General features: G+C 39.6%; 55 protein-coding genes, 1 pseudogene and 1 riboswitch. Of the genes and pseudogenes, 38 read left to right on the top strand and 18 right to left on the bottom strand.

The window, feature by feature from the left end:
* Positions 1–292 precede the first annotated feature (292 nt).
* The 4 genes from treP (at position 293) to BMX30_RS24155 (ending at position 5,001) form a co-directional block, all read left to right on the top strand.
* The gene (gene treP / locus BMX30_RS19760; protein ID WP_090749560.1) at positions 293–1,732 is read left to right on the top strand and encodes a PTS system trehalose-specific EIIBC component; all 1,440 of its coding nucleotides are present in this window, start codon (positions 293–295) and stop codon (positions 1,730–1,732) included.
* Between the two features lie 504 nt (positions 1,733–2,236).
* Positions 2,237–3,904 carry an alpha,alpha-phosphotrehalase gene (gene treC / locus BMX30_RS19755; RefSeq protein ID WP_090749558.1) on the top strand — a complete coding sequence of 556 codons (1,668 nt, stop codon included), beginning with the start codon at positions 2,237–2,239 and terminating at the stop codon, positions 3,902–3,904.
* 50 nt (positions 3,905–3,954) lie between these two features.
* Positions 3,955–4,665, top strand: a complete 711-nt coding sequence (gene treR, locus BMX30_RS19750) for a trehalose operon repressor (protein WP_090749556.1) — start codon at positions 3,955–3,957, stop codon at positions 4,663–4,665.
* A 201-nt stretch (positions 4,666–4,866) separates the two neighbouring features.
* The gene (locus BMX30_RS24155) at positions 4,867–5,001 is read left to right on the top strand and encodes a hypothetical protein (RefSeq protein WP_280139994.1); all 135 of its coding nucleotides are present in this window, start codon (positions 4,867–4,869) and stop codon (positions 4,999–5,001) included.
* Positions 5,002–5,112: 111 nt separating this feature from the next.
* Here the strand turns inward: BMX30_RS24155 and opuFB are convergent, their stop codons facing one another.
* Together opuFB and BMX30_RS19740 are read right to left on the bottom strand one after the other, a co-directional pair.
* Positions 5,113–6,630 carry an osmoprotectant update ABC transporter permease/substrate-binding subunit OpuFB gene (gene opuFB / locus BMX30_RS19745; protein ID WP_090749553.1) on the bottom strand — a complete coding sequence of 506 codons (1,518 nt, stop codon included), beginning with the start codon at positions 6,628–6,630 and terminating at the stop codon, positions 5,113–5,115.
* A complete protein-coding gene (locus tag BMX30_RS19740) occupies positions 6,623–7,576 on the bottom strand; it encodes an ABC transporter ATP-binding protein (protein ID WP_090749551.1) in 954 nt (317 codons plus the stop codon). The genes opuFB and BMX30_RS19740 overlap by 8 nt, the downstream gene beginning before the upstream one ends.
* A 362-nt stretch (positions 7,577–7,938) precedes the next feature.
* Between BMX30_RS19740 and BMX30_RS19735 the strand changes: the two genes are divergently transcribed.
* Positions 7,939–9,087, top strand: coding sequence for a PstS family phosphate ABC transporter substrate-binding protein (locus tag BMX30_RS19735; RefSeq protein WP_090749549.1), 1,149 nt, complete (start codon positions 7,939–7,941; stop codon positions 9,085–9,087).
* A 125-nt stretch (positions 9,088–9,212) separates the two neighbouring features.
* Here BMX30_RS19735 and BMX30_RS23675 read toward each other — a convergent pair whose 3' ends face one another.
* The 3 genes from BMX30_RS23675 to BMX30_RS19725 all read right to left on the bottom strand — a co-directional run bounded on the left by BMX30_RS23675 (position 9,213) and on the right by BMX30_RS19725 (position 11,475).
* Positions 9,213–9,350: a hypothetical protein gene (locus BMX30_RS23675; protein WP_170843953.1), complete on the bottom strand. Its 138-nt coding sequence runs from the start codon at positions 9,348–9,350 to the stop codon at positions 9,213–9,215.
* A 118-nt stretch (positions 9,351–9,468) separates the two neighbouring features.
* Positions 9,469–10,128: a CBS domain-containing protein gene (locus tag BMX30_RS19730; protein ID WP_090749547.1), complete on the bottom strand. Its 660-nt coding sequence runs from the start codon at positions 10,126–10,128 to the stop codon at positions 9,469–9,471.
* Between the two features lie 711 nt (positions 10,129–10,839).
* Positions 10,840–11,475 (bottom strand): CBS domain-containing protein, encoded by a 636-nt coding sequence (locus BMX30_RS19725; RefSeq protein WP_170843952.1) that lies wholly within the window; start codon positions 11,473–11,475, stop codon positions 10,840–10,842.
* A 166-nt stretch (positions 11,476–11,641) separates the two neighbouring features.
* On the opposite strand from BMX30_RS19725, the gene BMX30_RS19720 reads away from it, so the two are divergent.
* From BMX30_RS19720 to BMX30_RS19705, 4 genes are all read left to right on the top strand, one after another.
* The gene (locus BMX30_RS19720; RefSeq protein WP_090749543.1) at positions 11,642–12,298 is read left to right on the top strand and encodes an HAD family hydrolase; all 657 of its coding nucleotides are present in this window, start codon (positions 11,642–11,644) and stop codon (positions 12,296–12,298) included.
* A gap of 200 nt (positions 12,299–12,498) precedes the next feature.
* Complete coding sequence (locus BMX30_RS19715; RefSeq protein WP_090749541.1) at positions 12,499–13,005, top strand: GNAT family N-acetyltransferase; 507 nt, start codon at positions 12,499–12,501, stop codon at positions 13,003–13,005.
* Positions 13,006–13,227: 222 nt separating this feature from the next.
* Positions 13,228–13,431, top strand: a complete 204-nt coding sequence (locus BMX30_RS19710; protein ID WP_090749538.1) for a transcription initiation factor TFIIIB — start codon at positions 13,228–13,230, stop codon at positions 13,429–13,431.
* 466 nt (positions 13,432–13,897) lie between these two features.
* Positions 13,898–14,551, top strand: coding sequence for a 2OG-Fe(II) oxygenase (locus BMX30_RS19705; protein WP_425283788.1), 654 nt, complete (start codon positions 13,898–13,900; stop codon positions 14,549–14,551).
* Between the two features lie 149 nt (positions 14,552–14,700).
* Here BMX30_RS19705 and BMX30_RS19700 read toward each other — a convergent pair whose 3' ends face one another.
* Together BMX30_RS19700 and BMX30_RS19695 are read right to left on the bottom strand one after the other, a co-directional pair.
* Positions 14,701–15,186 (bottom strand): hypothetical protein, encoded by a 486-nt coding sequence (locus tag BMX30_RS19700; protein ID WP_090749536.1) that lies wholly within the window; start codon positions 15,184–15,186, stop codon positions 14,701–14,703.
* Between the two features lie 24 nt (positions 15,187–15,210).
* Entirely contained in the window at positions 15,211–15,672 is a 462-nt protein-coding gene (locus BMX30_RS19695) for a DUF2243 domain-containing protein (RefSeq protein WP_244532678.1), read from the bottom strand.
* A gap of 163 nt (positions 15,673–15,835) precedes the next feature.
* On the opposite strand from BMX30_RS19695, the pseudogene BMX30_RS24210 reads away from it, so the two are divergent.
* The 5 genes and pseudogenes from BMX30_RS24210 to BMX30_RS19675 form a co-directional block, all read left to right on the top strand.
* A pseudogene (locus BMX30_RS24210) lies at positions 15,836–16,135 on the top strand (ion channel); the annotation flags it as partial.
* A 24-nt stretch (positions 16,136–16,159) separates the two neighbouring features.
* Positions 16,160–16,882, top strand: a complete 723-nt coding sequence (locus BMX30_RS19690; RefSeq protein ID WP_342028085.1) for an NAD-binding protein — start codon at positions 16,160–16,162, stop codon at positions 16,880–16,882.
* Positions 16,883–16,957: 75 nt separating this feature from the next.
* On the top strand, positions 16,958–17,185 hold the full coding sequence (locus BMX30_RS19685; RefSeq protein ID WP_090749531.1) for a hypothetical protein: 228 nt from the start codon (positions 16,958–16,960) through the stop codon (positions 17,183–17,185).
* 437 nt (positions 17,186–17,622) lie between these two features.
* Positions 17,623–18,426, top strand: a complete 804-nt coding sequence (locus tag BMX30_RS19680) for an alpha/beta fold hydrolase (protein WP_170843951.1) — start codon at positions 17,623–17,625, stop codon at positions 18,424–18,426.
* 240 nt (positions 18,427–18,666) lie between these two features.
* A complete protein-coding gene (locus tag BMX30_RS19675) occupies positions 18,667–18,960 on the top strand; it encodes a YciI family protein (protein ID WP_090749525.1) in 294 nt (97 codons plus the stop codon).
* A 133-nt stretch (positions 18,961–19,093) separates the two neighbouring features.
* On the opposite strand, the gene BMX30_RS19670 is transcribed toward BMX30_RS19675, so the two are convergent.
* Together BMX30_RS19670 and BMX30_RS19665 are read right to left on the bottom strand one after the other, a co-directional pair.
* Positions 19,094–20,767 carry a long-chain fatty acid--CoA ligase gene (locus BMX30_RS19670; RefSeq protein WP_090749523.1) on the bottom strand — a complete coding sequence of 558 codons (1,674 nt, stop codon included), beginning with the start codon at positions 20,765–20,767 and terminating at the stop codon, positions 19,094–19,096.
* A gap of 233 nt (positions 20,768–21,000) precedes the next feature.
* Positions 21,001–22,026, bottom strand: coding sequence for a phosphotriesterase family protein (locus BMX30_RS19665; protein ID WP_090749521.1), 1,026 nt, complete (start codon positions 22,024–22,026; stop codon positions 21,001–21,003).
* Between the two features lie 405 nt (positions 22,027–22,431).
* Here BMX30_RS19665 and BMX30_RS19660 point away from each other — a divergent pair, with 405 nt between their 5' ends.
* Positions 22,432–22,629 carry a hypothetical protein gene (locus BMX30_RS19660; protein ID WP_090749519.1) on the top strand — a complete coding sequence of 66 codons (198 nt, stop codon included), beginning with the start codon at positions 22,432–22,434 and terminating at the stop codon, positions 22,627–22,629.
* Positions 22,630–22,697: 68 nt separating this feature from the next.
* Here the strand turns inward: BMX30_RS19660 and BMX30_RS19655 are convergent, their stop codons facing one another.
* Positions 22,698–23,021, bottom strand: coding sequence for a hypothetical protein (locus tag BMX30_RS19655; protein WP_090749517.1), 324 nt, complete (start codon positions 23,019–23,021; stop codon positions 22,698–22,700).
* Between the two features lie 232 nt (positions 23,022–23,253).
* On the opposite strand from BMX30_RS19655, the gene asnA reads away from it, so the two are divergent.
* Positions 23,254–24,252 (top strand): aspartate--ammonia ligase, encoded by a 999-nt coding sequence (gene asnA / locus BMX30_RS19650; protein WP_090749596.1) that lies wholly within the window; start codon positions 23,254–23,256, stop codon positions 24,250–24,252.
* Positions 24,253–24,384: 132 nt separating this feature from the next.
* Positions 24,385–25,239 (top strand): DegV family protein, encoded by an 855-nt coding sequence (locus BMX30_RS19645; protein WP_090749515.1) that lies wholly within the window; start codon positions 24,385–24,387, stop codon positions 25,237–25,239.
* Between the two features lie 239 nt (positions 25,240–25,478).
* Here the strand turns inward: BMX30_RS19645 and BMX30_RS19640 are convergent, their stop codons facing one another.
* Positions 25,479–26,558, bottom strand: coding sequence for a GGDEF domain-containing protein (locus tag BMX30_RS19640; RefSeq protein ID WP_170843950.1), 1,080 nt, complete (start codon positions 26,556–26,558; stop codon positions 25,479–25,481).
* Positions 26,559–26,809: 251 nt separating this feature from the next.
* Between BMX30_RS19640 and BMX30_RS19635 the strand changes: the two genes are divergently transcribed.
* Entirely contained in the window at positions 26,810–27,343 is a 534-nt protein-coding gene (locus tag BMX30_RS19635; protein ID WP_090749513.1) for a GNAT family N-acetyltransferase, read from the top strand.
* A 66-nt stretch (positions 27,344–27,409) separates the two neighbouring features.
* Here the strand turns inward: BMX30_RS19635 and BMX30_RS19630 are convergent, their stop codons facing one another.
* Complete coding sequence (locus BMX30_RS19630) at positions 27,410–27,775, bottom strand: winged helix-turn-helix transcriptional regulator (protein ID WP_090749511.1); 366 nt, start codon at positions 27,773–27,775, stop codon at positions 27,410–27,412.
* Positions 27,776–27,933: 158 nt separating this feature from the next.
* Here BMX30_RS19630 and BMX30_RS19625 point away from each other — a divergent pair, with 158 nt between their 5' ends.
* The 6 genes from BMX30_RS19625 (at position 27,934) to BMX30_RS19600 (ending at position 31,747) form a co-directional block, all read left to right on the top strand.
* Positions 27,934–28,992 (top strand): LLM class flavin-dependent oxidoreductase, encoded by a 1,059-nt coding sequence (locus tag BMX30_RS19625; protein ID WP_090749509.1) that lies wholly within the window; start codon positions 27,934–27,936, stop codon positions 28,990–28,992.
* A 228-nt stretch (positions 28,993–29,220) separates the two neighbouring features.
* Complete coding sequence (locus BMX30_RS19620) at positions 29,221–29,673, top strand: GNAT family N-acetyltransferase (protein WP_090749507.1); 453 nt, start codon at positions 29,221–29,223, stop codon at positions 29,671–29,673.
* Between the two features lie 55 nt (positions 29,674–29,728).
* Positions 29,729–30,061, top strand: a complete 333-nt coding sequence (locus tag BMX30_RS19615) for an HIT domain-containing protein (protein WP_090749505.1) — start codon at positions 29,729–29,731, stop codon at positions 30,059–30,061.
* A gap of 113 nt (positions 30,062–30,174) precedes the next feature.
* Positions 30,175–30,555 carry a VOC family protein gene (locus BMX30_RS19610; protein WP_090749503.1) on the top strand — a complete coding sequence of 127 codons (381 nt, stop codon included), beginning with the start codon at positions 30,175–30,177 and terminating at the stop codon, positions 30,553–30,555.
* 21 nt (positions 30,556–30,576) lie between these two features.
* A complete protein-coding gene (locus tag BMX30_RS19605) occupies positions 30,577–31,077 on the top strand; it encodes a GNAT family N-acetyltransferase (protein ID WP_090749592.1) in 501 nt (166 codons plus the stop codon).
* A 91-nt stretch (positions 31,078–31,168) separates the two neighbouring features.
* On the top strand, positions 31,169–31,747 hold the full coding sequence (locus tag BMX30_RS19600) for a histidine phosphatase family protein (protein WP_090749501.1): 579 nt from the start codon (positions 31,169–31,171) through the stop codon (positions 31,745–31,747).
* 92 nt (positions 31,748–31,839) lie between these two features.
* Here BMX30_RS19600 and BMX30_RS19595 read toward each other — a convergent pair whose 3' ends face one another.
* Positions 31,840–32,928, bottom strand: coding sequence for a GIY-YIG nuclease family protein (locus BMX30_RS19595; RefSeq protein ID WP_090749499.1), 1,089 nt, complete (start codon positions 32,926–32,928; stop codon positions 31,840–31,842).
* A 330-nt stretch (positions 32,929–33,258) separates the two neighbouring features.
* Here BMX30_RS19595 and BMX30_RS19590 point away from each other — a divergent pair, with 330 nt between their 5' ends.
* From BMX30_RS19590 to BMX30_RS24150, 6 genes are all read left to right on the top strand, one after another.
* Positions 33,259–36,549 (top strand): EAL domain-containing protein, encoded by a 3,291-nt coding sequence (locus BMX30_RS19590; protein WP_090749497.1) that lies wholly within the window; start codon positions 33,259–33,261, stop codon positions 36,547–36,549.
* 201 nt (positions 36,550–36,750) lie between these two features.
* Positions 36,751–36,928: riboswitch (cobalamin riboswitch) on the top strand.
* Between the two features lie 253 nt (positions 36,929–37,181).
* Positions 37,182–37,664, top strand: coding sequence for an acyl-CoA thioesterase (locus BMX30_RS19585; protein WP_090749496.1), 483 nt, complete (start codon positions 37,182–37,184; stop codon positions 37,662–37,664).
* Positions 37,665–37,674: 10 nt separating this feature from the next.
* Positions 37,675–39,948 (top strand): ribonucleoside-diphosphate reductase subunit alpha, encoded by a 2,274-nt coding sequence (locus BMX30_RS19580; protein ID WP_425283789.1) that lies wholly within the window; start codon positions 37,675–37,677, stop codon positions 39,946–39,948.
* Positions 39,936–41,015, top strand: coding sequence for a ribonucleotide-diphosphate reductase subunit beta (locus tag BMX30_RS19575; RefSeq protein WP_425283787.1), 1,080 nt, complete (start codon positions 39,936–39,938; stop codon positions 41,013–41,015). The genes BMX30_RS19580 and BMX30_RS19575 overlap by 13 nt, the downstream gene beginning before the upstream one ends.
* A 1-nt stretch (position 41,016) precedes the next feature.
* Positions 41,017–41,490, top strand: a complete 474-nt coding sequence (locus BMX30_RS19570; RefSeq protein WP_090749492.1) for a flavodoxin domain-containing protein — start codon at positions 41,017–41,019, stop codon at positions 41,488–41,490.
* 232 nt (positions 41,491–41,722) lie between these two features.
* Positions 41,723–41,848: a hypothetical protein gene (locus BMX30_RS24150; RefSeq protein WP_280139993.1), complete on the top strand. Its 126-nt coding sequence runs from the start codon at positions 41,723–41,725 to the stop codon at positions 41,846–41,848.
* A 153-nt stretch (positions 41,849–42,001) separates the two neighbouring features.
* Here BMX30_RS24150 and BMX30_RS19565 read toward each other — a convergent pair whose 3' ends face one another.
* Positions 42,002–43,255 (bottom strand): MFS transporter, encoded by a 1,254-nt coding sequence (locus tag BMX30_RS19565; protein ID WP_090749490.1) that lies wholly within the window; start codon positions 43,253–43,255, stop codon positions 42,002–42,004.
* 189 nt (positions 43,256–43,444) lie between these two features.
* Here BMX30_RS19565 and BMX30_RS19560 point away from each other — a divergent pair, with 189 nt between their 5' ends.
* The gene (locus BMX30_RS19560) at positions 43,445–44,116 is read left to right on the top strand and encodes a Dph6-related ATP pyrophosphatase (protein WP_090749488.1); all 672 of its coding nucleotides are present in this window, start codon (positions 43,445–43,447) and stop codon (positions 44,114–44,116) included.
* Positions 44,117–44,567: 451 nt separating this feature from the next.
* The gene (locus BMX30_RS19555; protein ID WP_090749486.1) at positions 44,568–48,074 is read left to right on the top strand and encodes a bifunctional 2',3'-cyclic-nucleotide 2'-phosphodiesterase/3'-nucleotidase; all 3,507 of its coding nucleotides are present in this window, start codon (positions 44,568–44,570) and stop codon (positions 48,072–48,074) included.
* Positions 48,075–48,161: 87 nt separating this feature from the next.
* Here the strand turns inward: BMX30_RS19555 and BMX30_RS19550 are convergent, their stop codons facing one another.
* The gene (locus BMX30_RS19550; protein ID WP_170843949.1) at positions 48,162–49,193 is read right to left on the bottom strand and encodes an alpha/beta fold hydrolase; all 1,032 of its coding nucleotides are present in this window, start codon (positions 49,191–49,193) and stop codon (positions 48,162–48,164) included.
* Positions 49,194–49,303: 110 nt separating this feature from the next.
* Here BMX30_RS19550 and BMX30_RS24145 point away from each other — a divergent pair, with 110 nt between their 5' ends.
* The gene (locus tag BMX30_RS24145) at positions 49,304–49,432 is read left to right on the top strand and encodes a hypothetical protein (protein ID WP_280139992.1); all 129 of its coding nucleotides are present in this window, start codon (positions 49,304–49,306) and stop codon (positions 49,430–49,432) included.
* Between the two features lie 56 nt (positions 49,433–49,488).
* Positions 49,489–50,049, top strand: coding sequence for an MEDS domain-containing protein (locus BMX30_RS19545; protein WP_090749482.1), 561 nt, complete (start codon positions 49,489–49,491; stop codon positions 50,047–50,049).
* Between the two features lie 149 nt (positions 50,050–50,198).
* On the opposite strand, the gene BMX30_RS19540 is transcribed toward BMX30_RS19545, so the two are convergent.
* Positions 50,199–50,381, bottom strand: a complete 183-nt coding sequence (locus BMX30_RS19540) for a DUF3896 family protein (protein WP_090749480.1) — start codon at positions 50,379–50,381, stop codon at positions 50,199–50,201.
* 333 nt (positions 50,382–50,714) lie between these two features.
* Positions 50,715–51,596, bottom strand: coding sequence for a dipicolinic acid synthetase subunit A (gene dpaA / locus BMX30_RS19535; protein ID WP_090749478.1), 882 nt, complete (start codon positions 51,594–51,596; stop codon positions 50,715–50,717).
* Positions 51,597–51,966: 370 nt separating this feature from the next.
* Between dpaA and BMX30_RS19530 the strand changes: the two genes are divergently transcribed.
* Positions 51,967–53,130: an SEC-C metal-binding domain-containing protein gene (locus tag BMX30_RS19530; RefSeq protein WP_090749476.1), complete on the top strand. Its 1,164-nt coding sequence runs from the start codon at positions 51,967–51,969 to the stop codon at positions 53,128–53,130.
* A 106-nt stretch (positions 53,131–53,236) separates the two neighbouring features.
* Here the strand turns inward: BMX30_RS19530 and BMX30_RS19525 are convergent, their stop codons facing one another.
* Entirely contained in the window at positions 53,237–53,809 is a 573-nt protein-coding gene (locus BMX30_RS19525; RefSeq protein ID WP_244532677.1) for a DUF7010 family protein, read from the bottom strand.
* A gap of 410 nt (positions 53,810–54,219) precedes the next feature.
* Between BMX30_RS19525 and BMX30_RS19520 the strand changes: the two genes are divergently transcribed.
* From BMX30_RS19520 to BMX30_RS19510, 3 genes are all read left to right on the top strand, one after another.
* Complete coding sequence (locus BMX30_RS19520) at positions 54,220–54,666, top strand: universal stress protein (RefSeq protein WP_244532676.1); 447 nt, start codon at positions 54,220–54,222, stop codon at positions 54,664–54,666.
* Positions 54,667–54,765: 99 nt separating this feature from the next.
* The gene (locus tag BMX30_RS19515) at positions 54,766–55,866 is read left to right on the top strand and encodes a threonine aldolase family protein (RefSeq protein ID WP_090749472.1); all 1,101 of its coding nucleotides are present in this window, start codon (positions 54,766–54,768) and stop codon (positions 55,864–55,866) included.
* Positions 55,867–55,966: 100 nt separating this feature from the next.
* Positions 55,967–57,208 (top strand): aminopeptidase, encoded by a 1,242-nt coding sequence (locus BMX30_RS19510; protein ID WP_090749470.1) that lies wholly within the window; start codon positions 55,967–55,969, stop codon positions 57,206–57,208.
* The last annotated feature ends 463 nt before the right edge of the window (positions 57,209–57,671 follow it).

Here is a 57,671-nt window from a genome sequence, read left to right as displayed (position 1 = left end):
AGAACCGTCCCCTTGTTTTTTTGTCGAAAGAGTTGGGTATCTTGTCACTTCATGCGCTTGCCTGGGAAATCTTTGTGGTATTTCTGTGATTGTCTTTGGAAACGGGCTGAAAAAAATTTGAATTTTCTTTGTTTATTTTATATGTTGACGGATTTGTATATACAAGTTATGATGAAAGCGTCAACAAAACATGTATATACAAGTTAATGCGAAAACGCAAATAGGACTTTTGTATACAGGTTGAGTAGAAAAAAGATAAATAGTCTTGCCAAAAGGTGAGGAGGAGAAAAGAATGAGTAAATATAAAAACTCAGCAGAAGAGCTTTTAAAGCATATCGGGGGAAGCGATAACATCTCAGTGGTTACGCATTGTGTAACAAGAATGAGATTTGTGTTAAACGATCCGAATAAAGCAAATGTTGAAGAGATTGAGAAAATCGATGTGGTAAAGGGGACTTTTACCCAAGCCGGTCAATTTCAGGTTGTAGTTGGAAATGAAGTTCCGTCCTTCTATAATGAATTTATTAAAATTGCGGGTGTAAGTGACACCTCAAAAGATGAGGCAAAGGTTGCTGCGAAACAAAATATGAATCTATTGCAAAGAATGATTTCTCATTTAGCGGATATATTCACACCGCTTATTCCGGCACTTGTTGTCGGTGGTCTAATCCTTGGTTTTAGAAATGTTATCGGTGATATCAAGTTGCTTGAAGATGGGACAATGACCATTGTCGAGTCATCTCAGTTTTGGGCAGGGGTCCATGCGTTCCTTTGGTTAATTGGGGAAGCGATCTTCCACTTCTTGCCTGTAGGGATTACCTGGGCGGTTGCTAGAAAAATGGGTGCTTCTCAAATTCTCGGGATTGTCCTTGGTATTACCCTTGTATCGCCTCAGCTCTTAAATGCTTATGGTGTGGCTGGCGCTGGTGCCGAAGATATTCCATATTGGGATTTTGGTTTTGCTCAAATTCAAATGATTGGATATCAGGCACAAGTTATTCCGGCAATTTTAGCAGGTTTAGTGTTCTCTTATTTAGAAATTCAGTTGCGTAAAGTGATTCCGAATGCGATTTCAATGATTGTTGTTCCATTTTTATCATTAGTACCAGCTGTTTTACTAGCTCATACGATTCTTGGTCCTATCGGTTGGGAAATTGGTTCATGGATTTCAAATATCGTATACTCTGGCCTAACTTCAGCTTTCGGTTGGTTGTTTGCCGCAGTATTTGGGTTTATCTATGCACCACTTGTTATTACTGGTTTACACCATATGACAAATGCCATCGACTTGCAGCTTATGAGTGAGCTTGGTGGAACAAACCTATGGCCGATGATTGCATTATCAAATATCGCTCAAGGTTCTGCGGTTCTAGCGATGATCTATATTAATCGTAAAAATGAAGCGGAAAAGCAAGTATCGATTCCAGCAGCAATTTCTTGTTACCTTGGGGTAACAGAGCCAGCGATGTTCGGTATCAACTTGAAATACGGCTTCCCATTCTTAGCTGCGATGTTGGGTTCATTAGTTGCCGCTGTGATTTCAGTAGGTAGCGGCGTAATGGCGAACTCCATCGGTGTCGGTGGGTTACCAGGAATACTTTCCATCCAACCGCAATTTATGGGAACATTCGCTCTTGCGATGATCGTTGCCATTGCCGTTCCATTCGTTCTAACAATTGTGTTCAACAAACTAAATGTAGGAAACATTGCTTTTAAGAAAAAGCGTGCATAAAAACACAAGGAGGAACAATTATTTGTTCCTCTTTCCTTTTTTAGAATTTCAATTTGTAGTTGTGAGTTTTTTTGTGCAGGCTAATACTATTAGGGTTTCGTCTAAGTAGGCATTTATTTGAGCAAGTAAATGGGGAAAGATCATTGCATGTAAAAAAGGGACCTCTTTTGCCCGAAACCCGAGGGAAAGAGCCAGAACGGTAAGATAGAGAGTTTCTATTTGCCCGAAACCTGAGGGAAAGAGCCAGAACGGTAAGATAGAGAGCTTCTACTTGCCCGGAACCTGAGGGAAAGAGCTAGAACGGTAAGATAGAAAGCTTCTAATTGCCAAAACCCCAAGGAAAGAGTCCGGACGGGAAAAGAGCGAACTTTCTAGTTGAAACAAACCCAGGATAAAAGAATTTGAATGGGAAAAGCGAGTGTTCGCGATTAGAGAGTTCCCGAACCGAAAATAAAGATTCTTTATTTTCATTGTTACATAAAAGAAGAATAGGTAGGTGTCAATATGAAGCAACCATGGTGGAAAACATCTGTTGTCTATCAAATTTATCCGAAAAGTTTTAATGATAGTACCGGGAGTGGTGTTGGTGATCTCCAAGGGATTATTGAGAAACTAGATTACCTTAAAACGCTTGGAGTCGACGTGATTTGGCTGACTCCGGTTTATCAATCCCCACAGCGTGACAATGGTTATGATATTAGTGATTATTATAGTATTCATGAAGAGTATGGAACGATGGAAGACTTCAAAGCATTACTTAAACAAGCACATGACCGTGGTATTAAGGTGATTATGGACCTTGTCGTTAACCACACTTCTACTGAACATCGTTGGTTTAAGGAATCGGCTTCCTCAAAAGAAAGTCCTTATCGCGATTATTATATTTGGAAGGATGAGCCGACGAACTGGATTTCAAAGTTTGGTGGTTCGGCGTGGAAGTATGATGAAAAGACGGAGCAATATTATCTCCATTTGTTCGATGAGACCCAAGCGGATTTAAACTGGGAAAACGAAAAGGTTCGCCAAGAAGTATATGAGATGATGCACTATTGGTTCAAGCAGGGGATTGACGGCTTTCGGTTAGATGTCATCAATTTAATTTCAAAAGATCAAAGCTTCGCGGATGATGATGGTCTCACACCTCCAGGGGATGGGCGTAAATATTATACAGATGGCCCGCGAGTTCATGAGTACCTTCAGGAAATGAACCGGGAAGTTTTGGCACAATACGATAGCTTGACTGTAGGGGAAATGTCGTCAACGACGATTGAAAACTGTATCAAATACAGCAACCCCGATCGCAAGGAATTAAGCATGACATTTAATTTCCATCATTTAAAAGTCGATTATCCAAATGGGGAGAAGTGGGCACTTGCTGATTTTGATTTTTTAGCGTTAAAAAGGATCTTATCGCTTTGGCAAACGGAGATGCAACAAGGTGGAGGTTGGAATGCGTTGTTCTGGTGTAATCATGACCAGCCACGTATCGTTTCCCGATTTGGTGATGATGGTCAGTACCATAAGGAATCGGCAAAAATGCTGGCCACGACTATTCACATGATGCAGGGGACGCCGTATATTTACCAAGGTGAAGAATTCGGAATGACCAATCCTAAATTCAATTCGATTGACCAATATCGGGATGTAGAGACCTTAAATTATTATAGAATTATGAAAGAAGAAGGAAAGAGCGAAGACGAAATTCTTTCTATTCTAAAAGAAAAATCCCGCGATAATTCACGAACACCGGTGCAATGGAACGAGGATGCTCAGGCTGGATTTACAACGGGAACCCCTTGGATTCCGGTAGCTGAAAATTATCACGAGATCAACGCAAAAAAAGCACTTGAAGATAAGGACTCGATTTTTTATCATTATCAGAAACTGATTGAACTGCGCAAACAATATTCGATTATTACCGATGGTGAATACCGTTTATTAGATGAAGAGCATCCAGACCTATTTGTGTATGAACGGGTTTTAGAAAATGAACGATTACTTGTCATTAATAATTTTTATGGAAAAGATGCGAAGCTTACTTTAACTGAAGAGCTTGTACAGAAGTATGACAATGAGGTACTGTTGGCAAACATCGAAAAGGCTCCAGAATTGACGGCAAATATGCAGGTTGGTCCATACGAATCATTTGTTTATCATTTGAAAAAGAAATGATTCTTCCCTGTGTGCCAGGCTTATAGGTATAATAAGATTGGTGATAAAGCATGAAAAACAAATTTATAAAAATAAAAGAAGAGCTTGCAGACCAAATTCGCAACGGGAAGATGGAAGTAGGGGCCTTACTTCCGTCTGAGAATGAATTGGCAGAGAGGTATTCCGCTTCAAGAGAAACGATTCGTAAAGCGCTGAATATGTTATCAGAAGAGGGTTTCATCCATAAGGTACAAGGAAAAGGCTCGATCGTCCTTGATGTTTCAAAGTTTGACTTTCCGATTTCTGGACTGGTTAGTTTCAAGGAACTGGCTAAAAAGATGGGCCATCGTGCGAAAACGATTGTCGAAGAGTTCGAGCAAATTCGCCCTACGACTGAAATGAAAAAAACGATGCGCCTTGAAAAGGATGATGCGATGTGGAAAATCTATCGCGTCCGCGAGATTGACGGCGAAAAAATTATCCTAGACAAGGATTATCTAGTGGAGAAATTTGCGCCTGATTTGACAAAAGAGATCTGTCAAAATTCTATTTACGAATATCTTGAAGGGGAGTTAGGGTTAACCATCTCTTTTGCGAAAAAAGAAATTACAATGGAAATGCCAACCGAAGAAGATTGCCGTTACTTGGATTTAGATGGCTTTCAGTACATTGTCGTGGTCAAAAACTTTGTCTACTTAGATGATGCTAGTATGTTTCAATATACGGAATCACGCCATCGACCAGATAAATTCCGGTTTGTTGATTTTGCTCGGAGGAAATAAGAAAGAAAAAGCAGTGGAACTCATGGTTCTCCTGCTTTTTCTTTGCAAGCGTAGGGACGGTTCTCTTGCTTCCGCTCATATTGCACCATCTTAAGAAGTAGAAGAACCGTCCCTGTGCTAAAAAATAAATGGAACATTATCTGACTTCCAGCATATAGTAAATTTTGGTGAGACATTTGGATAAAGGAAGGAAGAAGGATAATGAAGAATATTAAAGTAACCACTGGTAAAATCTCTACTGCAAATGGAGGAAATGGGTTCAAGGTTATTGAAGTCAATGTAATGGACCCAGCTCAAAGTATCTATGCAGTGTGTACGCCAGTAAAAAAGCAATAAGATAAATACTGCTTTGAATACAAAAGCCATCTCTTTGTAAATGTACATAAAAGAGATGGCTTTCATTATTGTTATCAGAGTGTTCTTTTTTTGTGTGGACCGGAACACGATTTAATCAATAAGTCCTTCTTGTCTAAGATATTCTTGTGCGACTTCGGCGGAACTTTTTCCTTCGACGGCGACTTGGTAGTTCATTTCGCGCATCTGGTCATCGGTAATTTTATCGGCTAATTGATTGAGTATATCTGCAATTACTGGATAATTATCTATGGTTTCTTGTCGTAGCAATGGAGCTCCCTGGTAGGGAGGGAAAAGCTCTTTATCATCTGTTAAAACCGTTAGATTATATCTTCTTAACTCACTATCAGTCGAGTAAGCATCGATTAGGTTGATGTCCCCCTGTTCAATCGCATTATAGCGAAGCTGTGGCTCCATCGTTGTTATATCAGGGAATTCGAGGTTATAAAGGTCTTGAATGCCTATGTAGCCATCTTCTCGATCGGAAAATTCCAAAGTAAACCCCGGTTTTATCTGATTTTCCACTGCTCGTAAATCCGATATCGCTTCAAGCTGATGTTCTTCAGCAAACGCTGTCGGGACAGCTAATGCATACGTGTTGTTAAACTGCATTGGCTTCAACATCACGAGATTGAAATCCTCTTCTAACCCATCTCTTGCTTGTTCATATACTTCTTGTCGATCATTGCTTACGGCCGTTTCCTTTAAAAATTGAGAAATCGCTGTCCCCGTAAACTCTGGATATACGTCAATACTACCTGTTTGTAGGGCATTAAAGAGAAAGGAGGTTTTACCTAGGCCAGGCTCTAATTCAACTTGTAAGTTTGTTTCCTCTTCGACTAATAATTTATACATATTGATTAAAATCTCAGGCTCTGTACCAAGCTTGCCACCGATGACAAGTGTTTCTTCTTCCGCATTCAGTAAATTCGGAACGACGGTAATCATTAGGGCAATCACCGCAATCACGCCAATGGTCCCCAGTGATTGTTTATAGCTAAGCTTTTCCATTTTTCGAAGTAAAAAATCAAAAACAATTGCTAGTAGGGCTGCTGGGATTGCACCGAGGACAATCAGCTCCGTATTGTTGCGATCAATACCTAAAAGAATGATGTCTCCTAAACCACCAGCACCAATTAAAGCAGCGAGGGTGGCGGTTCCAACGATAAGAACCATCGCCGTTCGAATTCCAGCCATAATGACCGGCATGGCGAGTGGCAATTCTACCTTGAGCAAACGCTTCCTAGTGTTCATCCCCATGGCCATTGCTGCTTCCGTTAGGGATGGATCGACTTCTTTAATTCCAGTGTATGTATTCCGAAGAATTGGAAGCAATGCGTAAATGATAAGGGCAATGATGGCAGGTACTTTGCCAATCCCAAATAACGGAATGAACAGACCTAATAGCGCTAAGGAGGGGATTGTTTGCAAAACAGCTGTAATCCCAATCATCCCTTCTGCCATTTTTTCTTTTTTTGTTAAGTAAATCCCTAATGGAATCGCAATGATTACTGCAAGTAATAGCGCAACAAATGATATTTGTATATGTTCGAATAGGGCTTGGAGAAGTTGGTCTTGGCGATTTTGAAATACCGCGATTAAACTAGGCATTTGTAGCTCCTCCGTTCTCTAGTTGTTTCGAGAAATATTGGATGATTCTTTGCCGATTCACGGTACCAATAATGTTTCCATCCTTTTCAATCCCAAGCTGATCGTGGGTAGAGAGTTGTGCTAGAATTTCCTCTAGTGTTGCAGTCACAGGAATAGTAGTAGAGAACTTGGCATCTCCTAAGGGCTCAATGATATCCTTCAATTGAAGATCACTACCGATTTTTTGCCCTGAACCTACAAAATCTTGAACAAAGTCATTCGTTGGATTCTCGATGATTTCATTCGGAGTTCCCATTTGAACCACTCTTCCATCCTTCATCAAACAAATACGATCGGCTAGCTTGATAGCTTCCTGCATGTCGTGTGTGACAAACACAATCGTTTTCTTAATCGTTTTTTGTAAATGGATCATGTCATTTTGTAATTTTTCCCGACTAATTGGATCAAGTGCGCTAAAGGGCTCGTCCATTAAAATGATGTCGGGGTCAGCTGCTAAAGCACGAATGACCCCAACCCTTTGTTGTTCTCCACCAGACAGCTCGCTTGGTTTTCTGCTTCGATAGGTAGCAGGTTCTAAGCCAACCATTTCTAAGAGCTCCGTGACCCGGTTATGAATATCCGCCTTGTTCCATTTTTTTAATTCAGGAACAATTGAAATGTTTTCCTCTATCGTCATATGAGGGAATAAAGCAATCTGTTGAAGGACATACCCTATGTTCCAGCGTAATTCATCAATGTTGTAGTCACTTATTTTTTTTCCATCAATAAAAATAGTTCCCTCGGATAAGGGGGTTAAGCGGTTAATCATTTTTAAGGTAGTGGTTTTGCCGCAACCACTAGGGCCAATTAGGACAAAAAATTCCCCTTTTTTAATTTCAAAGCTTACCGAATCGACTGCAGTCGTCCCGTCTTGATAGTTTTTGGTAGCATTTTTAAATGTAATCATAAAATTCATTACTCCTTATGTAGTGCGTAGGATACAGAAAGATGTCTGGTCCTTTAAATGGAAAGTTATTTTACAATGAATGGAATAGTAGTGTAAACAAGTACCTATAGAGGAATATCCCCTCGAGGTTGATTTTAAAACATATATTTTTAAAAAAGGAGCAATATGAATTGTTATTATTATCAATTGATTCCTGAGATAATGGAGAGGGTGTCATTCCATACCTTCTGATATAATGACACGGCCAATATTTTAAAATTATGAATTGATCCATTCTGGTATGGAATGGAAGGTTAAACAACGATATGATATAGAGGAAGTATCAGGAAAGAGCTATGACTCTACCAAATAGGAGGAGCGAGATGAAACTCTTTGTCACAATTCTTACAGTAATGGCAGTGGGGTTTGTTGGACTTGTTGCTACAATTTTTGCATCACTCTCTAGGAATGCGGAGTTTTATTCTGCCTTTGTTCCTGCTGTAACTGTAGGGATTATCATTACCATCATTCTAGCAATCTATGGAAAGTTGAAGGAGAAAATTCCGAAGGTTAGTATGCTGATTTTTGCCATTTTAGCTGTGCTTTCAGTCAGTGCCTTTGAAGGGTATCAAGCCTATCTTCACAGCCTTGAAGTGGTCAGTTCTCAGGATGTTGATTTATCTGAATACCGTCCGTTTATTGATGGTTCAAAAGCGGTTCGTTTGGATGAGGATTCAACTTTCAAAATAGAAGACAATCTCCCAAGTTTAGATGGGGCAACGGCATTATACCCTGTCTATGCAGCTTTTGCACAAGCGGTGTATCCGGAGAAAGAGTATGACTTATATAATAGTGAAGTTGTTTCAAGCCAGACGAGCCATGCCTTTGATCGCTTGGTTAAAGGAGAGGTGGATATCGTCTTTATGGCTCATCCTTCTGAAAAGCAGATGAAGGGTGCCGAGAGGAATGGGGTTGAATTGTCCCTCACTCCAATTGGGAGAGAGGCGTTTGTGTTCTTCGTACATAATAATAATTCAGTTGAGGAATTAACGGTTGAACAAATCCAAAGAATCTATTCTGGGAAAATTACGAATTGGAAGGAAGTAGGTGGAACGGATGAGGAAATCCGTGCCTTCCAACGTCCTGAAGGAAGTGGAAGTCAATCTGCGTTAATCAGTGTGATGGATGGAATTCCGTTGATGGATGCTCCTTCAGAAGATATCGTTTCGGCAATGGGCGGTATCATCAAGGAGACGACAAATTATCGTAATAGAACCAATGCAATAGGATTTTCCTTTAGACATTTCTCCCAAGAGATGGTGCATGATGGGAAAATTAAAAACATTGCAGTAGAAGGAGTCCTCCCTACAAAGGAAAATATCCAAAACGAAAGCTATCCAATCGTCGATCAGTTCTATGCGATTACGGCAGGCAGCGAAAACCCTCATGTTGAAGCTTTTATCAAGTGGATGCAATCTGATCAGGGGCAAAAGATTGTTGATTTGACAGGGTATGTACCTTTAACAGAATAAAACGACAGGTGGAGTATAGGAACTTTCCTATGCTTCATTTTTTAAGTTCGGGGAGTATAGGGACGTATCTTCTACTTACCTCCATAATAATCACCAAAGTAGGAAGCAGTAGAACCGTCCCCATGCTATTCTTTTATGCCATCTAACCAATCTTTATAGCATTCCTCGCAAAGGGGTTTCTCTACATGTTCATTTTGCATGATGAACACCCCATGATATTTATTTTCCATTTCTTCGTTGCAATAAAAGCATGGTTCATCCATAAAGACACCCTCCCTCTTGTTAGACATTTGTAGTCTGTGCAAGGCGGGAGGGCTTAATACTTGGGGTTTATAAAATAAATTAGCTTAGTAAAGGAATACTAAAAGTTGTTATCTCTTGTTATTCACGAAAAGCATTTGCGATATTTTTGTTTGTTTCAATCCTTTCAATATGTAAGACACGGAACCCAGCTTTAATGATTTTCTCTTTTAATTTGTCGATGACATCTTCGTTTTCTTCTGAAATAGTAAAAGTAAGGCGGCGGAAGAGTTCGTTTCCGTTTCCAAAAGTATGGGCGCCTTCAATATTAAACGATTTAAGAAGCTTCATTAATTTTAGAAGGGCACCTGTTTGTTCATAGATAGCGACGGTGAAGCAATATCCACCCGTTTTCATACCAAACCCATCGCGGAATAAATCCATGAGGACCGAGTGGGTGATGATTCCCTGAAATTCTCTGTTTTCACCTGTTACTGCAAGGAAAGGAAGGCGATCAATGGTTAACAAGGCAAGGCTTAAGGAGCTATCCTTATGTAGAAAAGAATCTACCTCATCAACTACATTCATGACGGAGTCTTCTGGCTTCCCACCGTTTTCAAATAAATACTCCAACAAATCCACTTTGTAAACTTGGCCTTTGTATTCATTCGTTTCGGTGTCAACAACTGGGATGCAGCGATAATTGGTTTCTTTTAAAAGTTCTAGAGCTTTGATTGCAGTTAATGTACTAGGACAGCAAGTTACTTTGTGTTTCTCAATATAAACATTACGTACAAACATTTCGAGTCCTCCCTTTGTTTTATCGTTGATTGTGTATGTTTGATTAGTGTACTTTTTCAGTCTTCGTTCTTTGTCAGTTACTTTGGTTAAACTAAATTAGAATAGGCAAAAGTGGAACGGCCGAATGAAAGCATGTTTAATCCAAAAATATTGGTAACTAGAAACATAGAGGATTGACTTGGAAAGAGTTATAGAGTGGAAAATAAGGAATTCTTTTACACACTTAATAAATTCTAGCTTTTTTATAAAATTCCTTCTTCGTTTCTAAATATTGAGGGGAAGAATTAAAATAATTATAAAAAAGCAATGACAATTATCACAGCGAGGTTATTTGCCAAAGTCTTTGACTAACTTTCTTCAGCATCGTACGCTTATTGTGCTGGATTTAGAAAAATCCTTTTCTTATGAATTCAAGGATCTTATGAAAATATGGGGAATTGAAAGGCATTCAAGGTTACGGAATCCAAACAAGGGCACCATCACACTAGAAATAGCTTGATGATGCCTTTTCCTTTTTGGCTCTAGTACCGGTGGTCACGGTTTTAAGGGGGTTACTGGATAAAACATTTGTTGCAGATTGTGAAGTGTGGCTGAATGTATTTTACAAGAGTGGAATGTTCTTCGATGTGGGAAATTAGAGCAAAACTTCAAAGATAGGATTCAGATAGTAGGAGGCCGGTTGGTTTCATTTTTGACACCTGACAATCTTCCTTAGAGGGCTTTTTCAATCTTCTCAATATGAAGGACACGGAAGCCGGATTTTATGATTTTTGCTTTTAATTTTTCGATGACGTATTCGTTTTCTTCTGAAATGGTAAAAGTGAGTCTGCGAAACAGTTCATTTCCATTGCCAAAGGTGTGGGCGCCTTCGATATTATAGGATTTTAATAGTTTTAATAACTTTAAGAAGGCGCCTGTGTGGTCCCAGATAGCAACTGTAAAGCAGTATCCTCCTGTTTTCATCCCAAAACCATCGCGGAATAAATCCATTAATACCGAGTGAGTGATGATGCCTTGGAATTCTTTAAACTCATCGGTTACAGCAAGGAACGGGAGGCGATCAATCATTAATAAAGCAAGACTTAAGGAGGCATCTTTTGGGACAAAGGAATCTTCCTCTTTGGTTATCTTTATGATAGAGTCTTCGAGGTGGCCACCGTTCTCATATAAATGTTCAAGCAAATCTACTTTGTAAATTTGGCCCTTATATTCATTTGTTTCGGAGTCAATGACCGGTATACAACGGTACCCCGTTTTCTTTATCAACTCATGAGCTTGTTTCACTGTAAATGTACTGGGGCAACAGGTTACCTTGTGTTTTTCGACGTAAACATTGCGTACAAACAAATTTCTTCCCTCCTTTTTTATTCTCATATGGTTTATAATATGATAAACAAGGGGTTTATTTCCTTTTTTATCCAAAAAATGTTGGTGTGGTAGAGTGAGGGGCCAGTTCAGGGCTTAGGCTAAAAGGAGAAAAAACGTTCCGTTGTTGCAGAAAGGTGGATTTTTTATGAAGGTTGCGATATTTGATTTTGATGGAACGTTATTTCCGAATGAAACGTTTCCGCTTTTAATGAACCATTTAAAAACACACCCTAGATTTCATCAAAAGTACCGTCCATTTATGACAAGATTAATTCCAATTTATTTAGCTTATAAGTGTAAGCTTTGTCCGGAAAAGACAATGAAAGAATATTCGATGCGCCATTATTTACATTCTTTTACATCTAGTCCGGAGACAGAAATGGAGAAATTTTTTTATGAGTTAGGGGACACGATGAGCGAAAATCTAAGTGAATCTGTTTTACAAAGACTCGAGGAACATCGAAGGGATGGCTATTACATCATGCTTGTGTCTGGTGCGTTCGAGCCGCTACTTCATTCCGTTACGAAAAATGTTGCTTTCGATAAGATCATTGGGACCAGCGTTCCGCCACTACATAAAAAGGACAAACAGTTGTCGATTGATCCGATCCAAGGCGTGAGGAAAAGGGAAGTTGTAATGAACCAGTTTATTAATATGGAAGTAGATTGGGCCAATAGTTACTCTTACGGCGATAGTTATTCAGATTTAGATGTTCTTGAATTAGTTGGAAATCCAGTGGCCGTGAAGCCTGATTCGCGGCTCTCGGAAGTAGCTCGTAATCGAAAGTGGGAAATTATATAATAGTATTTACTATTGGGAAGCAGTTCGGTTTGTGAGCTGCTTCCTTTTTTATATTAAGAAAATACGTCTAAGAAACCAGGAGTTTACCTACTGTAGATGGAAGATTAGTGAAAATTTTCTCTGATAGCCTATACTAGCAGGAAATGAACTGATTGTTAATGTATATAAATATATAAGTTGGGTTAATAGAGGTGATGTGCTTGCGAAGTAAGGTGGAAATAAAGGAATTAACCAAAGTCAAAGAATATTTGAACGAGTTATCTGAGCTATTAATTAACGTGGTTGAAGAGGGTGCTTCGATTGGTTTTTTGCCACCAATTAGTAACCAAGAGGCAAAGAAGTATTGGGAAACCGTCCTTTGCCCTGAAGTGGTTTTATTAGTGGCGAAGGTCGGCAATCAAATAGCTGGAAGTGTGCAGGTCCATTTATCAACGAAGCAGAATGGTGGACATCGAGCTGAAATCGCTAAATTGATGACACACCCCGATTTTCGCCGCATGGGGATTGGTCGTTTACTGATGGAAGAAGCCGAAGCAGTGGCAAAGCAGGAAAGTCGATCATTAATCGTTTTGGATACAAGAGAAGGAGATGCTTCAAACTATCTGTATGGTTCCTTAGGATATATTCAAGGAGGGTCTATTCCTAAATATGCGAGATCGGCTAGTGGCGAATTGGATGCTACGATTATTTACTATAAAAACATTTGAGGTTTTATGGAGTGAAGGGGTAGGGGATGAGTGGAGTGGAATCTGTGTGTATAATTATAGAATTCTAGCTCTTTGGAAACCTGACCGAGTTGGTGATGTCATCTTTAACTACTAGGATTAGGATAGTTTGAATCCTGTCAACGAAAGGTACAGGAAAATGATTTTGTTATATCATGTCAAAATGGGTAACTATACGAATCCTACATGACTGGGGGTTTTTCTATGAAATACTCTACGAAAATATCTGAATGTCCGAAATGTGGAGGAACCGAATTTGGGAAAGGCAAGCATAGTGGATACGGAGTTATCTATCCAGTAAACAAGATGAGCTTTGGTTCGGATTTTGAATACATTATTTGTACAGATTGTGGATTTTTGATTGAAGGGTATGTGAAAAAGCCTGAGAAATTTAAAGGGACTCTTTAGGCTGGAATGGAGGCGGAAAATATCACGTTTTAAGAGCGGATTTTTTATCTAAACGTTTCTCAATAATATCATAATTAATCTATCCTATAATTCACCCTGATTGATAAAAGCACGGGGACGGTTCTGTTGCTTCCTAAAAGGAAGCAACAGAACCGTCCCCGTGCTGCTTTTTTAGGCCAATAATTATAGCATGATGAGGGCTTTTGGAGTTACTGATTTTTTTATCAAATATAAAAATAAATAAGTAGTATTACGTCCGTGCAGGTTGTAAAATTAGTTCAGCAATACAATCAATTTCCCCCTATTTTTTGTTCGAGGAGGAAGAGTAAATCTAATCAGATGTACAGTTGTTGCGATTGTTCCTTCGATTAGAGAAAGCGATAATAATAACTAAATGAACGTTTCCGGTTGTTGCAGTCTAATTATTCCGAATAGTAAAAATAAAATATCAAGAGGTTGATGAAAGTTGACAATGGATGCAAAAGAATTAACGATGAAGGAACCAACAATTTTTAATCACATTGGCAATAAAATTATTACAGAGGACCGAGAGATAAACATTATTGCTAGGTTAGAGGAACCCCTTATCGTTATTTTAGGAAATGTTTTAAGTCATGAAGAATGTGATGAGTTAATTCAATTGTCAAAAGATCGAATACAGCGTTCGAAAATCGGGAGTAGTCGTGAAATCGATGAACTTAGAACAAGTAGCAGCATGTTTTTTCAAGAAGGGGAACATGAGGTTGTTACTAGAGTGGAAAAAAGAATTTCTACTATCATGAATATACCGGTGGAACATGGAGAAGGTCTCCAAATTCTTAAATATCAAATTGGTCAAGAGTATAAGGCTCATTTTGACTTTTTCTCAGGAGCGAGACCTGTAAGTAACCCTAGAATTAGCACACTTGTTATGTATCTAAACGATGTGGAGCTTGGGGGAGAAACGTACTTTCCGAAACTGAATTTATCGGTTTCACCACAAAAAGGCATGGCCGTGTATTTTGAATACTTCTACAACGACCAAATGCTAAATGATTTAACGTTACATGGTGGGGCGCCAGTTATTATTGGAGATAAATGGGCGGCAACACAATGGATGAGAAGACAAAGAGCAAACTAAAAGAAACTTGTAAATTAGCTCTAAGTGATTATGATTCTGTCTTCAATCAATGATTATAGATTAGCTTAGTGGTAACTAAGTTCATAATAGAAAGCACAAAGACGCATGGGTTAAAACACGCCCCATGCGCTTTTTTATGCTTTTTCTCCTTAATTCAAAGTCCCGTTCTTCATCGTCTCAGAAGGAACTTCTACAATCGTCGTATCTTCAATCGCTTTTGCTTTATACACTAAGGCACCGTGATTATTGGAATGGAGCGTTACTTTAATTTCGTTTATACCTGACTTAAGTGTACCTAAGTTATAATATTGACCATATAGCCGGTTGATTTTTTCACCATTGATGTATAAATGGGCATGACCTTCATTATAACTTGGAGAATTCTCCCCTACTTTTTCTGGAGTGAATTTGAAATCATTGGTCTCTACTTTCAAAAGCCAAGTGCCAGAGAGGTCTTGTGTAACCGTTGTTTTTACGGAAGGGATTCTATAACCTTCAGGAATCTCGACAACCTCATGGTTTAGATGGGCCTTTTCAGCATTGGCAGGATGGTTATGTGAATTTTGGTTAATAAAATAAAAAAAGAATCCTAAAAAGAGTAGCATGAAACTAAGAAAACTTGTTAACTTTTGCATGTAAAAGCCCCACTTTAATTGATTTTATGCGGTTTTTTCCTGTCTTTTCATCATATAACCAATAAACAGCAATAACAGTCCAATGGCTAAAAACGCTAAATCATACAATAATGGATTTTCGGCTAATGGTCGGACACGATGGACTTGGAGGATATGATGATTAACGATTCCTTCTACAAGATTAAAGGTTCCGCCACCCATGAAGATTCCGCCAAGAAAAATTCTCCATTTATCACCCAATTCATTTCTTCTGGCATCTCGAAATATTTTCATTCCACCCCAAATAAGCAAAGCTGAAAAGGCAGCTGTAAAAATACCATCTGTAATAATTTCAAATTGAATATTCGGACTCAGAACCATGTGATGCCATTGCAACAGCTGATGAAAAACAATTCCATCTACGGCCCCTAATATTCCTAGTCCTAAAATAAATCCTGAGATAAATAAATTTTTATTTTTAACAGTCAAGTTACTCATCCTTTTCATAGCTTTTATCTCTTCGATTAATCCCCAAAAAGGGGAGAAAATATACATTCTGAGAGGGGTATTTAATAAAAATTAAAATCGTTTGGTGAGCCATAGATCTGATACCTCTGCTAAATATATTTTAAAGTCATCGGGAACAAATATAGAATGAAGGTTTTTCAGGAGGTCCCGGATGTTAACGATACTGTTTATGTTCGAAATTATGAAAATGACCGTACGGATCAAAAAATATACTTTATTGATTGTAACGATCCTTTTTTTAATTAGTAGTTCTTTTATCATCCATTGGTTAGAACCTGAAACATTTCCGAACGCCTTTGTTGGCTTCTGGTTTGTGATGACGACGGTTACCACAACAGGTTATGGTGATTATGTCCCCCACACAATAATCGGGCGGATTTTTGGGTTGCTTTTATACTTAATAGGGATTGGCTTGATTGGGATTGTCATCGGCAAGATTGTTGAGAGTTTTGGGATTTATCGGAGGTTGAAGGAGGAAGGGAAATTGAGGTTTAAGGGCAAGGGTCATTATGTCATCATTGGCTGGTCAAATAAGTCGAAACATACAATGAATGAATTGCTAGAAATTGATCAGCAGGCAAAGATTCTTGTCATTGACTCATTAAAAAATGCGCCCTTTGAACACGAAAGGTTCTCTTACATACAAGGAGATCCTACCGACAAAGCGACATTACAGAAAGCGAATGTTGTTGCGGCTAGAGCTGTTTTAGTTTTTACAAGAGATAATGAGGTCAATTCAGTTGCTGCTGACGGACAATCTCTTTTAATTGTGTCAGCTATTGAAGGTTTTGCAGTTGAGATGAAAACCGAGATTTATACAATCGTTGAAATTCTAAAAGATAAACATATTTCTAATTTTAAGCATGCGAATGTGGATGAGTTCATCGTTTCTGATGAGGCATTGTCCGATATGATGGCAAAGGCTGCCGTGGATAAAGGATCTAGTAAAATGATTATGGAACTTTTGAGCAGCAGAAGTGGAGTGGATATTCGAAAAGTTGAGAATTGCGATCGGTGGACGACCTATAACGATGCTTTCGAGGAGCTCAAGAAGGTGGGGGCGAACTTGATTTCTGATGGCAACGATTTCAATATTCTCACCAAATTAGAAGAACGCATCCCAACTAATGCCGAACTGTATGTGATTTGTAGTCCTGAGTCCTACAAGAAAATTGCGGGAGTGGATTAGGAGCAAGCCCGTAAAGAGAATAAACAAAGGCATCTAGAAGACGCTATATACATAACGGTTAGAAGGAGCGATATCATGAACCCATATGAAATTAAAGAAATGATTATTGATGATGGATTTGACGGGGAAGAATTCGTAACAGCTGATTTTGCTTATGATGCTAAAAGATATAGCATTACCTTTAAAAAAGCAGATTTAGAATTGGTGAATAGTTGGATTTTTGAGAAAGAGACCTCTCTGCCGGCGAATTTATCGGATGAGATGATTGAAGTACTAAGGAGAGAAGTGGAACAACGAATCTAGTGCGTTATGATTGATGATCATGAAATGGGCTGAAGGGACCACCAATAAGGTCCTTTTCTTTGTGTTTGTTTGAATTTTATAATAAAAGTGAACTTGAACATAAACGGGCGAACAACCCAATCTTTCTAAGAACTAGTGATGGTATTCCCTATTTAAAACCTGAAGTCCAACTTCTTTATATAGGGGATCATCGAGAGAAGGATTTCTAAGAATTTCAAATCTTTCTCCCTTCCCTATTACCCAAAGAAAAAGGAATGGCTAAATCTTTCTTTAAAAATGCAATTCCCTGGAGGACACCATTGGCTTGATGAACTTTAGGAAGCATAAGAACCGTCCCCTTGCTTGATTTGCGAAAATTATGAATACCTGCTATGAAACTTTTATACTATGTTATATGGTAGGTATAGATAACTAGTTCATTCGAGGGAGGCGGTTGTTTGTATCAGGCATTTGTTAATGGGATCAATCTCCACTATGACCGATTGGGAAGTGGGGAGCCACTTGTACTTATTCATGGTTTGGGCGAACGAAAAGAAGGGTGGAAGTTTCAACATGAGTTAGCAGAGCATTTCGATTTAATTATCCCGGATTTACGGGGCTTTGGGAAAACGGAGTGTCCAGAGGGAGAGGAAATTACCATCAATGTATTTGCAAAGGATGTTGTAGGATTGCTGGATCACTTAGGGATAAAAGAGGCCCATATCTGCGGTTTATCAATGGGCGGAATCGTATCCCAAGAGATTTATCAAATTCATCCTGAAAAAGTTAAGTCTTTCATTCTCGCAAGCTCAATTTCTTATGTACCAAACTGGCTTGAAAAACTTTTATTATTCATAAGAGAAAAGCGCTATCAAAATATGACGTATAATCAGTATACATCGAAAGCGACATTGAGTTGCTTGTATGATCATAGCGATGAAACGGTTCAAAAAGTCATCCCAGCTTGGTCGGAGCATCTAGACGGTTTTCTTCCAGCCTGGAAGGCCACTCTCAAAATCGATTACCGAGAAACACTGAAAAAGATTGATGTTCCAACTTTAATCATTGCTTGTCAAAACGATAAAATCTTGCCTACCTTCTGTCAAAAGCAGATGCATAAGCTAATCCCGAACTCAAAGCTACATATGATAAAAAAAGCGGGGCATGTAGGAAAAATCGAAAAGGCAGAAGAATTCAATACTGTCGTACTGGACTTTTTACTAGAAGATGTTATGAAATCGTCGAATGTGTTTTCTGCCTAGTACAGACCAAACGGTTATATAAATGTCTAGAATTGGAGGTCTACCATCTGAAAATACGTACCTAACTCTAAATTTGGTCAAAACCTTAGCTGCCTTCGGGCGGCTTTTATTGTTGGTGACGGTTCTTCGCTCCTAAAAGGTAGCAACAGAAACAACCTAGAATTGCCAGGTAGGAGTTTGATCATTTATGTTGAATAATTGTGTATAGTAATTAGATTAATACATAGGGAGGATACTAGTATGCAATTCATGATTATGGCTTATGACGGCACAGATGAAAAAGCTTTGGAAAGAAGAATAGCAGTAAGGGAGGAACATGTAAAAGGAGTGGAAGAAAACGTGAAAGCTGGACGGCATTTATATGCTGGAGCGATTCTTGATGAAGAAGGAAAAATGATTGGTTCTATGATGGTTGTGGACTATCCATCTAGAGCAGAGTTGGATCAATGGCTAAAAGATGAACCTTATGTTGTTGGAGATGTATGGAGGGAGATAGACATAAAGCCTATCAGGGTGCCTCCTATTTTCATGTAAGTTAAAATGGCAGGTTCAGTTTATCTATCTGATTATAAAATTGTACATAAAAAGAAAAGCATTGCTCCACGAGAAGCAATGCTTTTCTTTTTATGATAAGGCAAGAGGTGAAGCGCAATAATTCAGTGTTTTGTTAAGTCAAGGAAGCAGAAGAACCGTCCCCTTGTTCTTGGAGCTTTCGCCAGAGGATTTTGCCGCTTCCTGATACTGGGAGTGCGTCTAGGAATTGGACGATTCTTGGGATTTTGTAAGCTGCCATATGTTCTTTTGACCAAGCTATAATTTCCTCTTCGGATGTTCCTTTGCCTTGGTCGTTTAGGACGATAAATGCTTTTACAGTTTCTCCGCGTCTTTCATCCGGTACCCCGATAACACAGGCATTCTGAACGGATGGATGTTTATACAAGGTCATTTCGACTTCGGCTGGCCATACTTTGAAGCCAGAGGCATTGATCATTCGCTTGACGCGATCGACTAAGAAGAAATAACCTTCCACATCATAGCGGGCAATGTCGCCTGTTCTGAAAAATTCCTTTCCATCTAAGGTAACAAAGGCACCTCTGGTTTCATCAGGTCGGTTCCAATATCCTTTGAAAACTTGTTCTCCAGTGCAAATGATTTCGCCTTCTTCATTTGGACCTAGCTCTTTTAAGGTAACCGGGTCGACGATTCTTGCATCGACATCGAATTGGGGCATCCCTAAGCACTGAAGCTTTGCTCGCTCAAGCGGGTTTTGGTGGATTTGTGACATCGTTTCAGTTAATCCATATCCTTCGACATACCGGAGTCCTGTTAGATCAAAAAGCTTCTCGCCAACAGCTTCAGGAAGGGGAGCACCGCCGCCGCCAATCATTTTGAGAGATGAAATGGCCTCCTTTTTTAATTTAGGATTCGCCAAGAAATCAACCACCATCGTCGAAATATTCGTCCACCTTGTTACCCCATAACGTTCGATTAAGGTTAAGGCCACATCGCGATCCCAGCGGGTCATCACCACCATGGTAGCTCCTAAGTAAATTGGTCCATTCATGTTATGCTGTAGACCGGTTACATGATATAGCGGTAATGTGGACAAGCCAATATCAGCAGGGGAAGAATGTGCCCAAACAATTCCGCCTAAAAGCGTAGCCTGTAAGGTTTTATGTGTATGCATGCAGCCTTTTGGTTTCCCTGTTGTTCCGGATGTATATGGCAAACAACATAAATCGTCGGACTTCGCTTGGCTTGGGCTCGGCTCGACGCCTGCTGATAACGCATCATTCCAGTCAATGATGCTTGTTGAGGCAAAGGTTTCTTTAGCAGCTGCAACCGCAGGAGGGACCGAATAATCCACTTCCTTTTGCGCATAGTCCGAATAGGCGGCAACGACAATGTTGGTAAGTGGTGTATTCTCAAGACATGGTTCAATTTCAGCGATTAACTCTTGACCCGCCAGTGCAACTTTTGCGTCACAATCCGATAAATAAAACGCGACTTCGTCTTTTACATTCATCGGATTAATCGGGACCACGACAGCATCCGCTCGTAAAATCGCGTAAAAGCTAATGATGTACTGAGGAGAATTTTGCATGTAGAGTACAACTCGATCCCCTTTGGAAACACCAAGTTCCTTCTGCAAGTACCCAGCGAGCTTCGTTACTTCGGTATCGAGCTGTTTATAAGTGATTTCCGTGCCATAAAAGACGATCGCTGTTTTATTCGGATACCGTTTTGTAGTTGTCTCTAAATTGTCGTAAATCGTTGTTTCAGGAATAGGTAACGATTTCGGCAACCGCTTTGGCCAATACTCAAAATGTCTTGTAAACATAAAGTAACACCACCATTATAGAGATTAAGAGATTATAACAAATAGATGTAATCGCTTACAATTATAGATAGTTCGTTGATACCATAATATTCCACTGTGCGTTAAATTAAGTCAATTAATTATAAAGAAGGAAGGCTAGTTGTTAAATTTCGTTTTAGGGAAGTGCTAACTCTAAAAAAATTGCTATCAAAAATGACGTGTTAAATCGTCGCCATTTCTGATAGCTTTATAGCCTAGTTGCTTTCGTGCTGCTTTCTACTTGGTATACCAAACTCCACGCCCCCGATTTTGGTGTTGGAGAGATTGGTTGATTGGTTGTTTCCTTCGAACCAATGGCGGGCGTTCTCCACCATCATTAGGTTGATTTGTTCCTCTGTGACCCCGCTAGTTCTTAACTCTGGAATGATTTCTTCTAATACAAAACTCATTGTCCATTTTGGGAACATGAGTCCTGGAACTTCCTCAGGGTACCAATCGATTGAGCAACAATGGTCTTGGGATAAGAACATGCGGTCAGCATATCCTTTTTTCGCAAGTTCAATCACGGTTGTGTTTCGGTTTTCCGTTGAACACTCACTTGTTAGGCCATAACGGTCCATACCAATAAAAGATCCGTATTCTAGGACTCTTAGGATATATTCCATATTGTCGGTATCACCGGTGTGACCGATGAGAATTCTGCTTGGATCAACGCCTTCTTCTGTGAGGATTTCAAGCTGATTTAAGCCTGTTCCTGCCCCGGGGTGGGAATGAGTCATAATTGGAACTCCGGTTTTCTTATGCGCACGGGCTGCAGCGCGAATGACTTTTTCAACATCAGGTGTGATTCCCTGCGCATCTGCAGCGCATTTTAAAAAGCCTGCCTTAATCGAAGTGTTTTGGATGCCAACTTCAATATCATGGACAAATAGATCAGCCATATAGTCAATATCACGATTTTGAAAATGAGGCGGGATGTAATGGTAGGAGTAGATTCCAGTTGCGGCAATGATTTGCACTCCCGTTTCACGAGAGACTCGTTCAATAAAACGGATGTCACGGCCAAGCTCCATCACTGTTGGGTCGCAAATCGTTTTCACACCAAGAGCTTTAACCTTGTTCACTTGCGCTACTGCTTTCGCAAATTCTTTCTCTTCATCATATAAATGGGGGAATTGGACAAATACAGACTCAGAGCGCACACGCATATGCTCATGAATCAATGTTAAACCCAATTCTGAAGAATTAACTTGTCCTGTAACCGTATTAATCATTACCATGTAATAATCTCCTTTCATATTTAGATCATGTGGTGGCTTACAGATTTCAGCTAAGTTCGTAGTAGAATAATAGATAATTCATAACAGCACTCATTATTGAAGAGGTTGTAAAATTATGTATTTTTTATGATAACGCTTTCAATAATGGAGTTGAAAATGGGATTGCAAGGGCAACCTTTTTTTAATTCAAAGGCATTATTATTTTCGCTAATATTATGAATTATCTGATAGTAATAGTAACAGCCCTCTCCATCTTCTGTCAATTACAGAAATGTTAAATTTTTCATGGTAGCAAGGGGACGGTTCTTCTGCTTCCATGTTATTATTATCACTGATTACATAACTTAAGTGGGGGGATGGAAGCAATAGAACCGTCCCTCTGCTTCTATATGGGAGAGATGTTTTTTGTATCTATTAGGAGCAGCGCAAGGGGCACTTCATACCGGGGATATTATTTTTCAATTAATGATGTTTATTAGCTTACTGTTTATTCCGTTGGTGATTCTTGTTGTCTTTTTGATTGTTAAGAAAAGAAACAACCGGTTAAAACGGGTGGAGGAGAAATTAGATCAACTTCTATCAGAGAAGAACGAGAAACAATAAATAATGAGGAAAAGCGACTGTTGCCGTGACAGTCGCTTTGTCACATGCTAAGGGAACGGTTCCCTGCTTCAATTTTGCTGAACTTGAACAAGTTCCATTGATTTGCTGAGCTGCCTGACTTCAGTTAACTCGGTTGCGAGATGAAAATTAAATAGATTATATCTCTGAGCCTCAAGAAGTTCCTCGGCATATTGAACGATGTCTTTTCTTCGTACCTGAAACATTCTTTTCCCGTGCATTTTCCCACCAAACCAGCCTTTCTTCGCAAATCTTAAGATCTTAAAATAATACGTCTTATCGTCTTTCTTAACGATGCCAAGCGTTCGTTTCACAATGTTGTTTGCCTCAGGTATCGTGATATATCCATGATCCAAATGATACATTCTTCCCATTTCAAACCCCTCCTGAATAAATTTTCATTACTTCATTTTATGGGACAAGACTGGAATTATTACAGGGGGGGTTCTTATGCTTCCTTTTGGAAAAGGAAGCATAAGAACCGTCCCTTAATAATCAGGCGTTTGAATGAATATACATGAAAAGGTAATAACCAATTTGGTCCGTTGACCATAAATTACATTATTCAATCATTTAAAGTAATGGGGTGAACGTGTGTCCAAATCAATGCTTCCTACAGCATATAAATCGAAGTTAGATCGATTGGAAACAGAAATGGCCATCCATCAAATTAAGGCCAATTTTGAAAGAAAGTTAGCGGAAGAATTGCAAATTATTCGTGTTTCCGCACCGTTATTTGTTAAAGAGAGAACCGGCGTGAACGACAACTTAAATGGGGTTGAAAGGGTAGTTTCTTTCGATGCATCAGATGTGAAATGCGGGAACTTAGAAATTGTTCAATCACTCGCTAAATGGAAAAGGATCGCACTTGCTAAGTACGGGTTTAAAACGGGGACCGGGCTTTACACGGACATGAAAGCAATCAGAAGGGATGAAGTCCTCGATAATCTACATTCAATGTTTGTCGATCAGTGGGACTGGGAGAAGGTCATTACAAAACAACAACGGACCATCGCGACGTTAAAAATAGAAGTTGAAAAAATATACAAGGCATTAACTTCCACTGAACAATCCGTACATGAGCTGTATCCGTTCTTACAGCCGATTTTACCAAAATCTATTTCCTTCGTTACAACCCAGGAACTCGAGACGCTCTATCCATCATTGACACCAAAGGAAAGAGAAGATGAAATTTGTAAGAAGTATGGGGCTGTTTTTATAATGCAGATTGGTGACAGGTTACGTTCTGGAGAAGCGCATGACGGTCGTTCCCCGGATTATGATGATTGGACTCTAAACGGAGACATCGTTGTTTGGTATCCAACATTAGGTCGCGCACTAGAGTTATCCTCGATGGGAATTCGAGTAGATGAAAAAGCACTTCTGCGTCAGCTAAAAGCGTCAGATTGTGAAGATCGCGTTAAATTAGAGTATCATCAAGCCGTGTTAAACGGCGAATTGCCTTATACCATTGGTGGGGGAATTGGTCAGTCACGAGTTTGTATGTTCTTGCTCCAGAAGGCTCATATTGGGGAAGTTCAAGTTTCTGTATGGAATGACGAGATTATTGAGGAATGTAAAAATGCGAATATTTCCCTTCTCTAAAATAAACACTAGTTTGATGTGGAGGATGTGAGGTTCTGTATATAATTGTCCTCCTCTTTTCTGTATAGTTAAGGGTGTACATCATCAAGCGGAACAAACAGGATTGGCTTTTTAGATGGAGTGGAGGATATTATGCCTAAAATTATTTTAACAACAGAGAGTGGAGCAGATTTACCAGTAGATTTAGCAGACAAACACCAAGTTCAAGTCGTCCCGATGCACGTCATTATGGAGGGGCAAGATTATTTAGATGGATCATTACCTGTAACAGATATCTACGACTATTATAATCGGACGAAAAAGATACCCTCTACTTCGGCAACAAACTCCCATGAATATTATGAGTTTTTCACGAAGATCAAAGCGGATTTCCCTGATTGCGTGATTATCCATATTGGGTATACGTCGAGAGCCTCTGCTTCTTTCCAGTGTGCGGTTGTCGCATGTGAGGATATGGAAGATGTATATCTTGTCGATGCTTTGAATGTGACTGGTGGATTAGCGGCAGTTGTGATGTATGCAGTAAATTTATTAGAAAAGGAACCTACAATTGAACCGGTTCAACTGGTTGAGAAAGTTGAAGCGATTGTTCCGAAATCAAGGCTCGCCTTCGTTCCCGGAAGCTTGGAATTTTTGCGAGCGGGTGGGCGTGTCAGTAATGTTGCGTATCTCGGAGGGGCTTTGTTAAAAATAAAGCCGCGTATTGAATTAATTGAAGGCAAACTTGTTTCAACGAAGAAATATCGTGGGAATATGCGTGGAGTGACAGAGAAACTTTTGCAAGACTATTTGAGTGATTATGAAATTGATCGGGATCAACAAATATTTTTCATCTACTCCATTGGACTTGATGAAAGCATCAAACAGCGGATGGCTGAACTTGCAAAAGACAATGGTTTTAACGATGTGAAATGGATTCAAGCTGGCGCAATGATTTCGACCCATGCTGGCCCTGGTGGTTTTGGGATTGCAGGTTTAGAGAGATAGAAATATTCTCGAGTTAAAGATAAAAACTCCGCAGAGAGAAGTTCACTTTCTGCGGAGTTTTTTTATCTTTATTTTAGGATTTTAACAACAAACTTTACGAAAAGAGCCTTGTTTAATGTAACCTATAGTACTTTTAGACATTGGGATGTCATTTCGGACTGTTGATAAAACAAAAATAGGTCACGCAATTTTAATGAGAGATAAGGGCTCCTGTTAGATTGGAAGCAAAAGAACCGTCCCTATGTTTCTACACAGTTTCGCCCTGTCCTTTTTGCTTTGTATAATGCTTGGTCTGCTTCATCAATTAATTCATCTAGTCCTTTGTTATACGAAGGTCCACTTAAGCCGATGGAGATGGTTAGATTTCCGGTTGGTTGTGTTTCTTCTCGGTAAAATTTATATTCTTCTACATTTTGCCTAAAACGTTCGGCAATACGAGCGGCTGTTTCAACATTATTTACATGAGAAAAACAGATAATGAATTCCTCGCCTCCGTATCTTGCAAATACGTCTTCTTCACGCACGCTATGATTAAGTAGCTGACCCAATGTTCGTAGAACTACATCACCTGCTGGATGTCCATGCGTATCATTGTAATTTTTGAAATAGTCGACATCGACCATCGCAATAACAAATGGTTTCTTTTTATTAATAAGTTGCTCGACCTTGCTTCGAAAGTGTCGGAGGTTATATAAATTGGTCATGGTATCATGCCTTGACTGAAATTCTAATTCTTTTTTGGTTAAGAAATTTCGGTTTGAATCGTTTTGCATGAGTCCAATGCAAAGAACGGCAACAGACTCAAAAATAATCCTTGTTGTTGCAATAGGAAAGGGAACTGGGAGTATCCATAGAATAAGAGCTAATCTAGCGACCTGATAAAACATAAATGCGACCATCATATGTTTAATATCAATGATAGTGTGCGGAGGATTAAAGGCCTCTCTTCTATGGAAAAGCGCTCCAATTATAAAAGGGATTAAGATACTGTGGAAGATCCCTTCTATGACGGTAGGCCCACCAAGATCGTAACGGTACCAAATCGGAAGGATAATGGAGAATAGTCCATACTTCCAACCAGCTAGATAAGAGATAAAAAACAGCGGTACACCCCGCAAATCTAAACGTATCCCCTCATACTCCAGCGGATGATGCATGATAAACAATGACAAAAGGCTGAGAGCGAGTGCTGCAAGCCAAACAATAGAAGCATGATTCTTCAGCTTGATGGTTGAATATTCTTTCAGTTTAAGAGCCAAAAACATAAACGCAATAATCAATGTCATGTTTTCTAAAAACGAATCAAAGATGATGTGCATTAAAAGATCTCCTATAATAAAAACTCAATATCCTATTTTACTTCATGTTGGTCCAAAGTGGAAGCAAGGGGACGGTTCTTCTGCATCATTTCACAAAAATGCCTTCTTTTATAATTGATGTATGTACACAGGGTGTATAAAAGGGGTTAGGAAGCAGAAGAACCGTCCCTCTGATATAAAATCTTTGATTCTTACCTAGCTTTAATGACATGATGTAGGGGTGGTGTTTCTAGATGTAGGAGGAAGAATAAGTGTTCTATCAAGATAACGAAGTGAGGATCAGACCTATTATTGAAACGGATTTACCAAGATTGTGGGAATTAATGTACAAAGAAACCAAGCCGGAGTGGAAAAAATGGGACGCTCCATACTTCGATCATAAAGCTATTTCATACGATGAGTACATAAGTAGAAAAGATACGATCATACATCAAGATGACCAATGGCTGATTGAGGTGGATGGAGAGGTCATTGGTACCGTTAGTTATTATTGGGAGCACGAGCCTTCAAAATGGCTTGAAATGGGAATTGGCATTTATGATCCGAGGTATTGGAGTGGTGGCTATGGAACAAAGGTGCTTCGTCTTTGGATTGATCACTTGTTTACAACTATGCCTTTGGTGCGAGTAGGGTATACTACATGGTCTGGAAATATCAGAATGATCAAAGTGGGGGAAAAGCTTGGAATGACAATGGAAGGAAGAATACGAAAAGTCCGTTACTATAACGGGGAATATTATGACTCGATTCGAATGGGGTTACTTCGTGAAGAGTGGGAACAATAGAAGGAGTCATTGATAAAATACTTATCTAAATGTATTGAGAAATTTTCTAAAAACAACAAGCTGTCATTACGACAGCTTGTTTATCTCGGTCAATTGTTGTTGGCTTTTTTTGCGTTTATGAGCCGTATGACTTTTTCCCCATTCGTGCATCGCTTCTAAGATGGGTTCTAAGGTTCTCCCGTATTCGGTGATGGAGTATTCAACCTTTGGTGGAACTTGTGGGTAGACGACGCGTTCAATGATGTCTTCATCTTCTAGTTCGCGTAATTGTTTTGTTAACATCTTTTGAGTGATACCAGGCAAGCTGCGCTTTAATTCACTAAATCGTTTGGTTCCTTGCTGCAATAAATATAATAAAATAATCGGTTTCCATTTCCCGACTAAAATTCCTAAGGCATCTTCTACTTGGCAAAGTTCCGGTTTCTTTTCCATCTATTGTCCTCCCTAAGTATCTTTTAAGATACTATACCACTCTTAAGTGCGTACTTATATTCTGTTCTTCTATCTCCTATAATAACATCATGAACTTTAAAGTAAAAAGAGTTTCAGTTGCAGATATTGGTTTAAAACATAATAGAGGTGATAGATAGATGGAAAAGTATCGGATTGATGCTAGTAAAGGGTTGGAGTTTGGGATTTATACGCTTGGTGACCACTTGCCAAATCCGCTAACGGGAGACCGAATTTCCGCACAGGAACGGATCAAAGAAATCATTGAATATGCAAAGCTTGCTGACCAGGCAGGGATTGACTTTTTCAGCGTAGGAGAAAGCCATCAGGATTATTTCGCGACTCAAGCTCATACGGTGGTTCTCTCGGCGATTGCCCAAGCGACTGATAAAATTAAGATTGCGAGTTCATCGACGATCATTAGTACGTCCGATCCGGTCCGGGTGTATGAGGATTTTGCGACGATTGATTTAATTTCGGGAGGTCGTGCTGAGATTGTGGCTGGTCGGGCATCAAGAATCGGGCTTTTTGAGTTATTAGGCTACGATGTTCGGAATTATGAAGAGTTATATGAAGAAAAGTTTGAGCTGTTGTTGAAGATAAACGAAGAAAAAACCGTCAATTGGGAAGGGCAATTTCGTGCGCCATTAAGGAATGCTGAGGTTCTTCCACGGCCACAAAATGGCTCGATGCCAATTTGGCGAGCGGTTGGAGGGTCACCAGGAAGTGCTATTAAAGCGGGCTATGCTGGGGTTCCAATGTTTATGGCTCATTTAGGGGGACCTGTGTCTGCCTTTAAACAAACGGTAGATGCCTATCGTCAAGCCGCTCGGCAAGGAGGCTTCGACCCAGCGGAACTACCATTGGCAACAGCTGGATTTTTCTATGCAGCGGAAACATCGCAGCAAGCGATTAAAGAGATGTACCCTCATATTAATGAAGGCATGAAAAAAACGAATGGCCGTGGGTTTCCTGAACAGGCCTTTGCTCAGGGTGCCGACCCACATAATGTGATGAATATCGGAAGTCCTCAGGAAATCATTGAAAAAATTCTTTATCAGCATGAAGTCTTTGGTCATCAGCGCTATATTGCTCAAATCGATTTTGGTGGTGTTCCATTTGAACGCTTGCAGAAAAACATTGAGCTGATTGGAACGGAAATTTTGCCAGCGATTAAAAAGTACACGGCTAAAAAGTAGTGGAGTGAACTTCAAAGGTATTTCGTGGATAAAATAACGACAGAACCGCTCAGAATCACGCTGAGCGGTTTTATTTTTCTTGTTTTTCCTATTAAGGATTTTGTTTTGTCATCTAATTTAATGGTATTTTATGTTAAAATAATCAGAATACTGGGATTGTTTTATGATTCTAAAAAATGACTGAATTGATGCGTTGTAGATTCTTCAAAAGAGTATGAGAGGGAGAAAATGAACATTAGAAAAGTTAGTGAAAATGAAAAACCTCCGATGGAGTTATTGTTGGTAGCGGATCCTTCTGAGAAATTGGTAGAGGACTATTTAGGACGGGGAGAATGTTATGTTGCCGAAATCGATGAGGAAATCATTGGTGTGTATGTTCTTCTTCCCACAAGACCGAAAACGGTAGAGCTGGTGAACATTTCTGTGGCAGGATCCCAGCAGGGGAAAGGGATAGGCAAGAAGTTAATCCTTCATGCGATTGAAGCGGCAAAAGGGAGTGGGTACAAAACCGTCGAAATTGGTACTGGAAATTCGAGTATCGGACAATTAGCGCTTTACCAAAAATGCGGTTTTCGTATGGTTGGCGTGGATATCGATTTTTTTGTTCGGCATTACCCTGAAGAGATTGTTGAAAATGGGATTATGTGCAGGGATATGATTCGGTTGGCTATGGATTTATAATGATATGGAATTCATCGATGATTGAAAAAGTAGCAGAATAGGAGGAGGAGATTTCATGTCAAATGACTTTTACTGTGATCAAGTTTTAAATGGGAAAACGCCAGTTAATAAGGTAATAGAGACGGAAAATGTGTTGGCTTATTATCATACTAGACCTTTTTATGAGGTTCATATTGTTGCAATTCCGAAAAAACACATTCTATCCTTTGTTGATGTATCTGATGAAGATACCCCAATCTTACATGAGCTTTTATCAATAATAAGGAAAGTAGCGGCCCAGGTAACAGAGGAATATGGCGCTTGTAAGATCATGACCAACCTAGGTGAATATCAAGAATCCAAACATTTGCATTGGCACATTGTGTATGGAGAACGAATTAGGGATTAAGGTATTCGATGATGGTTGATTTCATTTGCTGATAAAAAAAGTATCATATACATAGTAGAAAACCTGTTAACAAGTTGAACCTTTTTGCTAGAGGGTGATAGGGGGAGAAAAGATTGAGGCTGACACATACTAGATTGTTAGTTGATAACTACGAGGAATGTTTCCGTTTTTATAAAGAGGTTTTAAATTTTGAATGTACTTGGGGCAATGAAACAAGTCAGTATGCTCAGTTTAAGGTTGGGGAGACGCTGCTTGCCCTATTTAATAAATCTGAAATGCTTGCGGATTTAAAGGTACAGACTGGGATTACGCAAGCGATGCTTAATGAAGTGGTCTTGATTTTTGCGGTAGACGACGTAGATGAGGTATATAAACGGTTAAAATTGAAAATAAATTTTGTGACAGAACCGCATAATCGGGAAGATTGGGGAATACGAGTGGCCCATTTCAGAGACCCGAATGGGACTTTAATTGAAATATATAAAAACATATAGATTAGAGGGGAACGAGGGATGATGATTGTTAGGGAAATAACTCCTTCAGACTCAGAAAAATTTTCTCGACTGGTACAGCAGGTAGAGGGAAGTGCGGATTTTATGCTTTGGGAGGCAGGAGAAAGAAGCATTCAACCGGAACAACAACGAAAAATGATTGAGGATCTCCTACTAAAAGAGAACTCTACGATTCTAGTAGCCATAGATGACCAGAAGAATTTAGTCGGTTATCTAATGGTCTTTGCTGGTAACGCAAGAAGGAACCGACATTCTGCTTATCTTGTGGTTGGAATTTTAAAAGAACACAGAGGTCATGGAGTAGGAACCCAATTGTTTAGGTGTCTGGATCACTGGGCCGTTGAGCATGGCATTCATCGTTTGGAATTAACCGTCGTCACCGAGAACAAAGGTGGAATAGGACTTTATCAAAAAATGGGGTTTGAGATAGAGGGAATCAAAAGAAAGTCGTTGATTATTGATGGGGAATTTTATGATGAATATTATATGGGGAAGCTTTTGTAGGCTGGTTTTCTAAGATTGTTCTATTTTAAAGGAGATTATCAACAATAATTTTATTATGTAAACAAGATTTGTGTAAGAAAGGAGCGGAAAAGTGACGACAATTGGACTCATTCGACACGGGTTAACGGAATGGAATGCGCTAGGCAAAGCTCAAGGAATTTCGGATATTCCTTTAAACGATCAAGGAAGAAGGCAAGCTTTAGAAGTTGCGGGGAGGCTGTTACAAGATGAAAAGTGGGACGTGATGATTTCAAGTGATTTGTCTAGGGCAATGGAAACGGCAAAGATTATCGGAAGTAAAGTGAATTTCCCTATAAATCTTTATGATAAAAGGATTCGGGAGATTGACTGTGGAAAGATTGAGGGCACCACTGAGGAAGAAAGAATTACAAAATGGGGAAGGAATTGGCGGGAGCTAAACCTTGGTATGGAAACGTTTGAAGACGTGTCCAATCGAGGGTTAGAGTTTTTAGCGGAAATCGTACAAACTTATAACGGTAAACGAGTGCTAGTTGTTAGTCACGGTGCGTTGATTGGGCTAACACTGCAACAAGTCTTGCCTCAAAGATTTCAAAAAACCTATATCGATAATACCTCGCTTACCATCCTAAAACATAACGAAGGCAACTGGGAATGCTCCTTGTATAACTGTACGAAACATCTGACATAGAAGCATGGGGACGGTTCTCCTGCTTCTGATTTGTGTATTTGGTAGGAAGAACTAGCCTTCGGGAGGGCAGACATTTATTAGTGAAACACTTGTTACAAGAACTGCCCTTCAGTAAGCCAGTTTTCAACGGCTTCTGCTAATTTTCCTTCATTACCCGATTTAAGCCAGATTTGTGGAATCATAAGGTAGCGACTATGGTTGCTTTTTAGGTAGCTGTATATGATTCTCGCTTGGTCCATTTCCGTCTGGTTCATTTGTTTGGATCGTGTTACTTCGTTCTTTTTAAAAAGGGATAAAACCTTTATGCTAATGATTGATGTTAGCTGCTTGGGTTCCAATCGGGAGTGTTTTTCAGAAAATAGCACCTTATTGCCTCGGATTAAGAAGAGTTTGATGTTGTTATCATCTAGCAATTCAATTACCACCATATTCTTTGGATTCGTTGCAAAGGTAATGACCTTTTTACGATCTAGCAAGAAATGAATGGCGTCTATATTTTCCTTATACTTTGCGGCAGTTTCGAAATCGAAACTTTCAGAAGCAAGGTTCATCTTTCTCTTCATTTCCATAAGAATGCTACTATCTCTCCCATTTAACAGATGAATGATCTTGTCAATTACGGCTTCGTATTGCTCCCTTGCCGGTTCACCAAGACAGATTCCCATGCATGTACCTATGGAATAGTTTAGACATGCAGATTTCCTGTTAGAAGGATTGCTACAATCGATTCGATAATGTTCCTTAATTGCCTGAAGCGCTTTTTCTACGGCATTTTTACTCGTATAAGGTCCAAAAGTTAAGGAATCTGTATCATCAAATGGTTGAGGTTCCTGGGTAATTTCAATGTCGTGACGACCTCTTTCTTTCCGTATAACAATGTACGGATAGGTTTGCGGGCTTTTCATTCTCGAGTTAAAAAAGGGCTTAATATCTTGAATCAATTTACATTCTAAGAGAAAAGCCTCAAATTCCGTATCTGTTTCTATGACTTCAAAATCATTTATATTTTTGACGAGTTTTTGAACTTTTTGTGAATGATTTTTCGAGTCTTGAAAATAAGAGCGGACCCTTTGTTTGAGGTTTTTGGCCTTCCCTACATAGATTGTATTTCCAAGAGTATCTTTCATTAAGTAAACACCAGGAGACAAAGGAAGACTTTTTCCTTTTTCCTTAATATCCATAGAAAATCCCCCCGGTTCACATCATTTGTACCTCAAACTATTACTATAACAGAATAAGAAAGCGCCTGTTGCTGTAGAATGATGGGAATAGGAAAGCACATAGTAGTTTTAAGGTAGAGAGATTCTTAAGCAATTCCCGTTTACCGTAGAATAAAAACAGGATGAATCCTAAAGGAAGAAGCTGGAGAGCTGCTTCTTTTTGCCTAGCAAAAATAGTATAATAATAGAAAACGTAGGATTAAAGGATAGAATGCAGAGTGGCCTCGGGATTTGATCTTAGGATGAATGCCTTACTAGCTTATTTCTGCTATAAAGAGAGGGAATTTTTAAATGAACTTGAAGTCTATTGCTACCCTTTTTGATGAAAATAAAGGCTCAAATGAAATCGTGCAAAATCTATTGGATACCCCTGAATTGATGATTTGGTATAGAGATCTACGGAACGATATAGTATGGGTTTCAAAAGGAATTGCCGCTATTTATGGACATACACAAGAAGAGTTTAAAGAGTTTCCTAATCTATGGTTTGAATTAGTGCATTCTGAGGATCAGTTGATGTTTGTGAACTCAATGAATCAGAATGAATTAGGGGTTGTAACAACTCTAGAATACAGAATTGTTCAATCAAATGGGGAGACAAAGTGGTTACAAAATCACGCCCATCCGATTTTGGATAATGCAGGTGAAGTGGTCGGGATAACTGGTTCTGTTTACGACATCACCGAACATAAAAACGAGACATTCAGATTGCAAAAACAACTTAAAAAGTTTGAGGAAGGGCTCTCTGCATATGAAGAAGCCCCGTTTGATTCGCTAGTTTCAGAGACCAACCCTCCAAAAGATGACACCGAAAATTGGGAGTTGAACGATAAAATAACCCCTTTCCTGATTGATAACCAGTTAAAAGCGAGTTTATCAAGTGAATTAATGACGGCGCGTGAAAAGAAACAAAAGATGGCTGTATTATTTATGGACCTTGACCGGTTTAAAGTGATTAATAATACACTTGGTTACGATACAGGAGATCAGCTTTTAAAAGAAGTAGCGCAAAGGGTGAAATCTTCCTTAGAGGATATGGATAGCATTTTCAGAGAGTACGGAGATGAGTTCATTGTCATTTTAACAGATGCGGATCGACAGGTAGCTTCAACAGTGTGTAAGCGAATCCTCGAAGCACTTGCCAGCCCTTTTATGATTAAAAGTTATGATATCTTCACTTCCGTTAGCATTGGCATCAGCTTGTTTCCTGAGGATGGAGATACGGTTGAATCGCTAATTAAACATGCCGATTTTGCGATGTACCAAGCAAAAAAGGCAGGGAAAAATCATTTTAAATTTTACTCTCTGAATGAAGAGGACCCAAATTTCAACCCTTTGAAATTAGGGATGGACCTTCATCAGGCGATTCGCAAGGATGAGTTAATCCTTCACTATCAACCGAAAGTGAGTTTACATAGTGGAAAAATCGTAGGGGTAGAAGCATTAATCCGTTGGGAACATCCTGAGCTAGGGTTGGTATCACCTGGAACTTTTATTACGATTGCGGAAGAGACAGGATTAATTATACCAATTGGGGAGTGGGTCCTCTATACGGCTTGTCAGCAAAATAAAAGGTGGCAACAAAAAGGGTTTACCACAACGGTATCAGTCAATCTATCACCAAGGCAATTTACTCAATCCAATTTGGATGAAACGGTTGCCCGGATCCTTTTAGAAACCAAGTTAGAACCTCAGTATTTAGAATTGGAAATTTCTGAGAATATGGCAGGTGATAACGAACGTACTTTTACGGCGTTAGAAAATCTTAAAAGTCTGGGTGTGCGGATTAGTATTGATGATTTTGGAACAGGCTATAGTTCTTTGAATTTCTTACAGAAGTTCCCGGTGGATACGTTAAAAATTGACCGGTCATTTGTCGAAAGAATGCAAACGAACGAGGAAGATAAAACGATTGTGAAAACCATTATTTCAATGGCTCATAACCTTAATTTGAATGTTGTGGCCGAAGGAATTCAGACGAAAGAACAACTCATTTTTCTACAGCAGCATCTTTGTGACGAGGGCCAAGGCTTCTTTTTTTCAAAACCGATACAAGCGAATGAATTAGAAGAAGCTTTGCTCGAAATTCAAGATGTGGTGAGGGATTTTGGTCTCTCTCAAGATGTAAATGAACGAATGCGGGCGGAAGAGTTACTCCGATTAGCTCGTAAGGAATTAGATGAAACGGTTCGCCTGCAACAAGGGATGATTTATAAATACAAAAAAGTGAATGATCAATTTATCCATACATTATGTGATGGTGAATTACTGTATCGGATTGGTCTTGTTCCTAGCCAAGTGGTTGGCAAACAGTTAAGCGAGTTCCTTCCTGAGGAGACAGCGAAAGAAAAGCTGGTTTATTATGAAAGAGCCTGGAATGGAGAAGAGCACGTAACCTATGAAGAAGAGTTGAATGGTATCCTCTATTTTGCAGCCTTAAGCCCGATTAAACGAGGGGGAAAGGTAGTCGAGGTCATTGCTTCGTGTATTGATATTACAGAACGAAAACAGACGGAAAAAGCATTAGCTGAAAGTGAAAATAAATATCGTTTAATCGCAGAAAATATGAGTGACTTAGTTATTTTATTCGATAAACAAGGTCAAGGCGTTTATGCTTCCCCCTCCCATAAAACTGTCCTAGGTTATGCTCCTGAATACTTTGAAGGCTCGAGCACATTAAACCTCGTTCATCCTGAAGATACTTCCATCGTCACGAGGCAATTTGCAGATGTCATTAAAAAGGCTTCTACAGCCAAAGTGGAAGTTCGCCTATTGCATGCAAATGGTGAATGGAGATTATTTGAATGTACCGCAACGCCAGTCATTGGTGAAAATGGAAAAGTGGAACATATCATGGCGGTCGGGAAGGACATTACCGAGAAAAGAAGAGCAGAAGAGCTATTATCGAATTCTGAGAAACTCTCTTTAGTGGGCGAATTGGCTGCTGGGGTTGCACATGAAATCCGAAATCCGATTACCGCGATTAAAGGGTTTATTCAATTGTTTCAACAAGGAATGATAAAAGAAGAATACTTTGACATCATTCTTTCAGAATTCAATCGGATTGAAGGTATTATTAAGGAATTTCTCTCGATTGCAAAACCGCAAGAAATTCACTTGAATCAAGTGAACATTCCCATTCTTTTGCAAGAGGTAGTAACCTTAATAAAATCGGAAGCCTCTCTTAATGGTGTCGAACTTTTCCTTGATATAAACTCAGAAATCCCGTCGATTATGTGTGACGCAAATCAAATCAAACAAGTGTTAATCAATCTATGTAAAAACAGTATTGAGGCTATGGATCCAAACCGAAAAGGGTTAATAAAGATTACCGTTCAAACCGACAAAGGTCAATTACTCATTAATGTCGTCGATAACGGAATTGGAATCAGTCAAGAACGTTTAAAAAGACTAGGAGAACCTTTCTATAGTAACAAGGAAAAAGGGACCGGCTTAGGTTTAATGCTATGCTTTAGGATCATCAGACAACATAACGGATCCCTCACCTTCCATAGCAAAGAAAACGAAGGAACCACCTCACAGATTAGATTACCAGTTGGGGACGGTTCTCCTGCTTCCTAACCAAGGTCCGTGGACCTATCTATCTCGGTGTCTAGTTCCTATTATACGAATGAAAAAATAGCAAAAGGCCTCCGAAGAAGTTTTATCGGAGGTCTTTTTTTGCTAAAATTCGATAAAGGGGCTTGTCAAAGATAATTTAGTATATTATAGTTGTTAATACAATATATGGTATTGGTTTTTAATTTTTAATACTAAATATAGATAACTACCGATAATAATGGTGTCTGAAAAGACCTAATAGGGAATCTGGTGAAAATCCAGAACTGTACCCGCAACTGTAAATGCTGACTAAATAAGCAAATCCACTGTCTTTGGACGGGAAGGGCTTAGAGTAGGATGAAGCATAAGTCAGGAGACCTGCCATTTTTACACGTATTATCTTCTTCGGGAGTTGGGAAGGTAAAACGAGGGTCTTCTTATGAAGGCAGTGATGCGCCCATGCTACCTGTTTTTCACTAGATTATTCTACGTTTTTATTAAACCCATCTTTCTTGATGGGTTTTTTTATGTTGAAGAGGAATTACGCATCTAGCTTCACCCAAAAGGGGGTATGCTAACGTTATCCTCAAGCGGCTTGATTCGCTCTTGAAGATTGTGTAACCAACAGAAATTAATGGAAATGGGGAATGGAAATGCCTGAACAATTGCCAGCTAGTATTTCTAGAACAAACCAAACAAAGCTAGTATTACCACCGAATACGAATCACATGGGAACTATATTTGGAGGAACGGTTCTATCATACATTGATGAAATAGCCGCGATAACAGCGATGAAACATAGTAAACAAGCCGTTGTTACGGCATCCATCGACACGGTCAATTTTTTATCTTCGGCAAAAGTGGGCGATATCTTAAATTTGGAAGGTGTCGTGATCTCGACGGGGAGAACGTCAATGGAAGTGTATGTAAAAGTCGATTGTCAAAATATCGAAACAGGAAAAAAAACCGTGACGACAACAGCGATTTTAACAATGGTTGCAGTTAATAAGGAAGGGAAGCCTACCCCTGTTTATGGTGTAACCCCAGAAACAGAAGAAGAAAAGAAGCTCTTTCAAAATGCCCAAAGAAGAAAAGAACGGCGCTTAAAAATAAACGAGTTTTCAGAGGAGATTTGATATGAGTAGAATGATTCATTTAGAATTAAATTCGGTTATCGAAACAATTACTATAGCTTCTGAAAAATATAATCTAGACACAGCGCAAATGATTGAAAAAGTAGCACGACTAGAGGGATTGTCGCAAAATGAAGCAGCTCTTCATTATGCTTTGAATCAAGTTTCAATGGCGGATCCAAACTGGACGTTTCTTGCGGCAAAACTATATGTACATGAACTTTACCGGAAGGCTTCTGTTAACCGCGGATTTTCGCAGGAAAGTAAATATGGAGATTTTTATGCTCTGATTACAGAATTAACTAGGATAGGAATCTACTCTGAGGATCTACTTAGTGAATATTCTAAAGAAGAAATTGAACAATTGGGTGTCGTAATTGTTCCTGAACGAGACGAGTTATTCCAATACATAGGGTTGTTTTTATTAGCGGATCGGTACTTGGCGAAAGATTACGAAGGCAATGTTTACGAGTTACCTCAGGAGCGGTTTATGATCATTGCGATGACGTTAATGAAAAAGGAGGAACGCGGACAACGCCTACAGCTTGTAAAAGATGCCTACTGGGCGATGAGTAACTTATATATGACCGTCGCGACTCCAACGCTCGCGAATGCTGGGAAAAGCTATGGCCAGTTGTCCTCTTGTTTTATTGATACGGTCGATGATTCGCTAGACGGAATTTATTTAAATAATTGGGATATTGCTAGATTAAGTAAAGACGGTGGGGGCCTAGGAATTTACTTAGGAAAAGTACGTGCGTTAGGTTCAGATATCAAGAAGTTCAAAGGGAATTCTTCCGGTGTTGTCCCTTGGATTCGTTTAATTAATGATACTGCCGTGAGTGTTGACCAGCTTGGCCAACGACAAGGAGCGATCGCTGTTTATTTAGATGTTTTTCATAAGGATATCATGAATGGTTTTTTAGATTTAAAAACAAACAATGGCGACGAAAGGCGCAAGGCACATGATCTTTTTACCGGTGTGTCAATTCCTGACCTGTTTATGGAGAAATTAAATGAAACAGATGAACAGGGACGGAGTATTGGAGAATGGCATACTTTTTGTCCTCATCAAGTAAAGCAAGTGATGGGATGGACGGATGAAAGTGGAACTTCTCTTGGTCTAGAAGACTTCTATGATGAGAAAAATGGAAAGTTCTTTTCCGAAAAATACGAAGAGGCCGTAAACCACCCGCTTCTACCACGAAAAACGTATCGGGCGATGGATATTATGGCAAGGATCATGATTTCTCAATTGGAAACAGGGACTCCTTATATGTTTTATCGGGATGAAGTCAACCGCCAAAATGCGAACAAGCATAAAAAAGGAACGGGCCGAACATCGATTTATTGCAGCAATTTATGTACGGAAATTACCCAGAACATGTCCGCTACGACGATTGTAAAGGAATATAAGGATGAGGATGGAAACATTGTCATCGTTCGGAAACCAGGTGATTTTGTTGTCTGTAATTTGTCGTCTATTAATCTACCGAGAGCTGTGCGAGAGAATGTGTTAGATAAGTTGATCCCGATTCAGATGCGAATGCTCGATAATGTCATTGATCAGCAGACGATTTCGGTCGGACAAGCCGACGTCACGAATAAAAAATATCGGGCCGTAGGCTTGGGTACCTTTGGCTGGCATCATCTCCTTGCTTTAAAGGGGATCTATTGGGAATCAGAAGAAGCGGTTTCCTATGCGGATCAACTATATGAGGATATAGCTTATTTTACGATTCGTTCGTCAATGGAATTAGCAAAGGAAAAAGGGGCTTACAGTGAGTTCTCAGGTTCTGAGTGGCAAACGGGTGAGTACTTTGAGCGCAAGCAGTATCACGATGATAGGTGGAAGGATTTGCGGAAGGATGTTTCGAAGTATGGAGTCCGTAATGGCTGGATGATGGCGGTTGCCCCGAACTCTTCAACTGCTAAAATTGGTGGTTCAACAGATGGAATTGATCCTTTGTATGCTGTTGAATATGCGGAGGAAAAGAAAAATTTTAAATTTAAAGTGACCGCACCGGATTTGGACCATCATACCTACAACTATTATCGCCGAACGAGGCATATGTTGGACCAGCATTGGAGTATCCGCCAAAACGCGGCACGCCAGCGCCATGTTGATCAGTCGATTAGTTTTAACCTTTATGTTCGTCACGATATTAAGGCAAAAGAGTTATTACAGTTTCATATGGAAGCCTGGCGAAAGGGTTTGAAAACGACTTATTACGTTAGAAGTACTTCTCAAACTGAGATGGAGGCATGTGAAGCATGTCAAAGTTAGTGGACAGAAGAGGGGAGAAGGATAGAATGGATCATAAATTAACTAAAATTAAACTGTTAAATCCAGATGATCCAAATAAATCAACTGGGATCATCAATGGCAAATCCTCAGGTTTGTTGAATTGGAATGATATCGCTTATCCACAGATGTACGATATGTATCAAACCTTGCTGGCAAACTTTTGGAAAGCACAAGAGATTAATATGCAGGATGATATTAAACAATGGGACTCTCTAAGTGCGATTGAAAAAGACGTTTTCCTACGGATTAATACGCAGCTTGCATGTTTGGACAGCTTGCAAACACCGACAATGAGTCAAGTTATGGATTATGTCACAGACTCAAGTTTTAAAGCAATTTTTGCGGTGATTTCCCAGCAAGAAGCCGTCCATAATGAATCGTATTCGTATATTTTAAGTTCTCTTGTTCCAATTGGAGAACAAAATGCACGGTTTAATGAAGCGAAAAATGATCCCATCGTCAGGAAGCGCAATCAACTTATACTAGATGCCTATGAAGAGTTTAGACAAGAGCCGATGCCCCAGTCGTTATTAAAATTAGCTGTGAATTCGATAAATTTGGAAGGAATCTATTTTTATGCAGGGTTTGCGTTTTTCTATCATTTAGCTCGTCAACAAAAAATGCTGAAAACAAGCACGATGATCAGCTATATTCAACGAGATGAAATGCAGCACGCCTATTTTATCTCACAGTTTATTCGGATTCTTTTAACGGAAAACCCTGGCCTTCATACGGAAGAAAACATTCAGTATATTTATGAAGCTATTGGTCAGGCTGTGATGTTAGAAAAAGAGTGGGCCCATTACATTTTAACGGATATAGAGGGTATTGATTTAGTTGAGTTCGAAGGGTATGTCGAATACTTGGCGAATAAACGATTACGCCAGCTTGGCTTGAAGAATCTTTATGAAGAAAGAACGAACCCTATGCCGTGGATTCAAGTATTTGGTGATGAAATGATGAACGAGACAAAATCCGATTTCTTCGAACAAAAATCAAGAACGTATACGAAAGTTTCGCAGTCCAATGGATTTGATGAATTGTAAAATGAAAGTTGCAATTGTTTATGCGTCAATCACAGGAAATACGAAGGAATTAGCAGAAGAGCTATTTGAACTATTTCTTGCCCATTCAGTTGAGGTCACTTTGTATAAAATTGAAGATTTCCCGCTCTTGGATTTAAATCAGTTCGATGCGATAGCGGTTGGTACTTACACTTGGGGAAACGGAGAAATCCCGACGGAAATGCGAGGGCTTTATCAAGCGTTTGAATTATTGGGGAGAAAGAGTTTGGTTACCGCTATTTTTGGAACAGGAGATAGCTTTTATCTTCGATATTGTGGAGCGGTTGATTTGTTTCGAGATATGCTTTATGTGCATACGAATCTGGCTGCGATTTTGAAGGTAGAGCTCACTCCACAGGACCAGGATGTGGATCGCTGTCATAGGTTAGTGGTGGCCATCGTAAATCGAGTACAGCGGATTCAACACGTCGCTAATGGACTGGCTGGCAGACATTGAGTTAAGAAGAATCTGTGGCAGGTTTATACCTTAGAAGTTAAGGGGAGCAGGGAATGAATCCTGCTTCCCTTATTTCGTTTTGGTCCTTAGGGTTATGATTGGGGAAGATCAAAAGCATAAGCCTCGAAAAAGATAGCAAACTAAATTCGGGGTGCCAGTAATATAACGTCTTGGAGGAAAACTCCGAGCGGCATCCATATAGGAGTAAACCAAATAAAAAGGGGGTGACAGTATGGCTAAAAAGAATCATACCCATTTGAAGAATAACAAAAATGTCCCACCAAAAGGAGAAGCAGAATTTGCTGGGGAAGCTGGCCTAGAGAAAGTAGTACTTCAGTCACAAAAGAAATCTAAATAAGATTAGTATTTTGTCCTTAATTAGGTAAGGACACTAATGGAGATCGTCATATGACGGTCTTTTTAGTTTAGCTAGACAGATTCGGGAATTGCTAGCTGATTGAATGGTTTAGCTTGGATTGCGAGGAAGCAGGAGAACCGTCCCTTTGCTTCCTCACTTGATCAAATGGTGTCCCTTTCTTAGAAAATAGTAGGCTGCAACGAACGTCACGGCAGAACCGTAAAAGAGAGCGGAGTGGGTGAACAAATCCATCAGGAGCCCGAGGATTCCTGGTGCTACGATGGCAGAGGCCATCGAGAAGAGATAATAGAGCCCTGTGAAAAAGCCAATTTTGCTCTTGCCACCTAAATCGGCCACCAATGGATAAGCCTGAACATTAATGAACGCCCAAGCGATTCCACCTAGGAACAGCATGACTTGTAAAAGTAAAACCTGGTTAATATCCGGAACGATTGACCCTAGTAAAGGAATGAGAGGGATGCTGATAAAAATGATTGGCTGCACGATTAATCCAACCAGCATGGAGGGGGCTTTTCCCCATTTACTTCCTAAAATTCCAGCTGGAACGGCAAACAGGACGAAAGATAAACTGAAAAATCCAAGCGTGAAGCCAGCAGTACTTTCTTTCATGTTCAAATGTTCGACCGCATAGACTGTAAATTGGGATTCTACGCCAGTAAATCCGATAAAATACAGGAAAATAGCTACTAAGACGAAGAGGTGTCCACGAAATTCTTTCATTTTCAGTAGTCTAAATAGGGCTAAAAACGAATTTGATGCTAAAGCTTCCCCTAACTCATCTTTTGCTTTTTCTGCATAGGGTGGCTTTCGGTCTACTGTGAAGAAGAGTAAAATGAAGGTAATCAGCAACAAAAGTCCTGCAACGATAAACGGGTATGTTCGGTTGATTCCATATAGAGTTGATAATCCAAATAAAGCAATGATGGCACCGATTCCACCCATAAGATTGATGATCCCGTTTGCCGTTGAGCGTTTCTCTGGTGGAGTGTGGTCAGGCATGAGTGCAATAACCGGTGCTCGGTAGATGGTCATGGCAAGTAGAAAGATGATGTCAACAAATATGAGAATCCAGAAGGTAGATACGGAAGCAAAAGGGAGCAAAATAAAAGAAAACGCAGCTAACGGCATACCGATGACTATAAAGGGTAGTCTGTTTCCGATTCGGGTATCAATTTTATCTGACCATGCACCAATGACAGGGATTAAAAGAACAGCAAGGAGATTATCTAACCCCATAATCGCACCACGAATAGCCCTACTATCGATAAAGTCTCCTAAAATTAGAGGCATATAGGCGTTATAGAATGCCCAGGCAAGCGATAAGGCAAGGAAACCACTCCCGATAACAAAAACCTTCTGGTACGAAAAGGGTCTTTGTTGCTTCACTCCAATCACCACCTATTATTTTCTTTACATACTTGCGTTCAAATTATTATATTGTTGGTAACAAACTTTAGAATCAGGGGACATGCAGCCTTGATGATTTTATTCAATTGTTCGTAAAGGATGGACGGTTCTCTTGCTGCTTTTTGGTTATCGGGAAGCAGGAGAACCGTCCCCAGAGGAGGAAACTAAATGAAAAGATTAGCACTTTCTTGGAGTGGGGGGAAAGATGGTTGTCTCGCTCTGGATGTTTTGACAAGGCAGGGGATTGAGGTTGCTTGTTTGGTGACGACGGTTCCCGCTGAAATTGGCAGAACCTTTGGCCACGGAGAGAAGATGGAAATGATTAAACTTCAAGGGGAAGCATTAGGGATTCCTGTACATTTTATACGTTGTTCCTTTGAAGGGTACACGGACAGCTTTGTAAAAGATTTAATAGAATTAAAGGGGCAACTTAAGATTACTGGAGTTGCTTTTGGAGATTTATATTTTGATCCCCATCGGGAGTGGGGAGAAAAGGTCGCCGAGGCAGTTGGCATTGATGCAATCTATCCTCTTTGGATGGAGGAGAAAGATGCGTTGAATGGATTAAAAACATTCGTCGATTCAGGGTACAAATCAACGGTAATTCGAGTGAGGGAAGATGTGCTTGATGAATCATGGCTCGGGAGAGACTTAGATGACTCCTTTTTACGAGATATTAAACTAGAAAAGGTCTGTCCAATGGGGGAAGCTGGGGAGTATCATACCTTTGTTTATGATGGCCCACTTTTTAAACAAAGAATTATACTTGAGCAACCTGAAGTCATTGAACTAGAAACAACGAAAAAGCTAGAGTATAGGAAATATGGTCTTCAAACCTAAATTTTAAGTTTCTAAATTAGATTAGTCTGGGCTGTCGATATATTTGCTTTATAAGTATTAGGAGTTTTCGTTCTGGAAGCTATTATTGTGCTAAAGGTGCAGAGAGATTCAACAAAGATATGGGTTCTTGTAGTGAAGTTACAGTGTTTCTGCACGAAATGGATTACTCAATATAAAAGGAATAGAAACTAAGGATGAAGAAATCTACTTAGGCGCTTTATTATTTAAAGCGCTTTTTGTTGTCTATTGTATGCTATTTATCATCCACGGAATTCCTACCAAAGAAGCAGGAGAACCGTCCCTGTTTAGGTCTTCAGATTCACTGGATAAAAAATATTATAGGCTGTTAGATTCATATTTCAAATGTTTTAAACCTTTAAAAAATAATTCTGCTATATTTAGCTTTAGAGCCTATTCGGGTTCAAAAAATATCGAAGGATGGATGTAGCGTATGAAAAAGAGGAGCAAATCTAAGGGGAAAAAGATTTTATCTAGTACTCTTGCGCTAAGCTTGCTAGCAACACCTTTAATGCCGTTTAATGTCCTAGCAGCAAAACCTACTGCACCAAAGGTTCAATCAGAGGTAGAACTCCGCATCATGGAAACAACTGACATTCATACAAATCTATTAAGCTATGATTATTACAAGAATGCCGCGGCACCCAAACTTGGGCTCGCGAAAACGGCCACTCTTGTAAAACAAGCGCGTGCAGAAGCAGACAACTCTGTACTAGTAGACAACGGTGACCTCATCCAGGGAACTCCGCTTGGCACATACAAAGCGAAGATTGATCCACTTGAAGAGGGAGAAGTCCATCCTGCGATCGAAGCTATGAATATCATGGATTATGACATGGCTACATTAGGTAACCATGAATTTAACTATGGGTTAGAGTATCTAGATGAAGTCTATGATGATGCAAATTTCCCATATGTGAATGCAAACGTTTATGTAGATGACCATGACAATGACCCGACAAATGATGTAAATAAATATTCACCATATAAAATTGTTAATAAAAAAGTTGTCGATGAAGCCGGAAAAACCAAAGTGATTAAAATTGGCTACATTGGATTTGTTCCGCCTCAAATCAATGAGTGGGACAAGGCTCATCTTGATGGCAAGGTGATTACGAAAAATGTGACCGAGGCGGCTGAAAAGTTTGTTCCGCAAATGAGGGCTGAAGGAGCAGATGTTGTTATTGCCATGGCCCACTCGGGCTTTAGCGGAAATGAAGCAAACACGGAAGACACCGTTTATGCATTAAGTAAAGTCTCTGGCATTGATGCGATTACGTTCTCGCACACTCATAAAGTATTCCCGGCCAAAGATGTTAAGAGTTTAGATGCTTTGTTCAAGGGGGCAGATGGACAACCTTTACCAGGAGTAGATAACGCAAAAGGTACAATCAATGGTGTAGTAGCCGTCCAAGCTGGTTACGGCGGCGGAGCATTGGGGATCATTGACCTTACTTTACAAAAGGTGAAAGGAAAGTGGTCGGTTGCTAGCTCTCAATCTTCCACAAGAGCAATCGAAGGAGTCCAAGCTGATGAAGAGATTGTGAAGGCAGTTACGGATGAACACGAGGCTACAATTGAGTATGTAAATACGCCAATCGGCACAACAACAGATGACATTTACAGCTATTTTGCGCTTGTACAGGATGATCCATCAATTCAAGTCGTTACGAACGCTCAGAAATGGTATGTAGAAAATTACCTTGAGTTAAACAAGCCAGAATTAAAAGATCTTCCAATTTTATCAGTAGGTGCCCCGTTCAAAGCAGGTCGTAATGGCGTGGACGAATACACCGAGATTAAAAAAGGCGATTTAACGATCCGCAGTGCGGGTGATTTATACCTTTATGACAATACGTTAAAAGCGGTTAAAGTGAGTGGGTCCGTTGTCAAGGAATGGATTGAGATGACTGCAGGTAAATTCAATACCATTGACACTTCGACAACAGAAGCACAGGAATTACTAAATCCTAGCTTCCCGGTTTACAACTTTGATGTCATTGACGGTGTTGAATACCAAATCGATGTAACGAAAGAGCCGAAATATGACAAGAACGGAAACCTGATTAACCCAGAATCCAGCCGTGTCGTAAACCTTGAATACAATGGAGAACCAATTGACCTTGAGCAGGAGTTTGTTGTTGTAACAAATAACTACCGTGCAGGCGGGGGCGGAAACTTCCCTGGGTTAAAAGGCAGTGAGTTAGTGGTTGATTCAGCCGATGAAAACCGTCAGATTTTAATGGATTACATTTCTGAAGTAAAAGAAATTACACCAACTGCAGACAACAACTGGTCGATTGCACCAATCTCTGCGGATGTGAATGTTACGTTTACGACTTCACCAAAGGCTGAGCAATACATTGGTGAAGGAAGTCCGTTCTCCTATTCTGGCCTAACAGATGCTAACGGTTTTGGTATCTTCAATATCGACCTTAACCGTGGGGTAAAGGTCCAGCTTTTGGGATTAAATGATTTACATGGGCAGTTGGATACTGTGACAAAAGTTGGCGAACAACTAGCCGGTCATATTGAATATACGGCCGCTGCATTAAAGCAAGAAGAAGCTACAAATCCGAACACGTTAATCCTTCATTCAGGCGACATGGTTGGTGGAAGCCCGTTAATTTCGGCTTTATTCCAGGACGAGCCGACCATTGAGATTCTTGAAGAGATTGGCTTTGATGCGGGTACTCTTGGCAATCACGAGTTTGATGAAGGCATTGATGAACTGAATCGTATGATCAATGGTGGAGAGCACCCAAATGGAACTGCTGGTTATGATGGAATCGATTTCCCAATGGTAGCAGCTAATGCGTACGATACAAGAGACGGGCAGTTAATTACTAATCCTTATACTGTTTTAGAAACAGGTGGAGAAAAGATTGGGGTAATTGGTGTCGTCACACAAGAAACACCTGAGATGATTGTAAGAAAAGGCAACGAAACACTAGAAATCACGGATGAAGTAGAGGCAATTAACAAATATACAGCTGAGTTAAAAGAACAAGGCGTTGAAGCGATTGTAGTACTTGCCCATAACCCTGCTACACAAACAGGTTACACCGATCGATTCGATGCTAGTCGAATCGCCGAACAAGTCAATGATGAAGTAGACGTAATCTTTGCGGCCCACAACCATGTGAGTGTAAACCGTTTGGTGGACAATAAACTAATTGTTCAAGCATATTCTTACGGTTCTGCTTTCTCAGATGTAGATTTAGAGATTGATCCTTTAACTGGAGATATCTATAGCAAAACAGCAGAAATTAAAACGGTTTTCCAAAAGGATTATACTCCAGACTTAGGAGTAGCGGCTATTATGGATAAGTACGAGGCGAAAGTCGAGCCAATCAAAGCACAAGTTGTTGGCCAGTCCGTTTCTACCCTAGAAAAAGGCTACCCAACTGTCACAAGAGAGTTCGGTGATCTTGCCCTTGGAAACCTGATTGCTGATGGGATGAAAGTCGCAATGGATTCAGACTTTGCCTTAATGAACGGTGGCGGTGTTCGCTCCCCATTAGAAGCTGGTGAAGTCACATACGGAGATTTATTCTCGGTCCAACCATTTGGGAACGTCCTTAATAAGGTAAACCTAAGCGGTGCGGATTTACGAGTGATTTTAGACGAGCAAATCACCGCTCGTGGGCTTGATTACCATATCTCAGGTTTCACCTACACATACACGTATGACGATGAGGCTACATCAGGTGAAATTGTTGATATCTTACTGCCAGATGGAACTCCAATCGATCCATCTAAAGAATATTCAGTTGTCGTAAACAACTATATGTACGGGAATATCGGTACAAGCATCGGCAGACTTTCTACTGACATGGAAGTTGGACCAGTCGACCTAGAAGCAACAGTTGACTACGTAAACGCACTATCATCTCCTTTTGAATATAAATCAGAAGGAAGAATTCAAAGAGTTCAATAAGCCAAAACAAAAAAGACTGAAGAGAATCCACTACGGAAATCTCTTCAGTCTTTTGTTGAAGTGGGGACGGTTCTTTTGCTTCCTTTGCTAAAAGGAAGCAAGAGAACCGTCCCCAATGATCTTGCGCAGGGCGTGGAGGAATTCTGTTGGTTTTTCGAGCATGGGGGAGTGCATGCTGTCCTTGATTAGGAGTAGTTGCTTTTCTGGTGCAGTGATTTGCTTTAGGTATTCGATTCCTAATATTGAAGGGACTTGCCAGTCGTCTTTTCCTAAGATGTAATATACGGGAACCTCATAAGTAAGCGGGTAATCATATAGACTATAATGGAACATTTCAATAAACAAACCGGTTAGCAATTTGGCACTAACGTTTTGAGCTTTTAAATCATCCGGATGAAACAAGGGACTCTGTTTGATTTGATCTAAATGTTCCTGTGGGTCAAATTTAGTCATACCGAGCTTCCCTTGCCATTCGCGGACGACACTCATTTTGGTTAACATTTCTTCTGGCTTATCCCCCGGATAGTCACCGAGCACTTCTAGCTGTTTTAGCCCTTCTGTATCCCCATTTTCTTTCAATCTGCGAAGGGTTTCTTGATAGCCGACGATTTCATTTTGAACGGGTGCGATGACCTGACCAACCCCGATATAAAATTCAACATCATCTGGATGCTGGTTTGCGAAAATGGAGCCGATGATGGTGCCCCAGGAATGAGCGAATAGACCAATCTTCTGTTTGTGATATTTTCTTTTTAAATATAAAATAATTTCATGGATATCTTCTAACATGTTCGCAAATGTTGGTACCGCATCAGGATTTTTTAACGCTGTTTTCCCAGCACCGCGTTGATCCCAATAAACCATCGTAAACGACGAATTCCATTCCTTAAGTAAATAAGCTTTATTTGAGAATGCATTACCAGGCCCACCATGTAAGTGAAGAATCACCTGATTTTCTGTCTTATCCCCAGCATGGTACAGGAACTGTTCAATGCCATTAATCTCAACAAATTCAGCTAGATTAATAGAAGGGTCTTTATCTGTTGGAGATTTTGGTTCAAAGTCCACATCAGAGAAAATTGAATGGGTAGTTCGATTAGTTGTAATCTTCCTTTTCACTTGGATATCCTCAACTTTTATAGTTTTAAATTATGCACATTTATGCTTTTGATTATAACATTCAAGAGGAAAGAACGCTGATCATTTTTAAACCTAGGATGAATAGGTGGATGGCATCAATTGTTAAGGTTCCAAACCACTTTAACCGGTTTATCTTTTTATGGGAGTTGGCTGTACAGAAGCAAATGAAGTTGGTTGGGTCTGTCAAGAAGGAAACACAGCAATCCATACCGAAATAGTAACTAAAAATTAGACACAACTGATCTACGTCCAATCGGTAAGAAGGAGAACAAGAATGAATAAAATATCAGGGCAACTGGCTAACCCACTTCAGGAGCCAATATGCAACCATATCCTTTATTGTTTTGAGAAACTAGATTGTTATATTGAAAATGTCGTCACATTTATTTTAACTGAGGTTGAGCAGGGGAATTTTATCATATTAATAGAAAACGAGAGGATTTTCCAATTAATCAAAAAGAAACTAAACTCGCAGATATCTGAGGAGGGGCAGAAGCTAATTAACTATGTAAATAATTTTGATTTTTACTTTTCACATGGTGATTTTCATACGCCCACGATTATCTCAACTTTTACGGATCTCTTAGAACCTTATAGGAAAAGAGGAGGTACTATTTGTACGTGGGCCCATGTCGAGTGGGGAAACGATGATGAAATTACTTGTAAAATCAAAGAGTTTGAAGAAGTAGCCAATCAAACGGTTTCCTCAATGAACACCACTTCCGTTTGTGCCTACGATGCCGACCGACTATCTGAATCTCTTAAAAAAGATCTAAACAGTTCTCATCCCTGTCAGCTTACAGACACTGATTTCTTTGTAAAGGCTACCAAATAAAATAGCCTTACAATTCCTGAAAATTTAATTTGTGATAGGATGCCCTTTGGTCTTACTGACTAGGGACAGAAGAGTGCTATAAGGAACCAATAAAAAAGGAGCCTGGGGGATGCCATGCTCCTAAATGATTTAACTAAATCGGAAAACTATTACTGGTTCACTGACCCACGTTCAAAATGATTCATATCCGTTAATTCAATGATGTATTCATAATTCCCAATGGATCTTCGGATCTCTTCCTTTTCTTCCATTGAGAGGCTAGGATCGGTCATTTTAGTTTCCAAGGTTTGTTTCATTTCCTCTAAATAAGCTCTAACTTCTTTATAATCCAATCTCATCACCCTCTATTTTAGGATTTGGTTTTCATTCAGTTTGTACTATGATAGTCGCTGATTGTAATCGCTTTCTTACTTCTATTATATAAAAAAACAAGAATTTCCAATCAGGATTATATCTCTAAATTGTGAAAGATTTTTGAGAAGAGTGTGAAACTTTGGTATTCCTAAAAGGCAAAAATAAATAGTGAACACCGATTCACACGAAAAGCCCCCGTCAATCATGAAAACGGGAGCAATAATGAAGATTATGTTCATGCTGCAGTGAAAGTGGAAGTCTAGAAAAGCATTCATATGAGCCGGGTTAAAGAATTTCCCTAGGGGTGCTGCTTACGTGAAATCGGCCTCTAAAATTTCAATTAGCACCTTGGCAATAATTTCTCCTGCTGATTTTGCCGCCACTTTGCCTGGAATGCCAAGTTCCAATAATGCTTGTAAACCTATATCTTGAGCATATTGAAAGTCGGTGCCGCCAGGCTTAGAAGCAACATCAATAATGAGGGCGTGCTGGGCCATTTTATCAAGGACCGCTGGTGTTAGGATCCTATTTGGAATCGTATTGATGCAAATATCAATTTTACTTATTTCGTTTTCAAGATTTTTTAACGGGATAGGGGTTAAGCCCACTTCGATGATTCGGGCCAAATCGGCCTCGTTTCGTGCCCCAACAGACACTTTAGCTCCCACGGCATCAAACAGTCGTGCAATCGTTTTTCCCACTCTCCCGTAGCCGAGAACCATTACTTGAGATCCATGAATCATAAAATCGGTATGTTCAATCGCAATCTTCAATGTCCCTTCTGCGGTGGGGATGGAATTGAAAATCGCCATATCGTCCCGCTCAAATAAAGGAACGACTTTTCTTCCGGTTCCATCCTCTAATTGGTTTAGATACGGTGTTTTGATGCCAGTGTAGACGACACAGTGTTCAGGTGTTTTGAATAAATCTTCCTTGGTAAAAAGGATATTTTCACGTGAAAACTGCGCTTCAATGGTTCCTTCATGGTCGATACCAGAAACCGGCACAAGGATGGCATCTACTTGCGTGTAATCGATGTTTTGGGCATCGCATTTTATCTTTTCAATACTAGGATCGGATAGTTGATCAAAGCCAACTAAAGAAACGCGGACGTTCTTTTCATGTACGATCTTTGCAACTTCCTTTTGGCGAACATCGCCACCTAAAATCAATAAATGAAAATCCTTTTTCATTCTGATACCACCTTTTTTAAAATGGCTGTGAGTTGTTTGACTTACTGTTGAATGGAGCGGAAATCATAGACCCGGTTAACACAGCCTTCAAATAACTCACACTTATTTTATAGGCGAAGAAAACCAAGCTAATATAGAATATAGTAAAAGATATGTATAACCATCTATATTAGGAACGGCAACCGCTCATTCTGGAAATGAGGTAACTTTTTAAAGTTACAGGGCGAGTTGAAGCTCTGTCCCGTAACCGCAGGGTTAACTTGTTGGCAGCCGTTAATTAAATTTGGAAACAATTGGATAGGCCTTGCTTTCCTATAGATAAAGGATATGGTAAATTATCAGCAATAGCAAAGAGAAAGGAATTACGTACATGACCTTTTTAGAAAAAATCCAACCGCATTTAATCAGCGATGATCTGTTAATTCAGGAGACGGTTCTTCGTTCAATCCATGATTATCCGAATCTCCCGGTAGAATGGACAAATGAATTATTAAGAGAGGCATTTAAAAATAAAGAAAAACAACCCTCGATTTTTGTCTATATCGATCATCAATCGTTTAATGATGAATCAATAAAGATTTTAACTGACAATATCCCTGGGGTAGATCAGTCCAATTTACCTTTAGCGTTAAGCTTGTTAGGTCAGATTGAACCTGAACTTGCTTTAAAAAATAAGGACCAGCTGGAACCGTTTATGACGAATGATGTATGGCCCTTTTATGAGTTACTTGTAAATGGAACAAAAGAAGAAGTCTACCCAAAGTTTCTAGAGGCCGTAAATGCCCTTGATCAGGCCGATTCTTTTCAGCCTGAAGAATACATAAAAGCGAAAAAACTGGCTGCCTGTATCGTAAATAAAGGCTGGATTACTGAGGATGAAATCGACAGAGAGCTTCAAAAGGAGTTACAAAAAGATTGGTTCTCTTTTAATGGGATTTTAACCGTCTTTATGATTGGTTTATTAAAATTAGAAAAATATATCCCAACACTTTCTCGCTTATTGGATCGCGAAGATGATACTTTATTAGAAGAAGTGTCAGCTGCCTTAATTTGTTTCCAATCCGATGAAGTGGTCAAGGAGGTAAAACCTTATTTACTAAAAGACGAATCCGCGATTTATGCGACTTCAATCGTGGAGAATATAAAATCGGACCTTGCTGTTCAAGTGTTAAAAGACGCCTATCATCAGGTAGAAGAACTAGACAGTCAAGATGTCTTGATTGAAGCACTTTGCCACCAATTTTCGGTAGAAGCTCTACCAGAGATTAAAGACCATATGGAAAACGAGTATTTTTCTGGGCTCGTGGATATGGAGCACACCGTTTATAGTTATTACACAATCTTAGGGCTGGAACATCCGGACTTAGAGAAATGGCGACAAGCAGCACTTGGAAGAGAGCTTGAATTCAGAGGAACAAGTGAAGAGAGCAGTGAAGGGGTGGGGAGCCCATTTCGCATTGACAACAAAGTAGGTCGGAATGATCCATGTTCATGCGGGAGTGGGAAGAAATATAAAAAGTGCTGTGGGAAATAATTAGGTGGACAGCTTTTATGATTAGTAGTGATCCTGTTAGGGGATGCAGGAATAGGAAAGACCGCCTCCATTGGGCCTGTATAGGTTAGTGGAAGGCGGTCTTTTTTTATCTGGTTAGCTGACTGGAAGGAGTGAGTTCTTTTCTTTCCGTTTTGAGTTCTTTTAAGATTAGTACTACGCCAAGCCCATACACGATCGAAATAGCTAACGGTACAAGAGTAAACGCGTAATCGACCATCCATCCGCCAATAATCATTGCAGATAGGCAAACACCTAAGGTAACGAATAGATAAGCTTTACTTTTATAAATCCACATGTAAGGAAGGAAATGCGATCCTCCAAGTAAGCCTATGGTAAAGGGAAGGTACGCGGGAATGTGCATATAAACGATAATAAAGACGGGTATGTAGAAAGCTTGTGGTCCGGCAACGATTCCTCCTAACGTACCTAGTGGGTTTTTGGTGGATAGAAGGTTGACACCAAGTAGCTTACTGAGCAATAACCCAAGGGGAAAGATGGCACCTAAACCAAAGATCCAAATTAAATGAATTAGCTCCATCGGGAGGATAAAAGGGAGAAAAGTAAAGAGCAAAAATACAATTGAGCCTGACAACAAAATCGGATATCCTTTTTTGGCTTCTATTATGATATCAGACTGTAATTCTTCAAGAGTTACCATCAATGAGCACTCCTTATTTAATGGACTTATTCATTTCAATATTATAACAATTTTTACCTGTATTTACCATCTTTTTTTTGATAAGAAATAGATTTAGTTACCTTGTATAAATGTAGTCTTAAAACTTAGCAAGAATGAAATTATGTAGATTGTTTGAACGATGATAGTGACGGATTATTGACAATATTATCTAAATAGTCAATTAAAGATAAAAAAGAGCTAAAATATATGTGTAAAGGTTGTTACTATAACGAAGTTCAAAATGGGAGGAAGATGTCTAAGGAGACCATTGCCTAAAGCCAACGAAAAACACGATGACATGGTTTTAAGCCGAACAAACAGATGTAGTTTTATCCCACCATTGATCAGACCAGATGAATAAAATGAGTTTAAAAGTTTATATTTGGAGGATGATGATGATGTTAGCGATTTGTTCAAGAATGGTGGTTCCTTATGATCATTCGAATTCCAGTAAAAAAGCCTTAGAAATGGCGATGACACTAGCAGCCCAAGATGAAAAAATTGAAGTGAATGTTTTGATGGTTATCCAACCGGAGATTCCAGCTGCTTCCCTTGCGATGACTCCTTTATTACCTAGGCTCGAACTTCAACATGAAGGCGCACAGGAAATCCGAAAAGAAATTGAACAAAAGTTGGAGTCCTTGCCGAATAAAACGAGAACCTATGTGTTAGACGGGGATCCTGCACAAGTGATTGAAGAATTTGCAAGGGTGAACGATGCAGATTTCATCGTCATTGGAAGCAGAGGATTGAGTGGACTAAAGGAAATGTTCCTCGGAAGCGTAAGCAACCATGTTCTACACAAGGCAACATGCCCGGTTTTGGTGGTAAAATAATTCGTTTTGGGGACGGTTCTTCTACTTCTTTTTCTACGAAAAAGAAGCGCGAAGAACCGTCCTCTTGTTATAATCTGATAGAGGAGAGGGGGATATTTGATGGTACAAAACACTTTAAAAGATACTTTCAAAAATAGTAATTACAAGTTGGCGGGCCACGGTGAACGTAACATCCATGTATTAAAGGAAGCATTTAAATCGATTGATGGTGATTTGGAAAGTGATAATTATGGAGAGGGCGCGGTCATCCAGGAATTTGAAGAAAAGATGGCAGCGACCCTAGGCAAAGAGGAAGCGGTATTCTTCCCTAGTGGGACAATGGCGCAGCAAATTGCCCTTCGTATCTGGTGTGATGAAAAAGGTTTGCGAAAAGTAGCTTATCATCCGTTAAGTCATATAGAAATTCACGAAGAAGATGGATTGAAAGAATTACATAAGATTGAAACGGTTTTGCTTGCAGAGAAAAATCGAGTTATCGAGCTCGAAGATGTTTTGAGAATAGAGGAACCAATCGCAAGTATCTTACTGGAATTGCCTCAGCGTGAAATTGGTGGGCAATTGCCGAGCTTTGAAACGCTAGAACAAATATCGAAACACTGCCAGGAACATGGCATTAAGCTGCATCTAGACGGAGCACGATTACTAGAAGTCCTTCCTTATTACCAGAAGTCTGCCGCCGAGGTTTGCGCCCTTTTTGACAGCGTCTACATCTCGTTTTATAAAGGGGTAGGTGGAATTGCTGGAGCGGTTTTGGCTGGGGATAAGGAGTTTATCAAACACTCTAAGGTATGGAAAAGGCGCTATGGTGGAGATTTGATCAGCTTATATCCATATATTCTCTCTGCGGATTATTATTATCGTCAACGAGCAGATAAAATGGAACTATATTATGAGGCGGCAAAAGAACTCGCTGGGTTTTATAATGCGTGTCATGGCATTTCTACCTTGCCGCTTGAGCCTGTTTCAAATATGTTTCATGTTCATTTCCATCAAGCAAAAGAGCTAGTCGAGCCTATTTTGACTGAAGTTCAACAGCAAACAGGAATTGGTCTTACGAGTTACTTAAAAGAAATTGATGAAAATAGCTGTTCTTTCGAAGTTAGCTTAGGAGATTTGTATGAGACTGTGCCGAGGGAATTACTCGAAAAGGTATTCAAGCAACTAGATGCGTTAATGAAACAAAGGTTTTCTTCTATTTAGGTCCATACTAAAGAAAGGCAGGATAAGGGTGAACTTTAGGAGGTTATCCTGAATTATGCTACTATAATAACTAGAAATTACATAATTGGAGGTAAAAAAGGTGCTACGAAACTTTAAAGAAAATCTACATAAATATGCAAAACTTTTAGTATCCAAAGGAATCAATGTTCAAGCTGGTGATTGGGTGAAAATGACAATCTCAGTTGATCAAGCTCCTTTAGCTCGTTTAGTCACACAAGAAGCCTATGCCCTAGGTGCGGAAAAAGTCATCGTTAAATGGTCTGATGATGAAATTAGCAAGCTTCATTACTTGCATCAGCCAACAGAGGTGCTTACGAACATCCCTGACTACGAAATTCAAGAGTCCGAAGATCATGTATTGAACCATCGCGTTAGTCGTCTATCGATTGTATCAAGCGACCCAGGATTATTGAATGAAGTCGATCCAGCTAAAATTGCTGCCTATCAGAAGGTATTCGGACAAGCGTTTCATGCTCAGCGTAAGGCAACGCAAAATGATGATTTGAAATGGACGGTTGCTTCAGCGGCTGGAGCTGGTTGGGCTGCAAAAGTATTTCCTGACTTAGCAACAACAGAAGAGCAAATCGACGCTTTATGGGATCAAATTTTTAAAACGTGCCGTGTGTATGAAGAAGATCCAATTGCCGCATGGGATGAGCATAAAAAAACGTTAAACGAAAAAGCAGCCAAGTTGAATGAAATGCAATTTGATGCGCTGCATTACACAGCACCTGGTACAGACCTTACATTAGGATTAGCGAAGAATCATATTTGGTGTAGTGCGGAAAGCAAAAACCCAAAAGGTGAAGAGTTTATTGCCAATATGCCAACTGAAGAAGTGTATTCGGCTCCTGATACCCATCGCATGGACGGGGTAGTTCGCAGTACGAAACCTCTAAGTTATGCGGGAACATTAATTGAAGGGATTGAAGTCCGTTTCAAAGATGGGAAGATTATCGAGGTTTCCGCTGAAAAAGGCGATGAAACCATTAAGAAATTGGTTTTCGATAATGAAGGCGGAACAGGTTTAGGTGAAGTCGCCCTTGTCCCAAATCCTTCGCCAATTTCTCAATCAGGAGTGACTTTCTTTAACACGTTATTCGATGAAAATGCCTCCAATCACTTAGCAATAGGTTCCGCTTACCCAACGACGATTCAAGGCGGAACGAAAATGAGCCAAGAAGAATTGTTGAAAAATGGCATGAACACATCCATCGTTCATGTTGATTTTATGATTGGTTCTGACAAGATGGATATTGACGGCATTAAAATAGACGGTACCATCGTTCCAATCTTCCGTAATGGGGACTGGGCAATTTAATTTTACTATAGAAGAAACAAGTTTAACGCCCAAGAGATCCAGCTAGTTGATAGCTGTCTCTTGGGTTTTGTTTATTTTAGTGTGTTAATGGGAATAAGGTCTATACAAACGTTTGGCTGTCTCCTTATTCGATTTTGGAAATGTAATATTTTTCTATTGATTAGCTTTTAAAAGGGTGGTATTCTAATTTAGCTGCTTCAGACAGCAATGGTAAGTATCGCTAAGAAATACTTTTCTACTAAAAGTATTGACGAGTTTAACATTATGTTATATATTAAGTATCCGCTGTTAACAACAGCAACGTCTTATCAAATCAATTATATTAAAAAAACATTCTACTTGATTTTACGAGATGGATATGATATATTAATAGATGTCGCTTCTGAGCGATGCTGAAACAATTGTTCTTTGAAAACTAAACAAACAAGCGTCAACAAACAATATTTATCATGTTTCTTCTATT

The sequence above is a fragment of the Mesobacillus persicus genome (assembly GCF_900109925.1).
GTDB classification, from domain to species: domain Bacteria; phylum Bacillota; class Bacilli; order Bacillales; family Cytobacillaceae; genus Mesobacillus_B; species Mesobacillus_B persicus.
The sequence above is the reverse complement of the archived record's forward strand: the minus strand, read 5'-3'. Positions and strand labels throughout refer to the sequence as shown.

Coding starts and splice junctions, on each gene's coding strand:
- treR (WP_090749556.1), top strand. CDS start 3,955: ATGAAAAACAAATTTATAAAAATAAAAGAAGAGCTTGCAGACCAAATT.
- BMX30_RS19695 (WP_244532678.1), bottom strand. CDS start 15,672: ATGAAAAGGATGAGTAACTTGACTGTTAAAAATAAAAATTTATTTATC.
- BMX30_RS19630 (WP_090749511.1), bottom strand. CDS start 27,775: ATGGAAAAGAAACCGGAACTTTGCCAAGTAGAAGATGCCTTAGGAATT.
- BMX30_RS19515 (WP_090749472.1), top strand. CDS start 54,766: ATGGTACAAAACACTTTAAAAGATACTTTCAAAAATAGTAATTACAAG.
- BMX30_RS19605 (WP_090749592.1), top strand. CDS start 30,577: ATGATTGTTAGGGAAATAACTCCTTCAGACTCAGAAAAATTTTCTCGA.
- BMX30_RS19520 (WP_244532676.1), top strand. CDS start 54,220: ATGATGATGATGTTAGCGATTTGTTCAAGAATGGTGGTTCCTTATGAT.
- BMX30_RS19595 (WP_090749499.1), bottom strand. CDS start 32,928: ATGGATATTAAGGAAAAAGGAAAAAGTCTTCCTTTGTCTCCTGGTGTT.
- BMX30_RS19730 (WP_090749547.1), bottom strand. CDS start 10,128: ATGTTTGTACGTAATGTTTATATTGAGAAACACAAAGTAACTTGCTGT.
- BMX30_RS19710 (WP_090749538.1), top strand. CDS start 13,228: ATGAAATACTCTACGAAAATATCTGAATGTCCGAAATGTGGAGGAACC.
- BMX30_RS24155 (WP_280139994.1), top strand. CDS start 4,867: ATGAAGAATATTAAAGTAACCACTGGTAAAATCTCTACTGCAAATGGA.
- BMX30_RS19655 (WP_090749517.1), bottom strand. CDS start 23,021: ATGGGAAGAATGTATCATTTGGATCATGGATATATCACGATACCTGAG.
- BMX30_RS19560 (WP_090749488.1), top strand. CDS start 43,445: ATGAAAAGATTAGCACTTTCTTGGAGTGGGGGGAAAGATGGTTGTCTC.
- BMX30_RS19700 (WP_090749536.1), bottom strand. CDS start 15,186: ATGCAAAAGTTAACAAGTTTTCTTAGTTTCATGCTACTCTTTTTAGGA.
- asnA (WP_090749596.1), top strand. CDS start 23,254: ATGCTTCCTACAGCATATAAATCGAAGTTAGATCGATTGGAAACAGAA.
- BMX30_RS19530 (WP_090749476.1), top strand. CDS start 51,967: ATGACCTTTTTAGAAAAAATCCAACCGCATTTAATCAGCGATGATCTG.
- BMX30_RS19575 (WP_425283787.1), top strand. CDS start 39,936: ATGTCAAAGTTAGTGGACAGAAGAGGGGAGAAGGATAGAATGGATCAT.
- BMX30_RS19740 (WP_090749551.1), bottom strand. CDS start 7,576: ATGATTACATTTAAAAATGCTACCAAAAACTATCAAGACGGGACGACT.
- BMX30_RS19670 (WP_090749523.1), bottom strand. CDS start 20,767: ATGTTTACAAGACATTTTGAGTATTGGCCAAAGCGGTTGCCGAAATCG.
- BMX30_RS19615 (WP_090749505.1), top strand. CDS start 29,729: ATGTCAAATGACTTTTACTGTGATCAAGTTTTAAATGGGAAAACGCCA.
- BMX30_RS19640 (WP_170843950.1), bottom strand. CDS start 26,558: ATGCACATCATCTTTGATTCGTTTTTAGAAAACATGACATTGATTATT.
- BMX30_RS19585 (WP_090749496.1), top strand. CDS start 37,182: ATGCCTGAACAATTGCCAGCTAGTATTTCTAGAACAAACCAAACAAAG.
- BMX30_RS19675 (WP_090749525.1), top strand. CDS start 18,667: ATGCAATTCATGATTATGGCTTATGACGGCACAGATGAAAAAGCTTTG.
- BMX30_RS19525 (WP_244532677.1), bottom strand. CDS start 53,809: ATGGTAACTCTTGAAGAATTACAGTCTGATATCATAATAGAAGCCAAA.
- BMX30_RS19590 (WP_090749497.1), top strand. CDS start 33,259: ATGAACTTGAAGTCTATTGCTACCCTTTTTGATGAAAATAAAGGCTCA.
- BMX30_RS19620 (WP_090749507.1), top strand. CDS start 29,221: ATGAACATTAGAAAAGTTAGTGAAAATGAAAAACCTCCGATGGAGTTA.
- BMX30_RS24150 (WP_280139993.1), top strand. CDS start 41,723: ATGGCTAAAAAGAATCATACCCATTTGAAGAATAACAAAAATGTCCCA.
- BMX30_RS19570 (WP_090749492.1), top strand. CDS start 41,017: ATGAAAGTTGCAATTGTTTATGCGTCAATCACAGGAAATACGAAGGAA.
- treC (WP_090749558.1), top strand. CDS start 2,237: ATGAAGCAACCATGGTGGAAAACATCTGTTGTCTATCAAATTTATCCG.
- opuFB (WP_090749553.1), bottom strand. CDS start 6,630: ATGCCTAGTTTAATCGCGGTATTTCAAAATCGCCAAGACCAACTTCTC.
- dpaA (WP_090749478.1), bottom strand. CDS start 51,596: ATGAAAAAGGATTTTCATTTATTGATTTTAGGTGGCGATGTTCGCCAA.
- BMX30_RS19580 (WP_425283789.1), top strand. CDS start 37,675: ATGATTCATTTAGAATTAAATTCGGTTATCGAAACAATTACTATAGCT.
- BMX30_RS19665 (WP_090749521.1), bottom strand. CDS start 22,026: ATGGTAATGATTAATACGGTTACAGGACAAGTTAATTCTTCAGAATTG.
- BMX30_RS19625 (WP_090749509.1), top strand. CDS start 27,934: ATGGAAAAGTATCGGATTGATGCTAGTAAAGGGTTGGAGTTTGGGATT.
- BMX30_RS19685 (WP_090749531.1), top strand. CDS start 16,958: ATGAACCCATATGAAATTAAAGAAATGATTATTGATGATGGATTTGAC.
- BMX30_RS19545 (WP_090749482.1), top strand. CDS start 49,489: ATGAATAAAATATCAGGGCAACTGGCTAACCCACTTCAGGAGCCAATA.
- BMX30_RS23675 (WP_170843953.1), bottom strand. CDS start 9,350: ATGGATGAACCATGCTTTTATTGCAACGAAGAAATGGAAAATAAATAT.
- BMX30_RS19645 (WP_090749515.1), top strand. CDS start 24,385: ATGCCTAAAATTATTTTAACAACAGAGAGTGGAGCAGATTTACCAGTA.
- BMX30_RS19720 (WP_090749543.1), top strand. CDS start 11,642: ATGAAGGTTGCGATATTTGATTTTGATGGAACGTTATTTCCGAATGAA.
- BMX30_RS19555 (WP_090749486.1), top strand. CDS start 44,568: ATGAAAAAGAGGAGCAAATCTAAGGGGAAAAAGATTTTATCTAGTACT.
- BMX30_RS24145 (WP_280139992.1), top strand. CDS start 49,304: ATGGCATCAATTGTTAAGGTTCCAAACCACTTTAACCGGTTTATCTTT.
- BMX30_RS19735 (WP_090749549.1), top strand. CDS start 7,939: ATGAAACTCTTTGTCACAATTCTTACAGTAATGGCAGTGGGGTTTGTT.
- treP (WP_090749560.1), top strand. CDS start 293: ATGAGTAAATATAAAAACTCAGCAGAAGAGCTTTTAAAGCATATCGGG.